This window comes from Neobacillus sp. 19 (assembly GCF_049463095.1).
Classification (GTDB): Bacteria; Bacillota; Bacilli; order Bacillales; family Cytobacillaceae; genus Neobacillus.
The window spans coordinates 230,686-288,356 of sequence record NZ_JBMPZU010000030.1 but is presented as its reverse complement, the minus strand read 5'-3'; the positions used below and the strand labels follow the sequence as shown (position 1 = coordinate 288,356).

At 40.7% G+C, this 57,671-nt stretch carries 51 protein-coding genes, 1 tRNA gene and 3 pseudogenes (2 of these 55 only partly in view); 45 read left to right on the top strand and 10 right to left on the bottom strand.

What is annotated here, in order from left to right:
- The 24 genes from ACO1D1_RS08855 to ACO1D1_RS08740 form a co-directional block, all read left to right on the top strand.
- Window positions 1-444, top strand: the final stretch of a protein-coding gene (locus ACO1D1_RS08855; protein ID WP_423335635.1) for a DNA translocase FtsK. It extends 1,611 nt beyond the left edge of the window; only the last 444 of its 2,055 coding nucleotides appear in the window; the start codon falls outside the window, past its left edge; it ends in the stop codon at window positions 442-444.
- 390 nt (window positions 445-834) lie between these two features.
- Window positions 835-1,560 (top strand): GntR family transcriptional regulator, encoded by a 726-nt coding sequence (locus tag ACO1D1_RS08850; RefSeq protein ID WP_149869624.1) that lies wholly within the window; start codon window positions 835-837, stop codon window positions 1,558-1,560.
- An 87-nt stretch (window positions 1,561-1,647) separates the two neighbouring features.
- Window positions 1,648-2,736 (top strand): BMP family lipoprotein, encoded by a 1,089-nt coding sequence (locus tag ACO1D1_RS08845; protein WP_423335634.1) that lies wholly within the window; start codon window positions 1,648-1,650, stop codon window positions 2,734-2,736.
- A 207-nt stretch (window positions 2,737-2,943) separates the two neighbouring features.
- A complete protein-coding gene (locus ACO1D1_RS08840) occupies window positions 2,944-4,479 on the top strand; it encodes an ABC transporter ATP-binding protein (RefSeq protein ID WP_149869626.1) in 1,536 nt (511 codons plus the stop codon).
- Window positions 4,472-5,524 (top strand): ABC transporter permease, encoded by a 1,053-nt coding sequence (locus ACO1D1_RS08835; protein WP_149869627.1) that lies wholly within the window; start codon window positions 4,472-4,474, stop codon window positions 5,522-5,524. The genes ACO1D1_RS08840 and ACO1D1_RS08835 overlap by 8 nt, the downstream gene beginning before the upstream one ends.
- Before the next feature lies 1 nt (window position 5,525).
- Complete coding sequence (locus ACO1D1_RS08830) at window positions 5,526-6,485, top strand: ABC transporter permease (RefSeq protein WP_149869628.1); 960 nt, start codon at window positions 5,526-5,528, stop codon at window positions 6,483-6,485.
- A 158-nt stretch (window positions 6,486-6,643) separates the two neighbouring features.
- Entirely contained in the window at window positions 6,644-7,924 is a 1,281-nt protein-coding gene (gene yfmF / locus ACO1D1_RS08825; RefSeq protein WP_423335633.1) for an EF-P 5-aminopentanol modification-associated protein YfmF, read from the top strand.
- Window positions 7,924-9,216: an EF-P 5-aminopentanol modification-associated protein YfmH gene (gene yfmH / locus ACO1D1_RS08820; RefSeq protein WP_149869630.1), complete on the top strand. Its 1,293-nt coding sequence runs from the start codon at window positions 7,924-7,926 to the stop codon at window positions 9,214-9,216. Before yfmF ends, yfmH begins: the two co-directional genes overlap by 1 nt.
- Before the next feature lie 265 nt (window positions 9,217-9,481).
- The gene (ymfI, locus tag ACO1D1_RS08815; protein WP_149869631.1) at window positions 9,482-10,204 is read left to right on the top strand and encodes an elongation factor P 5-aminopentanone reductase; all 723 of its coding nucleotides are present in this window, start codon (window positions 9,482-9,484) and stop codon (window positions 10,202-10,204) included.
- 79 nt (window positions 10,205-10,283) lie between these two features.
- Window positions 10,284-10,541, top strand: a complete 258-nt coding sequence (locus tag ACO1D1_RS08810) for a DUF3243 domain-containing protein (RefSeq protein ID WP_149869632.1) — start codon at window positions 10,284-10,286, stop codon at window positions 10,539-10,541.
- A gap of 178 nt (window positions 10,542-10,719) precedes the next feature.
- Window positions 10,720-11,508, top strand: a complete 789-nt coding sequence (locus tag ACO1D1_RS08805; protein WP_190284854.1) for a DUF3388 domain-containing protein — start codon at window positions 10,720-10,722, stop codon at window positions 11,506-11,508.
- 20 nt (window positions 11,509-11,528) lie between these two features.
- Entirely contained in the window at window positions 11,529-12,431 is a 903-nt protein-coding gene (locus ACO1D1_RS08800) for a helix-turn-helix domain-containing protein (RefSeq protein ID WP_149869634.1), read from the top strand.
- A gap of 51 nt (window positions 12,432-12,482) precedes the next feature.
- Window positions 12,483-13,067, top strand: coding sequence for a CDP-diacylglycerol--glycerol-3-phosphate 3-phosphatidyltransferase (gene pgsA / locus ACO1D1_RS08795; protein WP_149869635.1), 585 nt, complete (start codon window positions 12,483-12,485; stop codon window positions 13,065-13,067).
- A gap of 24 nt (window positions 13,068-13,091) precedes the next feature.
- The gene (locus tag ACO1D1_RS08790) at window positions 13,092-14,345 is read left to right on the top strand and encodes a competence/damage-inducible protein A (protein ID WP_423335632.1); all 1,254 of its coding nucleotides are present in this window, start codon (window positions 13,092-13,094) and stop codon (window positions 14,343-14,345) included.
- 620 nt (window positions 14,346-14,965) lie between these two features.
- A complete protein-coding gene (gene recA / locus ACO1D1_RS08785) occupies window positions 14,966-16,009 on the top strand; it encodes a recombinase RecA (protein WP_149869637.1) in 1,044 nt (347 codons plus the stop codon).
- 321 nt (window positions 16,010-16,330) lie between these two features.
- On the top strand, window positions 16,331-17,890 hold the full coding sequence (gene rny, locus ACO1D1_RS08780; RefSeq protein WP_149869638.1) for a ribonuclease Y: 1,560 nt from the start codon (window positions 16,331-16,333) through the stop codon (window positions 17,888-17,890).
- An 85-nt stretch (window positions 17,891-17,975) separates the two neighbouring features.
- Entirely contained in the window at window positions 17,976-18,773 is a 798-nt protein-coding gene (locus ACO1D1_RS08775; protein ID WP_149869639.1) for a TIGR00282 family metallophosphoesterase, read from the top strand.
- Window positions 18,774-18,942: 169 nt separating this feature from the next.
- Complete coding sequence (gene spoVS, locus ACO1D1_RS08770; RefSeq protein ID WP_003211281.1) at window positions 18,943-19,203, top strand: stage V sporulation protein SpoVS; 261 nt, start codon at window positions 18,943-18,945, stop codon at window positions 19,201-19,203.
- Window positions 19,204-19,682: 479 nt separating this feature from the next.
- Complete coding sequence (locus ACO1D1_RS08765) at window positions 19,683-21,419, top strand: 2-oxoacid:acceptor oxidoreductase subunit alpha (RefSeq protein WP_149869640.1); 1,737 nt, start codon at window positions 19,683-19,685, stop codon at window positions 21,417-21,419.
- Complete coding sequence (locus ACO1D1_RS08760; RefSeq protein WP_149869641.1) at window positions 21,420-22,286, top strand: 2-oxoacid:ferredoxin oxidoreductase subunit beta; 867 nt, start codon at window positions 21,420-21,422, stop codon at window positions 22,284-22,286.
- Between the two features lie 409 nt (window positions 22,287-22,695).
- Window positions 22,696-24,240, top strand: coding sequence for a tRNA (N6-isopentenyl adenosine(37)-C2)-methylthiotransferase MiaB (gene miaB / locus ACO1D1_RS08755; RefSeq protein ID WP_149869642.1), 1,545 nt, complete (start codon window positions 22,696-22,698; stop codon window positions 24,238-24,240).
- A gap of 1 nt (window position 24,241) precedes the next feature.
- Window positions 24,242-24,697, top strand: a complete 456-nt coding sequence (locus ACO1D1_RS08750) for a RicAFT regulatory complex protein RicA family protein (RefSeq protein ID WP_423335631.1) — start codon at window positions 24,242-24,244, stop codon at window positions 24,695-24,697.
- 256 nt (window positions 24,698-24,953) lie between these two features.
- On the top strand, window positions 24,954-25,499 hold the full coding sequence (locus tag ACO1D1_RS08745) for an outer spore coat protein CotE (RefSeq protein WP_149869644.1): 546 nt from the start codon (window positions 24,954-24,956) through the stop codon (window positions 25,497-25,499).
- A 95-nt stretch (window positions 25,500-25,594) separates the two neighbouring features.
- Entirely contained in the window at window positions 25,595-25,795 is a 201-nt protein-coding gene (locus tag ACO1D1_RS08740) for a hypothetical protein (RefSeq protein WP_149869645.1), read from the top strand.
- Between the two features lie 13 nt (window positions 25,796-25,808).
- Here the strand turns inward: ACO1D1_RS08740 and ACO1D1_RS08735 are convergent.
- A pseudogene (locus ACO1D1_RS08735) lies at window positions 25,809-26,359 on the bottom strand (GNAT family N-acetyltransferase).
- Between the two features lie 204 nt (window positions 26,360-26,563).
- Here ACO1D1_RS08735 and ACO1D1_RS08730 point away from each other — a divergent pair.
- From ACO1D1_RS08730 to ACO1D1_RS08720, 3 genes are all read left to right on the top strand, one after another.
- A complete protein-coding gene (locus ACO1D1_RS08730) occupies window positions 26,564-27,262 on the top strand; it encodes a serine/threonine protein kinase (protein ID WP_423335630.1) in 699 nt (232 codons plus the stop codon).
- 98 nt (window positions 27,263-27,360) lie between these two features.
- Window positions 27,361-27,825 carry a flavin reductase family protein gene (locus tag ACO1D1_RS08725; RefSeq protein WP_423335629.1) on the top strand — a complete coding sequence of 155 codons (465 nt, stop codon included), beginning with the start codon at window positions 27,361-27,363 and terminating at the stop codon, window positions 27,823-27,825.
- A 147-nt stretch (window positions 27,826-27,972) separates the two neighbouring features.
- The gene (locus ACO1D1_RS08720; protein ID WP_423335628.1) at window positions 27,973-28,764 is read left to right on the top strand and encodes an ABC transporter ATP-binding protein; all 792 of its coding nucleotides are present in this window, start codon (window positions 27,973-27,975) and stop codon (window positions 28,762-28,764) included.
- Window positions 28,765-28,865: 101 nt separating this feature from the next.
- Here the strand turns inward: ACO1D1_RS08720 and ACO1D1_RS08715 are convergent, their stop codons facing one another.
- Window positions 28,866-29,498, bottom strand: coding sequence for a LysE family translocator (locus ACO1D1_RS08715; RefSeq protein ID WP_423335660.1), 633 nt, complete (start codon window positions 29,496-29,498; stop codon window positions 28,866-28,868).
- A 164-nt stretch (window positions 29,499-29,662) separates the two neighbouring features.
- Between ACO1D1_RS08715 and ACO1D1_RS08710 the strand changes: the two genes are divergently transcribed.
- From ACO1D1_RS08710 to ACO1D1_RS08690, 5 genes and pseudogenes are all read left to right on the top strand, one after another.
- Window positions 29,663-30,748: a thermonuclease family protein gene (locus tag ACO1D1_RS08710; protein WP_423335627.1), complete on the top strand. Its 1,086-nt coding sequence runs from the start codon at window positions 29,663-29,665 to the stop codon at window positions 30,746-30,748.
- A 376-nt stretch (window positions 30,749-31,124) separates the two neighbouring features.
- Window positions 31,125-32,009 carry an SCO family protein gene (locus tag ACO1D1_RS08705; protein ID WP_423335626.1) on the top strand — a complete coding sequence of 295 codons (885 nt, stop codon included), beginning with the start codon at window positions 31,125-31,127 and terminating at the stop codon, window positions 32,007-32,009.
- Window positions 32,010-32,118: 109 nt separating this feature from the next.
- Window positions 32,119-33,222: an AI-2E family transporter gene (locus ACO1D1_RS08700; protein ID WP_423335625.1), complete on the top strand. Its 1,104-nt coding sequence runs from the start codon at window positions 32,119-32,121 to the stop codon at window positions 33,220-33,222.
- A 56-nt stretch (window positions 33,223-33,278) separates the two neighbouring features.
- Window positions 33,279-34,232, top strand: coding sequence for a carbon-nitrogen hydrolase family protein (locus ACO1D1_RS08695; RefSeq protein ID WP_423335624.1), 954 nt, complete (start codon window positions 33,279-33,281; stop codon window positions 34,230-34,232).
- 110 nt (window positions 34,233-34,342) lie between these two features.
- A pseudogene (locus ACO1D1_RS08690) lies at window positions 34,343-34,500 on the top strand (iron chaperone); the annotation flags it as partial.
- Between the two features lie 108 nt (window positions 34,501-34,608).
- Here ACO1D1_RS08690 and ACO1D1_RS08685 read toward each other — a convergent pair.
- Together ACO1D1_RS08685 and ACO1D1_RS08680 are read right to left on the bottom strand one after the other, a co-directional pair.
- Window positions 34,609-36,054 (bottom strand): hypothetical protein, encoded by a 1,446-nt coding sequence (locus ACO1D1_RS08685; protein ID WP_423335623.1) that lies wholly within the window; start codon window positions 36,052-36,054, stop codon window positions 34,609-34,611.
- 297 nt (window positions 36,055-36,351) lie between these two features.
- A complete protein-coding gene (locus tag ACO1D1_RS08680) occupies window positions 36,352-36,978 on the bottom strand; it encodes a hypothetical protein (RefSeq protein WP_423335622.1) in 627 nt (208 codons plus the stop codon).
- Window positions 36,979-37,183: 205 nt separating this feature from the next.
- Here ACO1D1_RS08680 and ACO1D1_RS08675 point away from each other — a divergent pair, with 205 nt between their 5' ends.
- The 3 genes from ACO1D1_RS08675 to ACO1D1_RS08665 all read left to right on the top strand — a co-directional run bounded on the left by ACO1D1_RS08675 (window position 37,184) and on the right by ACO1D1_RS08665 (window position 40,370).
- Window positions 37,184-38,716: a phosphoesterase gene (locus ACO1D1_RS08675; RefSeq protein WP_423335621.1), complete on the top strand. Its 1,533-nt coding sequence runs from the start codon at window positions 37,184-37,186 to the stop codon at window positions 38,714-38,716.
- Window positions 38,717-38,831: 115 nt separating this feature from the next.
- Window positions 38,832-39,887 carry a HupE/UreJ family protein gene (locus ACO1D1_RS08670; protein ID WP_423335620.1) on the top strand — a complete coding sequence of 352 codons (1,056 nt, stop codon included), beginning with the start codon at window positions 38,832-38,834 and terminating at the stop codon, window positions 39,885-39,887.
- A gap of 216 nt (window positions 39,888-40,103) precedes the next feature.
- The gene (locus tag ACO1D1_RS08665; RefSeq protein ID WP_423335659.1) at window positions 40,104-40,370 is read left to right on the top strand and encodes an IS3 family transposase; all 267 of its coding nucleotides are present in this window, start codon (window positions 40,104-40,106) and stop codon (window positions 40,368-40,370) included.
- On the opposite strand, the gene ACO1D1_RS08660 is transcribed toward ACO1D1_RS08665, so the two are convergent.
- Together ACO1D1_RS08660 and ACO1D1_RS08655 are read right to left on the bottom strand one after the other, a co-directional pair.
- Window positions 40,355-40,552 (bottom strand): ROK family protein, encoded by a 198-nt coding sequence (locus ACO1D1_RS08660; protein WP_423335619.1) that lies wholly within the window; start codon window positions 40,550-40,552, stop codon window positions 40,355-40,357. The two genes, ACO1D1_RS08665 and ACO1D1_RS08660, sit on opposite strands and share 16 nt — an antisense overlap.
- 160 nt (window positions 40,553-40,712) lie before the next feature.
- Complete coding sequence (locus tag ACO1D1_RS08655) at window positions 40,713-40,913, bottom strand: hypothetical protein (protein ID WP_423335618.1); 201 nt, start codon at window positions 40,911-40,913, stop codon at window positions 40,713-40,715.
- Window positions 40,914-40,930: 17 nt separating this feature from the next.
- On the opposite strand from ACO1D1_RS08655, the gene ACO1D1_RS08650 reads away from it, so the two are divergent.
- Genes ACO1D1_RS08650 through ACO1D1_RS08635 form a run of 4 tightly spaced genes read left to right on the top strand, consistent with a single transcriptional unit; the run spans window position 40,931 to window position 46,001 of the window.
- Complete coding sequence (locus tag ACO1D1_RS08650) at window positions 40,931-42,454, top strand: NADH dehydrogenase subunit 5 (RefSeq protein ID WP_423335617.1); 1,524 nt, start codon at window positions 40,931-40,933, stop codon at window positions 42,452-42,454.
- Complete coding sequence (locus ACO1D1_RS08645; RefSeq protein ID WP_423335616.1) at window positions 42,451-45,063, top strand: DUF2309 domain-containing protein; 2,613 nt, start codon at window positions 42,451-42,453, stop codon at window positions 45,061-45,063. The genes ACO1D1_RS08650 and ACO1D1_RS08645 overlap by 4 nt, the downstream gene beginning before the upstream one ends.
- A gap of 27 nt (window positions 45,064-45,090) precedes the next feature.
- Window positions 45,091-45,456 carry a DUF2294 domain-containing protein gene (locus ACO1D1_RS08640; RefSeq protein ID WP_423335658.1) on the top strand — a complete coding sequence of 122 codons (366 nt, stop codon included), beginning with the start codon at window positions 45,091-45,093 and terminating at the stop codon, window positions 45,454-45,456.
- 50 nt (window positions 45,457-45,506) lie between these two features.
- Window positions 45,507-46,001, top strand: coding sequence for a carbonic anhydrase (locus ACO1D1_RS08635; RefSeq protein WP_423335615.1), 495 nt, complete (start codon window positions 45,507-45,509; stop codon window positions 45,999-46,001).
- 145 nt (window positions 46,002-46,146) lie between these two features.
- On the opposite strand, the gene ACO1D1_RS08630 is transcribed toward ACO1D1_RS08635, so the two are convergent.
- Window positions 46,147-46,220 (bottom strand) — tRNA-Arg (locus tag ACO1D1_RS08630).
- 95 nt (window positions 46,221-46,315) lie between these two features.
- A complete protein-coding gene (locus ACO1D1_RS08625) occupies window positions 46,316-47,056 on the bottom strand; it encodes a TIGR02206 family membrane protein (RefSeq protein WP_423335614.1) in 741 nt (246 codons plus the stop codon).
- A 300-nt stretch (window positions 47,057-47,356) separates the two neighbouring features.
- Between ACO1D1_RS08625 and mutS the strand changes: the two are divergent.
- Both mutS and mutL read left to right on the top strand, forming a co-directional pair.
- A pseudogene (gene mutS / locus ACO1D1_RS08620) lies at window positions 47,357-49,946 on the top strand (DNA mismatch repair protein MutS).
- Between the two features lie 12 nt (window positions 49,947-49,958).
- Entirely contained in the window at window positions 49,959-51,836 is a 1,878-nt protein-coding gene (gene mutL, locus ACO1D1_RS08615) for a DNA mismatch repair endonuclease MutL (RefSeq protein WP_423335613.1), read from the top strand.
- Window positions 51,837-51,939: 103 nt separating this feature from the next.
- On the opposite strand, the gene mreBH is transcribed toward mutL, so the two are convergent.
- Window positions 51,940-52,947 carry a rod-share determining protein MreBH gene (mreBH, locus tag ACO1D1_RS08610; RefSeq protein ID WP_423335612.1) on the bottom strand — a complete coding sequence of 336 codons (1,008 nt, stop codon included), beginning with the start codon at window positions 52,945-52,947 and terminating at the stop codon, window positions 51,940-51,942.
- 303 nt (window positions 52,948-53,250) lie between these two features.
- On the opposite strand from mreBH, the gene miaA reads away from it, so the two are divergent.
- The 3 genes from miaA (at window position 53,251) to spoVK (ending at window position 55,597) form a co-directional block, all read left to right on the top strand.
- Complete coding sequence (miaA, locus tag ACO1D1_RS08605) at window positions 53,251-54,207, top strand: tRNA (adenosine(37)-N6)-dimethylallyltransferase MiaA (protein ID WP_423335611.1); 957 nt, start codon at window positions 53,251-53,253, stop codon at window positions 54,205-54,207.
- Window positions 54,208-54,233: 26 nt separating this feature from the next.
- Window positions 54,234-54,464, top strand: a complete 231-nt coding sequence (gene hfq, locus ACO1D1_RS08600; protein ID WP_149869664.1) for an RNA chaperone Hfq — start codon at window positions 54,234-54,236, stop codon at window positions 54,462-54,464.
- A 185-nt stretch (window positions 54,465-54,649) separates the two neighbouring features.
- Window positions 54,650-55,597 carry a stage V sporulation protein K gene (gene spoVK / locus ACO1D1_RS08595; RefSeq protein WP_423335610.1) on the top strand — a complete coding sequence of 316 codons (948 nt, stop codon included), beginning with the start codon at window positions 54,650-54,652 and terminating at the stop codon, window positions 55,595-55,597.
- Between the two features lie 35 nt (window positions 55,598-55,632).
- Here the strand turns inward: spoVK and ACO1D1_RS08590 are convergent, their stop codons facing one another.
- Window positions 55,633-56,238, bottom strand: a complete 606-nt coding sequence (locus ACO1D1_RS08590) for a trimeric intracellular cation channel family protein (protein WP_423335609.1) — start codon at window positions 56,236-56,238, stop codon at window positions 55,633-55,635.
- A gap of 203 nt (window positions 56,239-56,441) precedes the next feature.
- Here ACO1D1_RS08590 and hflX point away from each other — a divergent pair, with 203 nt between their 5' ends.
- Window positions 56,442-57,671 carry the 5' portion of a GTPase HflX gene (hflX, locus tag ACO1D1_RS08585; RefSeq protein ID WP_423335608.1) on the top strand. The gene runs 30 nt beyond the window's last position, so 1,230 of the gene's 1,260 nt are visible here — the first part of the coding sequence; the start codon lies at window positions 56,442-56,444; its stop codon lies beyond the right edge, outside the window.

The window sequence follows — 57,671 nt, the reverse complement described above, 5'->3', positions numbered from 1 at the left end:
TCAAGTGCAACTGATTCAAGAACCATCCTGGATATGGGCGGAGCAGAAAAATTGCTAGGGCGCGGAGACATGCTATTCTTGCCGGTAGGAGCATCCAAACCTGTTCGAGTGCAAGGAGCATTTCTTTCCGATCAAGAGGTAGAAGATACAGTTGAATTTGTCATTTCACAGCAAAAGGCACAATACCAAGAAGAGATGATTCCGGATGATATTCCGGAGATAACAGGTGCAGTTGAGGACGATTTATATGAAGATGCAGTGGATTTAATTATTGAGATGCAAACTGCTTCGGTTTCTATGCTGCAGCGCCGCTTTCGAATCGGCTATACTAGGGCGGCCCGTCTAATAGATGAAATGGAGGCCCGCGGTGTCGTTGGCCCGTACGAAGGAAGTAAACCGCGAGCAGTCTTACAGACGAAACCCAATGAAGAGCAAAGTTCGTAGAAAAGCGGAAGCCACAAGCGCTGGAGCTGGACATTTCTCAAAGTCAAAATTTATTAATCGTTATTCGATAAAAAAGAGCCATTTGGCTCTTTTTTTAATACTAATTTGCGCGAAATCTGATACTATAGTTATAGGAGGTGAATACTTGTATCAGGAAAAAATCCTACTAATTTCCCGTCACATCTATTCGCTATTAAAAAAGGTATTCAATTATAGCAGATTTTTTGAGCAAAAATCAGCAAGTTAATAACAAATTTCTAGTTCGGACCTTTTTTCGACAAAATTTTGAATTCCTATTTATTTATCACAAAAAAGATGGTAATATAATCTCGATTAGTAGGAATGATATCAGATGTCTGATGTCTCAGGAAAAGGGCTGGAGGAAACAGCATGTCAATTAAGTCAGATAACCGGCATTTATATTTACAGGTAATCGATCGGTTGAAGCAGGATATTGAAAAAGGAATTTATAAAGAAAAAGAAAAATTACCTTCTGAATTCGATCTTGCCAAACAACTGGGGGTCAGCAGGGCAACACTTCGGGAAGCATTGCGCATACTCGAGGAAGAAAACGTTATCATTAGGCGCCATGGTGTTGGGACCTTTGTTAACTCAAAGCCGATGTTTACTTCAGGGATTGAACAACTTAATAGTGTTACTGACATGATTAAACAAGCTGGAATGAAACCCGGTACGATTTTCCTAAGTTCATCAACACAAGGTCCTACCGAAGAGGATATTCGTCGTTTCTCATGTTCTGCTAGTGAGGAGATTTTCGTCATGGAAAGGGTAAGAACCGCAAACGGAGAACCAGTCGTTTATTGTGTTGACAAGGTCCTCGAACGCATTTTGCCAGAAACATTTTCCCATGAGGAAGAATCTATTTTTCAGATTTTAGATGAAGAGGCAAATCGCAGAATTACATACGCGGTTGCTCAAATCGAGCCAGTAGGCTATCATGAAAAAATTTCCCCAATACTAGAATGTGATCCTGAAACTGCTTTGTTGGTGTTAAAACAAATGCATTTCGATGAAATGGATGAACCTGTCCTATTTTCGGTAAACTATTTTAAGGCAGACAAATTTAGTTTTCACGTATTAAGAAAGAGAATATAATTTTTTTTATTACATTTTGGAAACGTAACCAAGTCTGGCTTTGAAATTTCTACTATATCAAACAAACATTCATAGGGGGAAAATACCTTGAAAATGCGTAAAATTGGAATGGCGCTATCACTAGTTCTTGCTGCTGGAACACTTTTAGGTGCTTGTGGAAAAAGTGATGACAACAAGGGTAATGAAACATCCAAGGGCGGAGATAAAGAAAAAGATACTTTCTCTGTAGCAATGGTAACTGACGTTGGTGGCGTTGATGACAAATCATTTAACCAATCAGCATGGGAAGGACTTCAAGCTTTTGGTAAAGAAAATGGATTGAAAAAAGGTAAAGGCGGATATGATTACCTTCAATCAAAATCTGATGCCGATTATTCTACAAACTTAAATAAACTTGCTCGTGAAGACTTTGATTTAGTATATGGTATTGGCTTCTTAATGCAAGCTGCAATCGAAGAAATTGCTCAACAACAAAAAGATTCACATTTTGCTATTATTGATGCAGAGGTTAAACAGCCAAACGTTGCAAGCGTTCTATTTAAAGAGCAAGAAGCTGCGTTCCTTGCGGGTGTTGCAGCTGCCCTTCAAACTAAATCCAACCATATTGGTTTCATCGGCGGGATGGAAATTCCAGTAATTGAGCGTTTTGAGTCTGGATTCTTAGCTGGTGTGAAAGCTGCAAAACCAGAAGTAAAAGTCGATGTTCAATATTCCGGCGCATTTGATAAAGCTGAACTTGGTCAATCTATTGCATCGAAAATGTATTCTTCTGGAGCAGATGTAATTTTCCACGCTGCAGGCGGTACTGGTAATGGTCTATTTAAAGAAGCTACAGACCGTAAATCAAAAGACCCAAGCAAAGAAATTTGGGCAATCGGTGTTGACCGTGACCAAAACGATATGGGTCCAGATGTAGTTCTTACTTCTGCTCTTAAGCGTGTTGATGTTGCAGTACAAGACCTTTCTAAGAAAGCGATGGATGGTAACTTCCCTGGCGGAGAAGTAGCGCTTTATGGATTACATGAAGATGGTGTCGGCGTAGCTCCAATTAATGCTAAAGCTGATCAGAAAGATGCCATTGACAAAGCTGTTAAGGAATGGATTGAAAAAATCAAATCTGGTGCGGTAAAAGTCCCAGGAACTCGTGATGAGTTAAGTAAGTTTAGTGCAAAATAATTTAAATGAGGAATAAGCAGTATTTGTAACCTGCCTGCTTATTCCTTTCTAATGAAATCTTAACTGAAGTGTAGAATGCAAATTCTGCTTTTCATTTAAGATTTTAGTGGGGAGTAATTCCCTGTTTTTTTAAAACTTAAAAAGGTCTGACCTCTTACTACTTCTGGTCAAAATTTCCTTTTATCTTATCACAGGGAGTGAGAAAAGATGGAATACGTAATTGAGATGCTCAACATTCGTAAGGAGTTTGGCGGCTTCGTAGCGAATGATAACATTACCCTTCAACTTAAGAAGGGAGAAATTCATGCTTTACTCGGTGAAAATGGAGCAGGTAAATCTACACTTATGAACGTCCTATTTGGATTATATCAGCCAGAACAAGGCGAGATCCGCGTGAAAGGGCAGTCTGTAAATATTACAAACCCAAATATTGCTAATGATCTGGGAATTGGTATGGTGCACCAGCACTTTATGTTAGTTGATACTTTTACGGTTACAGAAAATATTATTTTAGGCCGTGAAATGACATCCGGCGGGCGAATTGATATTAAAAAGGCAGAAAAAGAAGTTCGCGACATTTCTGAACGCTATGGTTTAGCCGTAGACCCGCAGGCGAAAATTTCTGATATCACTGTAGGAATGCAGCAAAGGGTAGAAATATTAAAAACGCTTTATCGCGGTGCAGAAATTCTGATTTTTGACGAACCAACAGCTGTTTTAACGCCGCAGGAAATTAAAGAACTTATTCAGATTATGAAAACACTTATTAAAGAAGGAAAATCCATAATCCTGATCACCCATAAGTTAAAAGAAATTATGGAAGTAGCTGATCGGTGTACCGTTATTCGAAAAGGAAAGGGGATTGGAACAGTCAATGTAAGTGAAACCAATCCAAATGAATTGGCAAGTTTAATGGTAGGACGTGAAGTTGTTTTCAAAACAGAAAAAACTGAGGCAAACCCTAAGCAGGAAGTCCTTGAAATCCATGATTTGGTTGTAAAGGATGCACGTGGAGTGACCGTTGTTAATGGGCTTAATCTTTCTGTAAAAGCCGGAGAAATTGTTGGAATTGCCGGTATAGATGGAAACGGACAATCTGAATTTATTGAAGCCATTACAGGCTTACGGAAATCCGAAAGTGGAAGCGTAAAATTGAATGGAAAAGAATTAATTCATCTTACGCCAAGAAAAATTACTGAATCTGGTGTCGGTCATATTCCTCAGGACCGCCATAAACATGGTTTAGTGTTGAATTTCCCAATTGGTGAAAATATGGTTTTACAAAACTATTATAAAAAACCATATTCAAGCGGTGGGGTCTTGAACTTTAAAGAAATATATAAACAGGCTAAGAAACTGATTGCAGAGTTTGATGTTCGAACTCCAAGTGAATTTACATTGGCAAGGGCTCTTTCAGGGGGGAATCAGCAAAAAGCGATTATTGGACGTGAGGTTGATCGTAATCCAGATCTACTCATTGCGGCACAGCCTACCCGTGGTCTGGATGTTGGTGCAATTGAATTTATTCATAAACGCCTAATTGAACAGCGTGATAATGGAAAAGCTGTCTTGCTCGTGTCATTTGAGTTAGATGAAATTATGAATGTCAGCGACCGGATTGCTGTTATTTATGAGGGGAAAATCGTAGCTATAGTTAATCCAAAAGAAACAACTGAGCAGGAGCTTGGATTGCTTATGGCTGGTTCGAATAGAAAGGAAGCGGGTGAAGAAACGCATGTCTAAACGCTTAAAGGGCTTATTAACTCCAGTTATTGCCGTTTTATTAGGTATTTTGGTTGGAACAATTATCATGTTAGTGAGCGGGTATGACCCGGTGTCTGCCTTTTCTGCATTGTGGAACGGGGTATTTGGGGATATCTATTCATTTGGTGAAGCAGTCAGGCAGATTACACCCTATATTTTAGCCGGTTTAGCGGTAGCTTTTGCATTCCGTGTCGGGTTATTTAATATTGGGGTTGAAGGACAATTTATCGTTGGCTGGCTTGCAGCAGTATGGGTAGGTGTAGCATTCGATCTGCCGCGTGCTATACATCTGCCGTTAGCTGTCATTGCAGCGATGATTGCCGGTGCAATTTGGGGGTTTATCCCAGGTCTATTAAAAGCACGTTTTCGTGTTCACGAAGTAATTGTGACAATCATGATGAACTATGTGGCACTACATGTTACGAACTATATAATTAGAAATATTTTAGCAGCTAAAAGTGGCGATAAAACGGAAATGATTCATGCATCAGCATCCTTGCGTTCAGAATGGCTGCAAAGTCTTACAGATTATTCACGTCTTCACTGGGGAATCGTAATTGCCATTATTTGTTGTTTTATAATGTGGTTCCTGCTTGAAAGAACAACAAGAGGATTTGAATTGCGTGCCGTTGGTTTTAACCAGCATGCAGCACATTACTCAGGGATGAGTGTAAATAAGAACATTATCCTATCAATGCTGATTTCCGGGGCTTTTGCAGGTCTTGCAGGATCGATGGAAGGTTTAGGTACATTTGGGTATGCCGCTGTTAAAGGTGGATTTACCGGAGTTGGTTTCGACGGGATTGCGGTTGCCTTGTTAGGTGGGAATACAGCTTTAGGTGTATTTTTATCCGCTATTCTATTCGGTGTATTAAAGGTAGGGGCCTTAAACATGCCGCTTGAGTCTGGGGTACCTAACGAATTAGTTGATATCATCATTGCGTTAATCGTTTTCTTTGTTGCATCAAGCTATATGATTAGAGTGTTACTTGATCGACTAAGTAAGAAGAAGGAGGTGAAGTAAGTTGAGCTTAATGGATATTTTAATGATTGTTGTTCCATCGACATTGTTATGGGCTGCTCCACTTGTCTTCACTGCATTAGGCGGTATATTCTCAGAACGTTCCGGTGTAGTAAATATTGGTCTAGAAGGTTTAATGGTAATTGGGGCATTTACAGCTATCGTCTTTAACATCACTTTTGTAGAAACATTCGGAAGTTTAACGCCATGGATTTCTATTTTGGTTGCAATGGTTGCAGGAGCAATTTTCTCCCTTTTACACGCAGTTGCTGCGATTACATTCCGTGCAGACCATACTGTTTCAGGTGTTGCAATCAACTTGCTGGCTACAGGATTAACTTTATTCCTAGTAAAGCTTATTTATGGTAAAGGTGAAACAGGCATTATCAGTAAAGGTTTTAGTAAAATTGATATACCTATTTTAAAGGACATTCCCGTTATTGGAAAAATATTTTTCCAAAATACGTATTGGACCTCATTTCTAGCTATTTTCGTCGCCATTATCGTGTGGTACATCGTATTTAAAACACCATTTGGTCTTCGCCTGCGATCAGTCGGTGAACATCCAATGGCAGCTGATACAATGGGGATTAACGTTACTAGAATGCGCTATCTTGGGGTCATTCTTTCAGGTGCACTTGGAGGGATTGGCGGTGGAGTATATGCTCAATCCATTACTTCCAACTTCAGCCACTCAACCATTAGCGGTCAAGGTTTCATGGCACTAGCTGCAATGATTTTCGGAAAATGGCATCCGCTTGGTGCGTTAGGAGCCGCCATATTCTTCGGTTTTGCTCAAAGTATTAGTATCATCGGTTCAAGCTTACCTTTCTTAAAGGGAATTCCAAATGTGTACTTGTTAATTGCACCGTATGTGCTGACAATTTTAGCACTAACAGGATTTATTGGCCGTGCCGATGCACCAAAAGCAAGTGGTACACACTATATCAAGGGAAATCGTTAATGTGGAAACTCTCAGCACTTGCTGAGAGTTTTTTATTGTATTGAACAGGCATGTCAAATTATAGTTATAAGTATAGGTTTTATCCCGATGGAAAAGATATAAAGAAAAATGTTTACATATGTTTAAGTAAGGCCCAAATCATATGAGGAGGAATGTAAATGGACGCTAATGCTGAAAAAATATCAGAAATGCAAGGCTTTAACCTTCATGTCATCGAAACAGAAAAATATAAGACGAATACATTAGTTTGGAGAATGAAAGCTCCATTAACAAAAGAAGATGTAACGAAACGGGCACTACTCCCCCATGTATTGCAAAGCAGCTCCGGCAGCTATCCAACCACTACGGCGTTACGATCATATTTAGATGAATTGTATGGTGCGACTCTTTTTGTCGATCTGGCGAAAAAAGGTGAATACCATATTATGAGCTTCTCTTTAGAAATCGCCAATGAAAAATTTTTAAGCGATTCCAATCCATTATTAAAAAAGGGTTTTGAATTACTTGCGGAAATATTGACGAACCCAAATATTTCAGATAACGCCTTTGACAGGGAGACAATTGATAAAGAAAAAAGGACACTTAAGTCCCGAATTCAATCAGTCTTTGATGATAAAATGCGCTATTCTAATGTCCGATTGTTAGAAGAAATGTGTAAAGGTGAGGCCTACGCCCTTCAGGTAAATGGGGAAGCCGCAGATGTGGATGCTATTACCCCGGAAAATTTATATGAATATTTCAAAAAGGCCTTTTTAGAGGATGAGATGGATCTATATGTCATTGGTGACGTTAAAGAAGAGGAAGTCAAAAAATATGCGGAAGAACTGCTTCAATTTGAAAGCCGCACACCGAAAGAAGTAAATCCGAAAACGATCAACAAAAGAGCAGAGGTTAATATTGTCAAAGAAGAGCAGGATGTAAAACAAGGCAAATTAAACATTGGCTATCGTACCAATATCGTATATGGCGATTCCGATTATTTTGCCCTACAGGTTTTTAATGGCATCTTGGGCGGTTTTTCGCATTCCAAGTTATTTATCAATGTGCGCGAGAAAGCGAGCCTTGCTTATTATGCGGCGAGCCGCTTAGAAAGTCATAAAGGCTTAATGATGGTGATGTCAGGCATCGATTTAAAGAATTATGATCAGGCTGTTGGAATCATAAATGAGCAAATGGAAGCAATGAAGAAAGGTGATTTCACCGACCAAGAGCTGGAGCAAACAAAGGCAGTCATTCAAAACCAAATCATGGAAACGGTTGATACAGCAAGAGGACTAACCGAACTCCTCTATCATAATGTAGTGGCTAAATCGGATATTCACCTTGATTCATGGATAGCAGAAATGCAAAAAACAACGAAAGAAGAAATAGTCGCGGTGGCGAAAAAGATTGATCTGGATACCATTTATTTCTTAACGGGATCGGAGGGAGGCAAATAATGGAGAAAATTACGTTTGATCAGATCCAGGAGGAGCTTTTTCATGAAAAAATGGACAATGGACTAAACGTTTATATTTTGCCAAAGAAAGGCTTTAATAAAACATTTGCAACCTTTACAACGAAGTACGGTTCAGTAGATAATACCTTTATCCCAATTGGGAAAGACGAGTATGTCAAAGTGCCCGATGGGATTGCTCACTTTTTAGAACATAAGCTGTTTGAAAAAGAAGATGGGGACGTGTTTCAGCAGTTTAGCCGTCAAGGGGCATCCGCAAATGCTTTTACATCTTTCACCCGTACCGCTTATTTATTTTCGAGTACATCAGACGTGGAAAAGAATCTTGAGACGCTGATTGATTTTGTTCAGGAGCCTTATTTCTCCGAGAAAACAGTTGAAAAGGAAAAAGGAATCATCGGCCAGGAAATTACAATGTACGATGATAATCCAGATTGGCGGCTATATTTCGGCTTAATCCAAAACTTATATCAGAATCATCCGGTGAAGATAGATATTGCCGGCACTATTGAGTCCATTTCTCATATTACAAAAGATTGGCTGTATGAGTGTTACAATACTTTCTATCACCCGAGCAACATGCTGTTGTTTATTGTTGGACCGGTAGATCCTGAAAAGATTATGACCCAGGTAAGAGATAACCAGTCCAAAAAAGACTATAAGGAAATGCCCGAGATCAAACGTAAATTTGAATCAGAACCCCCTCAAGCTGCTGAAAAGAAGCAGGTGCTTGAGATGAATGTGCAAACATCTAAATCCTTGGTAGGCATCAAAGCACTCCATGTCGATCAAACCGGGGATGAGCTGCTGAAAAATGAATTAACTATGAATGTCCTCCTCGATCTGCTGTTTGGCAAAAGCTCGGAAAATTACAATCAGCTGTATAGTGAAGGTCTAATCGATGAAACTTTCTCATATGACTACACCCAAGAGCAAGGTTTTGGATTTGCTATGGTTGGTGGAGACACAGGTGAACCGGACAAATTAGCTGACAGGCTCGAAAAAATGCTTCTCGAGGCTAAGAAGGGGAGCTCATTTAGTGAACAGCAGTTGGATCGAGCAATAAAGAAGAAAATTGGTGCTTTTTTACGTGCTGTGAATTCACCGGAGTATATTGCCAATCAATTTACTCGTTATGCTTTTAATGAAATGAATTTATTTGATGTTGTGCCAACATTAGAAAAAATAACATTACAAGATGTTCAATCATTGGCGGCAGAAGTCATCTCAGAAGAGCGCTTCTCCGTTTGCCAAGTAGTCCCTAAGAAAAAATAGCCAAAGAAGCGTCGGATACACGACGCTTCTTAGCTGTTTATTCGTTTGACTTTAAGGCTGTGTTAAAGGTGATTGTTGATTATATTACCCCTGTTGATTGTAGCGTAAGGTGCGAGACTCCTGCAGGAGCAGCGGGACAGGTGAGACCCCACAGGCGCTTTAGCGCCGAGGAGGCTCACCGCCCGCCCTGCGGAAAGCGAGCATCCTGAAGCGGAAATCAACAGCCAAGTTTAACACAGCCTAGTATAAAGAGAGAGTGATTTTAATGAAAAAATATGCACTCATAACGGGAGCAAGCGGTGGAATTGGACAAGCGGTTGCGTATCATTTAGCCTCCAAGGGTTATTCATTGTATTTACATTACAATAAAAATGAACAAGCCATACTTGAATTATTGAACAGGCTGCGGTCATTTAGCGGAGAATATATTCCCATCCAGGCAGATTTGGCGGCAGCTGACGGATATAAAACCATAGCTGCGCAAATCTTTTCTTTAGATGCCATCATCCATTGCAGCGGAAATAGTCAATACGGGTTGTTGGTCGATTTGCAACAAGAAGAAGCCGAGGCATTAATGAATATTCATGTCTTAAATCCATTACTGGTTACGAAAGAACTGCTCCCTAAATTTCTAGGCAAGAGCTCCGGAAATATTATTGTCATCACGTCTATTTGGGGCCAGACAGGTGCTGCATGTGAAGTGGCTTACTCAGCAGCAAAAGGAGCCCAAATTGCGTTTGTAAAGGCTCTTAGTAAGGAAGTGGCTTTAAATGGCATCCGCGTTAATGCGATAGCCCCAGGTGCAGTTGCGACGCCAATGATGGATGACTTCACTCCTGAAGAGGTACAGCAGATTTCCTATGAGATTCCAATGGGAAGGCTTGGACTGCCTGAAGAAATTGCGAACAGCGTTGCTTTCTTGTTATCGGATGAATCCTCCTATATTACAGGACAGGTTCTTGCAATAAATGGAGGGTGGTACACGTAAAAATTCATAAATTCTTCATGTATAGTTTAAGGCTCCTCCTCACAAAATAACCTTGTACTATTCTAAAGGAGGTAATATTATGTCTGTTTTAGATAACTGGAAACAGTGGGAGGACTTTTTAGCAGATCGTCTTCATCATGCTCAAAATGAGGGAATGAGTGAAGGGGCAATCAGCAATCTTGCGTTTCAAATTGGTGATTATTTAGCTAATCAAGTGGAGCCGAAGAATGAGCAAGAAAGAATTCTTTCAGATCTTTGGTCCGTTGCTGACAAACAAGAGCAGCAGGCCATTGCGAATATCATGGTAAAATTAATTTCGAATAATGGAACTCGATAAAAGGAGATGGGACCTTAATGGTCTCCTCTCTTTTTTTATACTGTCAAGCAAATATCTTAGATAAATGTGTCAATCTCTTTGTTTTTTCTTTCATCTTCAATCAAAATCATTTATTATAAGGGTTAGACGATGAAAGGCGAAAAAAATGTCGAAACTTCTGTTTGGGGGTTTTTTATTAATGAAAAAAGAATGGTACTTAGAATATGAGATTCAAAAAAACCGACCTGGATTATTGGGCGACATCTCATCCCTGTTAGGAATGCTTGCCATAAATATTGTTACCATTAATGGTGTTGATGAAGGCAGACGCGGATTGCTTATTTTAGCAAAAGATGATGATCAAATAAAACGACTTGAGTCAATTTTACATACGATGGACACAATAAAATTAATTAAACTGAGAGAGCCGAAATTGCGGGATCGGCTGGCTGTTCGACATGGACGCTATATTCAGAGGGATGCAGATGACAAAAAAACATTCCGCTTTGTGAGGAATGAGCTTGGATTATTAGTTGATTTTATGGCAGAATTATTTAAGCAGGAGGGACACAAGCTCATTGGGATTCGAGGGATGCCGCGTGTTGGGAAAACAGAATCACTGGTGGCAGCAAGTGTGTGTGCTAATAAACGATGGTTATTCGTGTCGTCCACTCTATTAAAACAAACCATTCGCAATCAACTGATTGAAGATGAATATAATCAAGACAATCTGTTTATTCTAGATGGCATTGTTTCAACAAGACGTGCAAATGAACGTCACTGGCAGCTGGTCCGTGAAATTATGCGTCTACCTGCGGTGAAAGTGATCGAGCACCCTGATATTTTCGTTCAAAATTCTGAGTACACGCTTGATGATTTTGATTACATTATTGAACTTAGAAATGATGCTGAAGAAGAGATTACATACGAGGTAGTTGATCAGCACAATATGTTCTCCGGATCAGATTTTGGAGATTTTGATTTTTAATAAATTGGAAGGTGTTACAGGTGACTGAATTAGGGAATCGACTAAAAGAAGCCCGATTAGCCAAAGAATTAAGCTTAGATGATTTACAAACCATGACAAAAATTCAAAAGCGGTATTTAGTAGGAATTGAGGAAGGCAATTATTCCAGCATGCCCGGGAATTTTTATGTACGCGCCTTTATTAAGCAATATGCAGAGGCGTTGGATCTCAATCCGGATGAAATTTTTGACACGTATAAGAGTGAAATCCCTGCTTCCTATAATGATGATTTGCCAGAGCAATTATCAAGGGTCAAGACACATAAATCCATCTCAGAAGGAAATTCAAAAATCTTTGATATCCTTCCCAAAGTATTAATCGTTGTGTTTGTCATTGGGGTGGCTAGTCTTTTATATTATTTTTTACAAAACCATGCCGGCGGCGGAACAAATGAATCGATTAAGAATGATAGTGATCAGGTTACAATTGAAAAATCTGAAAGCTTGGAAAAAGTAAAAGTGGATGAAGCAGAAAAAGATAAAAAACAGGATAGCCAAAAAAAGGAAACGGCCAAACAGGAAGAGAAAAAACAACCTGTTGTAGAAACACCTAAGCAGGAGCTGACAGCCGTTCAAAGCAATGGGAATAATTCCACATATGACTTAAAAAATGCTGATAAATTTGTCGTGAAATTAGTTTCTAAAGGACAAACCTGGGTAAGTATTAAAAACGGAAAAGGGAAGACCTTTTTTCAAGGGACACTTAGAACCGGGGAAACCGAGAGCCAGACAGAAGATTTATCAGCAGAAAGTACAGCTGTCATTAGAGTTGGGAACGCAGCAGATACTGATATTTATGTGAATGACCAAAAGCTTGAATACGCAGTACCAGCGACAGCGAATGTTCAGAACATCACGATTCAATATGTTCTGAAGACCGAATAGTCATCTGTTGATGACTATTTTTCACTTTCAATAATTACACGGAGGGAAATTATGAATATTCCAAATCGAATAACCGTATCAAGAATATTATTAATTCCAATATTCATGATTATTATGTTAGTTCCATTTGATTGGGGCAGCATGCATCTTCTTGGGGCGGACATGCCTGTTACCCATTTTGTCGGGGCGCTCATTTTCATTTTAGCCTCCACAACAGACTGGGTTGACGGCTATTATGCCCGCAAATATAACCTTGTAACCAATATGGGGAAATTCCTTGACCCGCTGGCAGACAAATTACTTGTCTCTGCGGCGCTAATTGTCCTAGTTGAACTGAATGATATCTATGCACCTTCTTGGATTGTGATAATCATCATCAGCCGGGAATTTGCGGTCACAGGTCTGCGCCTCTTACTTGCTGGCGAAGGTGAGGTTGTCGCCGCTAATATGCTTGGTAAAATAAAGACCTGGGCACAAATCGTCGCAATCTCGTCCTTATTGTTACATAATATTATTTTTGCTATGGTTTCATTCCGCTTTGATATTGTAGCATTGTGGGTGGCCATGATTTTTACCATTTGGTCGGGCTGGGATTATTTTGCGAAAAACAGCCATGTATTAAAGAACTCAAAATAGGATGAAATAGGGGGCGGCTTCGAAATGAATGCTGAGATTATTGCGGTTGGTTCAGAATTATTACTTGGGCAAATTGTTAATACGAATGCTCGTTTTATATCCCGGCAATTAGCTGCTCTGGGGATCGATGTATATTTTCATACAGTTGTTGGTGATAACCCTGACCGATTAAAATCAGCGATTGAAGCGGCGGAAAAACGTGCGGCCATGATTATCTTTACGGGCGGACTTGGGCCCACAAAGGATGATTTGACGAAGGAAACCATTGCTCGCCATATTGGAAAAGAACTTGTGATGGATGCGGCGGCATTAGAATCCATAGAGCTTTATTTCAAGCGGACAAACCGTGTGATGACAGAAAATAACCGTAAGCAGGCACTTGTATTAGAAGGGTCTCATATTCTCCCGAATGATCACGGAATGGCTCCGGGAATGGTCGTGGAAACCGGCAGTCATACCTATATGCTTTTACCGGGGCCGCCTAAGGAAATGGAGCCGATGTTTCTCCAATATGGGTGTCAGGCACTTTCTTCAAAAAATGGGTCGAACGATAAAATTGTTTCGAGGGTATTACGATTTTTTGGAATTGGCGAAGCCGCTTTGGAAACGGAGATTATTGATTTAATTGATGCGCAGAGCAATCCCACCATTGCTCCACTGGCAGGTGACGGTGAGGTTACACTAAGGCTGACAGCGAAGCATGTGGATGAAACAACTGCTGAGTCCATGCTTGATGAACTGGAAAGTGTGATTCGGCAGCGTGTGGGTCAATTTTTATATGGGTATGACAATACCTCCTTATTGCATGAGCTGATGGAAGCATTACTTAATAAGAAACTAACGATTACGGCTGCTGAGAGTTTAACAGGCGGGTTGTTCCAACAGGCGTTAACATCGGCTGCCGGAGCGAGTTCTGTGTTTAAGGGCGGAGTGGTTTGCTACTCTAATGAAGTAAAACAACAAGTATTAGGGGTAAAACCAGATACGCTTGAAATATACGGCGCCGTTAGTGAAGAGTGTGCGAAAGAGCTCGCCGAAAATGCCGCAAGGCTGGTCAACAGTGATATTGGAATCAGCTTTACAGGTGTGGCCGGCCCAGATGAGCTGGAAGGCAAGCCGGTCGGTACGGTTTATATCGGAATCGCACTGAAGGGAAGGCCGACAGTGGTTGAGAAGCTTCTCCTTGGTGGTACAAGAGAAGTAAACCGCAACCGGGCGGTCAAATACGGCTGTTATTTTATATTGCGGAATTTAGAAGAATCACAGAATGCTAAATAGCGTTCTGTGATTTTTTTATTTGTGGAATGGTGGTTTGGTGGGCAGGAGGTGTTCATTGACCGAAAAGGAGGAAAGAGGGGGTTTGCGGTAAATGAAAGCCCATTACATTGACCGGAAAGAAGAAAAGGGCGGTTCAGCGGTAAATGAAAGCCCGTTACATTGACCGAAAAGGAGAAAAGAGGGGCTTAGCGGTAAATGAAAGCCCGTTACATTGACCGGAAAGAAGAAAAGAGGGGCTTAGCGGTAAATGAAAGCCCGTTACATTGACCAAAAAGAAGAAAGAGAGGGCAGACGGTAAATGAGAGTCTAGTTTATTGACCAGCAGGAAAATTAAGAATCGTCAATTAAAATCAAGCAATGCGTAATTGGCAATAAAAAATTAAAATTAAATTTATAGAGAAAATCAGATAAATTGGTTATCTAAGGTATTTTGAATGTGAGAATACCAAAAAAGGGGGTCATATGTCAGTTATTGAGGTATAAATTGTATAAACATAAACAGAATGAATGTTCGACTTTTTCCTCGACAAATAACTAAAAAGAGGTTATATTAATAATAGGATTTATTTAATAGATTAGGGCAATACGTGAGTGTTTATATATAAGGGAGGAAATAGAACGTGAGTGATCGTAAAGCGGCATTAGAAATGGCGTTAAAGCAAATAGAAAAACAATTTGGTAAAGGCTCCATCATGAAAATGGGTGAACAAACGGAGACTAGAATTTCTACCGTTCCGAGTGGATCTCTTGCGCTTGATGCAGCACTTGGAGTAGGCGGATATCCTAGAGGCCGTATTATCGAGATTTATGGCCCAGAAAGTTCAGGTAAAACAACTGTAGCACTTCACGCAATTGCCGAAGTGCAAGCAAAAGGGGGACAAGCAGCGTTTATTGATGCTGAACATGCCCTGGACCCGACATATGCACAAAAATTAGGTGTTAACATCGATGAGTTATTGTTATCACAGCCTGACACAGGTGAACAAGCACTTGAAATCGCTGAAGCATTAGTGCGAAGCGGTGCCGTTGATATTCTTGTTATTGACTCAGTTGCTGCATTAGTTCCAAAAGCAGAAATTGAAGGCGAAATGGGTGACGCCCACGTAGGTCTTCAAGCGCGGTTGATGTCCCAAGCACTGCGTAAACTATCAGGCGCCATCAACAAGTCGAAGACAATTGCTGTCTTCATTAACCAAATTCGTGAAAAAGTTGGAATCATGTTTGGAAACCCCGAAACAACCCCTGGGGGCCGTGCGCTGAAGTTCTATTCGACAATCCGTCTAGAAGTACGCCGTGCTGAAGCGTTAAAACAAGGAACTGACATAGTCGGAAATAAAACGAAAATTAAAGTAGTAAAGAACAAAGTTGCACCACCATTCCGTACCGCTGAAGTAGATATTATGTACGGTGAAGGTATTTCCAAAGAGGGTGAAATCATCGATATAGGTTCAGAATTAGATATCGTTCAAAAGAGCGGTTCATGGTATTCCTATAACGATGAAAGAGTAGGTCAGGGCCGCGAAAATGCGAAGCTATTCTTAAAGGAAAACCCTGAGCTCCGCCAGGAAATTCAACAAAAAATCCGTGAACACTATGGTTTAGACGGTGATAAAGTAGTAACAGAAGCAGAAGAAGATGATGAGCAGTTTAAATTGCTAGATTAATCCAGCAAAGCAAAGCCCGGTATTGGGTTTTGCTTTTTCTTTTCAAAGTGAATAAATATGCAATTATATTAATAAATATTCATACAAAAACTCAATAAATTTACGGAATTTTCAAGTTGGCTCCTAAATAATTCAAAATGCCAATCAGACTAAGCCTTGACAATGAATATTCCCACCTTTACAATTAACATGTATATTTTACATTTTTGGAAATATTACGACGCGAAAAGCCATGGTGCTTGCTGTATGTTGAGTCTAAACAATGTACATGCCGACACTTGAAAAATGTAACAAAAGTTCATAGCAAGAGGAGGTGTAACGATGGACCCTATTACAATCATCTCCATTTTGCTTGGCCTTATCGTCGGTGCCGTTGTTGGCTATTTTGTTCATAAATCCATTGCTGAAGCAAAAGTAGCAGGCGCAAAGAATGCTGCTGATCAGATTCTTGAAGATGCGAAACGTGATGCTGATTCATTGAAAAAGGAAGCTTTGCTTGAAGCAAAGGATGAAATTCACAAGCTTCGAACAGAAGCAGAACGTGAGGTTCGTGAACGAAGAAATGAAATGCAAAAACAAGAAAACCGTTTACTGCAAAGAGAAGAGAATTTAGATCGAAAAGAGGAAACGTTAAACAAGCGTGAAAATCTTTTAGAAAAGAAGGATGATTCTCTAACCCAAAGACAACAGCATATTGAAGAGATGGAAAGCAAAGTGGACGAGTTGGTAAGAAAACAACAGACTGAACTCGAACGAATTTCAAGCTTAACCCGTGAGGAAGCGAAAGCCATCATTATTGACAGAATGGAGCAGGAATTGACCCATGATACTGCGATAATGATTAAGGAAAGCGAGAATCGTGCAAAAGAGGAATCCGACAAGAAAGCGAAGGAAATCCTTTCGCTCGCAATCCAGCGTTGCGCTGCTGACCATGTTGCGGAAACGACTGTCTCTGTCGTCAACCTGCCAAATGACGAAATGAAGGGCCGGATTATTGGCCGTGAAGGACGAAATATCCGTACATTAGAAACGTTAACGGGCATTGATTTGATTATTGATGATACTCCTGAAGCTGTTATTCTATCGGGATTTGATCCGATTCGTCGGGAAACAGCCCGCTTAGCGCTTGAGAAGTTAGTCCAAGACGGAAGAATTCATCCAGCACGTATTGAGGAAATGGTTGAAAAGTCTCGACGTGAAGTAGATGAATATATCCGTGAGGTCGGCGAGCAAACCACTTTTGAAGTGGGCGTTCATGGATTACATCCAGATCTTATCAAAATTCTTGGCCGATTAAAGTTCCGTACAAGTTACGGGCAAAATGTCTTAAAGCATTCAATGGAAGTGGCACAGCTTTCAGGGCTGCTTGCAGCTGAACTTGGTCAAGATGAAACGTTGGCACGTCGTGCAGGGTTGCTCCATGATATTGGGAAAGCAATTGACCATGAAGTGGAAGGAAGCCATGTCGAAATCGGGGTAGAACTTGCGACCAAATACAAGGAACACCCGGTAGTAATCAACAGTATTGCCTCACACCATGGGGATACAGAGCCAACGTCTATTATTGCTGTCCTTGTTGCTGCTGCTGACGCCTTATCAGCTGCCAGACCAGGTGCACGTAGTGAAACACTTGAAAACTACATCCGCCGTCTTGAAAAGCTAGAGGAGATTTCTGAGTCCTATGAAGGTGTTGAGAAATCCTTTGCGATTCAAGCAGGTCGTGAAGTGAGGATTATTGTAAGACCTGATGCCGTTGATGATCTTGCTGCACATCGATTAGCGCGCGATATTCGCAAACGGATCGAAGAAGAGCTAGATTATCCTGGACACATTAAAGTGACAGTTATCCGTGAAACACGGGCTGTTGAATATGCAAAATAAAGCGGTGCGAATGCACCGCTTTTATTTATGGACATTACCAATAAGTTAATACAGGAAAAAAATAAACAAGGACGAGAGGGAAAAAATGAATCTACTTTTTATCGGCGATGTCGTAGGATCACCTGGCAGAGACATGGTAAAGGAATACCTGCCAAAATTAAAAGAAAAATATCGTCCCCACTTCACAATCATTAATGGTGAAAATGCAGCCGGGGGCAGGGGGATAACAGAAAAAATCTACCGAGAATTTTTAAATTATGGTGCACAGGCTATTACCCTTGGAAATCATGCGTGGGATAATCGTGAGATATTTGAGTTTATCGATTCGGCAAAAAATATGGTAAGGCCGGCGAATTTTCCAGAGGGAACACCCGGAAAAGGACTAGCGTTCTTTAAAGTGAATGAATTAGAGGTAGCTGTAATCAATCTCCAAGGACGCACATTTATGGCCCCATTAGATTGTCCTTTCAAAAAAGCTGAGGAATTAGTTGAAATTGCACGGGAAAGAACACCATTTATTTTTGTTGATTTTCATGCGGAGGTAACCAGTGAAAAACAGGCTATGGGCTGGTTCCTGGATGGCAAAGTATCAGCGGTCGTTGGCACCCATACACATGTGCAAACAGCAGACAGCCGTGTACTGCCTGCCGGAACAGGTTATTTAACCGATGTAGGGATGACAGGGCCATATGATGGGATTTTAGGAATGGAACGAGAGGCTGTACTTAAGAAATTCCTGACCAGTCTGCCTGTACGATTTGAAGTTCCCAAATCTGGCCGCAATCAGCTGAGTGCAGTTTATATCGAGTTGGATAGAAAAAGCGGGCTGTGCAAAAATATGGACCGAATAATAATCAATGACGACCATCCTTTTTATAGTTAAGGTAAAAACCCCCGTTTTGGGGGTTTTTTGGGTTAATTCCTTGACAAATTTTGTCCAAGCCGGAATATGTCTTTTGACAGCTGAATATAGTAGCAGTGGAATGTTATATACCTGATTTGTTCATGAAACTGCTCATGCGGGATCGGGATTTTCTAAGGAGGAGCTAGGAATGGAAATATTAAAAGTTTCAGCAAAATCTAATCCTAATTCTGTAGCTGGTGCACTCGCCGGAGTTCTGCGTGAAAGAGGTGCAGCGGAAATACAGGCTATTGGTGCGGGTGCATTGAATCAAGCCGTTAAGGCAGTAGCGATTGCAAGAGGATTTGTAGCACCTAGCGGAGTTGATTTGATCTGTATCCCAGCGTTTACCGATATTTTAATTGACGGAGAAGAACGCACAGCTATTAAGCTAATTGTAGAACCGCGTTGAAAGAGATAGACTCTTTCCAGGGGGCGGCAAAAATTTATCTTCTTACCTGCTTGTTTTCACAACAAGCGGTTTTTTTTTGCCAATTATAAAGGCAGGAGCTGAATATATAATTATAAAAATATTATTCTGATATACATGAAAGTGATTAAAAATAGAAAACTGGGTTATCAATAAAAAGGCTGTGAAAGCGTAGAAAGCTGTACTTAGGATCACGATTTGGATATATTTCCCTATAGGGTAAAAGGGGAATTTTAAATAATAAAAAAATATTCATATTTTAGACAATATTTCAGGCCAAAGGGTTGCATTTTTTGGTGCATAGGTCTAGAATTGTAAGCGTTTAGTACGTATCCATGATTCTATCTTTTTAGTCTTTAAAGCATTAAAAGGCTAATCTCTAGTGAATTACTCGGAAAAGTGCTACACTAATACATGATTTAATCTACTGATTTTTTACATATCCAAAGGGGTGTAAGGAAATGATCAATCAACTTTCGTGGAAAGTTGGCGGACAACAAGGGGAAGGTATTGAAAGTACTGGGGAAATCTTTGCTATCGCACTGAATCGCCTGGGATATTACTTGTATGGTTATCGTCACTTTTCATCTCGAATTAAAGGCGGGCATACCAATAATAAAATCAGAGTAAGTACAACTGAAGTTCGTTCTATTTCTGATGACCTTGATATCCTTGTCGCATTTGACCAAGAAACAATCGATGTGAACTACAAAGAGCTTCATAGTAAAGGGGTAATTCTTGCGGATGCAAAGTTCACTCCAAAGAAACCGGAAGATACTGAAGCAGCAATGTATGCGGTTCCTTTTACAGAAATCGCCACTGAATTAGGGACGTCCTTAATGAAAAACATGGTGGCAATCGGTGCGACCTCAGCTGTCTTAGATTTGGATATTCAAGTTTTTGAAGAAGTAGTCCGTGAGATTTTCGGTAAAAAAGGCGACAAGGTTGTTGCTAAAAATATGGATGCAATCAAAGCTGGCTTTGATTACATGAAAGAAAAAATGGATGCTACTGTTCCGACGATGGTGCTTGAAAAAGCAGATGGCAAACACCGGATGTATATGATTGGAAATGATGCGATTGCACTAGGTGCCCTTGCAGCAGGATGCCGGTTTATGGCTGCCTATCCAATCACACCAGCTTCGGATATCATGGAGTATTTAATTAAGAAACTGCCTGCCGTTGGTGGTACAGTAATTCAAACTGAGGATGAAATCGCTGCTTGTACAATGACAATTGGAGCAAGCTATGGCGGTGTTCGTGCAATCACTGCTTCTTCAGGTCCTGGATTATCATTAAAAATGGAAGCAATTGGACTAGCCGGTATTACTGAAACTCCGCTTGTTATTGTAGATACTCAACGTGGAGGCCCGTCAACAGGACTTCCAACCAAACAAGAGCAATCAGACTTGATGGCGATGATTTACGGTACACATGGTGAAATTCCAAAAATCGTCATGGCACCAAGTACTGTACAAGAGGCTTTCTATGATACAGCTGAAGCGTTTAACCTTGCTGAAGAGTATCAATGCCCAGTAATCGTTTTATCTGACCTTCAATTATCTTTAGGAAAACAAACAGTTGAACCGCTTGATGTTTCTAAAGTTGAAATTAGACGTGGTAAGCTTGTTACGGAAGAACTTCCTGAGATTGAAAATAAGGGTTATTTTAAGCGTTATGAAGTGACTGAAGACGGCATTTCACCTCGTACAATTCCGGGGATGAAAAATGGTATTCACCATGTTACCGGTGTTGAGCACGCCGAAACTGGTAAACCATCAGAATCAGCAGCAAATCGGATTGCCCAAATGGATAAGCGTTTCCGCAAGGTTGAAAATATTCGATTTGATACACCTGTTTATAAAAATGCACCACATGAAGAAGCAGATTTGCTAATTGTTGGTTTTAACTCAACTCGTGGCGCTATTGAAGAGGCAATGGCTCGTTTGGAAAAAGACGGATTAAAAGTAAATCATGCACAAATTCGCTTGATCCATCCATTCCCATCAGACGAGGTTCTTCCACTTGTTCGTTCTGCTAAGAAAGTAATTGTTGTGGAAAACAATGCGACTGGTCAATTGGCAAATATCATGAAAATGAATATTGGGCATGCTGAAAAAATTACAAAGTTTGTTAAATATGATGGGAATCCATTCCTGCCACACGAAGTACATTCAAAATGTAAGGAGTTGTTCTAAATGGCCACTTTTAAAGACTTTCGAAATGATGTTAAACCGAACTGGTGCCCTGGCTGTGGTGACTTCTCTGTGCAAGCAGCAATGCAGCGTGCGGCAGCAAATGTAGGTTTAGTACCAGAAAATTTAGCAGTTATTTCAGGGATCGGCTGTTCAGGACGGATTTCCGGTTATATCAATTCTTACGGTTTCCATGGAATCCATGGCCGTTCACTTCCAATTGCACAAGGTGTCAAAATGGCAAATCGCGATTTAACGGTTATTGCTTCAGGCGGTGACGGTGACGGATATGCGATAGGAATGGGACATACTGTTCATGCCATCCGTCGTAATCTTGATATTACTTATATCGTTATGGATAACCAAATCTATGGTTTAACAAAAGGACAAACATCACCTCGTTCAGCAGTAGGTTTTAAAACAAAATCTACACCAATGGGGTCAATCGAACAATCCATTTCTCCAATGGAATTAGCGTTAACAGTTGGAGCAACATTCGTTGCGCAAAGCTTTTCAACAGATTTAAAAGACTTGACTGCATTAATTGAAGCGGGTATTAAACACAAAGGTTTCTCTTTAATCAATGTCTTCAGTCCATGTGTAACCTATAATAAAGTCAACACATACGATTGGTTTAAAGAAAATCTGACAAAGCTTCATGATGTGGAAGGGTATGATCCATCTAATCGTGAATTGGCTATGCAGACACTAATGAAGCATAATGGCTTAGTAACCGGCCTTATTTACCAAAACACAGAGCGTCCTTCCTACCAGGAATTATTGACTGGTTACTCTGAAGAACCGTTAGTAGATGCAGATTTAAACCTTGATCAAGCACACTTTGATAAATTAGTTGCAGAGTTTATGTAATCATATAAATCTAAAATCCCGCGGAATTTATTCCACGGGATTTTTTAGCTAATAGGAAAGTATAAATTTAGGAATTTTATACTTTCCTAACGCATAAGTGCAACTACTCCTCTGTCTTCGCCTAAAGGCGAGTTTTTTTACGTATTAGTGAATTATGTCACATCTAGAGTGAGAGAAATCGATTAAACTTATTAATTGGACTGCTTAAATGATTTTGCTAATCGCTAAAATGCCCGCAAACATGCGTGTTTACAGGGATTTCTATTGTTTTCATTTACGTAAACCTTTATACTATAATAATGTGCAGATCATGCTCATCGATCTATATTTATATGCACAGGTAAAAATTATCATTTAGAAATCTAATAGACGAGTAAGCGAACTTTTTACGAAAGGGGATTTTGGATAAATGAACGAAAAACAACGATTAGAAGGTCAGCAAGTCGAAACTGCTAATTCTTCGGACAAAAAATCCGCCAAGGATTACAGCAAATACTTTGAACAAGTTATTACTGCACCTTCTTTAAAAGAAGCCAAAAAACGTGGAAAAGAAGAAGTTAAGTATCATAATGACTTTGCCATTCCGGAAGAATTCCGTGGAATGGGTGAGGGCCGTAAGTTTTATATCCGGACCTATGGCTGTCAAATGAACGAACATGATACAGAAGTAATGGCTGGAATCTTTTTAGCATTGGGATACGAACCAACTGACAACACCGAGGACGCTAACGTGATCCTTTTAAATACATGTGCGATTCGCGAAAATGCTGAAAATAAAGTATTTGGTGAACTTGGGCACCTAAAAGCACTTAAACTGGAAAAGCCTGACTTACTTTTAGGTGTCTGCGGCTGTATGTCTCAGGAAGAGTCAGTCGTCAATAAAATTTTAAAGACATACCAGCAGGTCGATGTGATTTTTGGAACCCATAATATTCACCGCTTGCCAAATATTTTGCATGAAGCATACATGTCAAAAGAAATGGTTGTCGAAGTATGGTCAAAGGAAGGTGATGTCATTGAAAACCTTCCAAAAGTTCGCCGTGGAAAAATTAAGGCGTGGGTAAACATTATGTACGGCTGTGATAAATTCTGCACGTATTGTATCGTTCCGTTCACTCGCGGTAAGGAGCGAAGCCGACGCCCTGAAGAGATTATTCAGGAAGTGCGTCATTTAGCGGCACAGGGCTATCAAGAAGTGACACTGCTTGGACAAAATGTAAATGCCTATGGGAAAGATTTAGAAGGCATGAACTATGGTCTTGGAGAATTGATGGATGAACTGCGTAAAATTGATATCCCAAGGATACGGTTTACAACAAGCCATCCGCGTGATTTTGATGATCGTTTGATCGAAGTTCTCGCTAAAGGCGGGAATTTAATGGATCATATCCATTTACCTGTTCAATCTGGGTCAACAGATGTGTTAAAAATCATGGCGCGTAAATATACACGTGAACAATATTTAGAGCTAGTCAGAAAAATAAAAGCTGCGATTCCGAATGTGGCGTTAACAACGGATATTATCGTCGGTTATCCAAACGAGACGGACGAACAATTTGAAGAAACCATGTCTCTCTATCGGGAAGTCGGTTATGAATTAGCCTATACCTTTATTTATTCCCCTCGTGAGGGAACTCCTGCAGCTAAAATGGAGGATAATGTTCCGATGGAAGTAAAGAAAGAACGTTTACAGCGCTTAAACGCCCTTGTTAATGAGCTTTCTTTAGAAGCAATGAAGAAGCACGAAGGTCAAATCGTTGATGTTCTTGTCGAAGGGGAAAGCAAGAACAATCCAGATGTCCTTGCAGGGTATACAACTAGAAATAAGCTTGTGAATTTTGCAGCGCCGAAGTCAGCGATTGGAAAAATTGTTAAAGTAAAGATAACTGAAGCAAGAACGTGGTCATTAAACGGAGAAATGGTAGAAGAATTAGAACCAGCAGAGGTGAAATAAAGTGACGAAGTATACAAAAGATGATATCGTCGCTCGTGCAGCAGAATTAGCACGTATGATTGCAGACACAGAAGAAGTTGACTTCTTCAAGCGGGCAGAAGCCCATATCCATGAAAATCAAAAGGTTAAGGCATTAATTTCAGACATTAAGGGTTTGCAAAAGCAGGCAGTTAACCTGCAGCATTACGGAAAGCCGGAAGCGTTAAAAAAGGTGGAAGATAAAATTGCTTCCATTGAACAAGAATTAGATGAAATTCCGGTTGTCCAAGATTTCAAACAATCACAAGTGGAAGTGAATGAGTTGCTGCAACTAATTGCTTCGACCATTTCTAATACAGTTACCGATGAAATCATTATTTCAACAGGCGGCAATGTGTTAATGGGCGAAACAGGTGCGAGCGTGAAAAATGGCGGTGGTGATTGCGCAGGCCACGATGATTGTGATCACGATCATTAATGATAAAGGACCGGGCTTCTTAATGAGGCCTGGTTTTCTTTTTCTATAAATTTCCCCAACAAATCCCTATCCCTGAAAAAATCTTTGCAGCCAAACCTTCACTTTAAAGTACAGGCATGAAAGGCACACACCTATAAATCCCGCATAAAATGAATCATGACTAAACTTTTAACCAGTATTCACAAAATTATATATCACACTAGTCTATAAATCAGCATACGATGAAATGAAAATGAATGAGGAGGGTTCGCGCGAAATGGGAGAATATAGAGAGATAATTACCAAGGCGGTAGTAGCGAAAGGACGTAAATTTACCCAGTCCAATCATACGATTAGCCCGGCACATAGTCCGACAAGTATTCTTGGCTGTTGGATCATCAACCATAAATATAACGCGAAAAAAGTCGGTAAGACTGTAGAGATACATGGCTCATATGACATCAACGTTTGGTACTCATTTAATGATAATACCAAAACAGAAGTAGTAACTGAACGTGTTCAATATACCGATGTCATCAAGTTAAAGTATCGTGACCATGACTGCCTCGATGACAATGAAATTTGTGCTCGAGTGCTGCAGCAGCCTAATTGCTGTGAAGCTGTTATTTCCCCTAACGGTAACCGAATCATCGTCCATGTCGAAAGGGAATTCCTTGTAGAAGTAATTGGCGAGACAAAGGTTTGTGTCCGTGTCAGCTCTGAAGGATGCAAGGATAACGATGAGGATTGGGGCCTAGACGTAGACGACGAAGAATTCGAAGAACTAAATCCGGATTTCTTAGTCGGCTCTGAAGAGGAATAAAGACACTAGGAAGGTAAAACTTCCCTAGTTTTTTTCTTGTTTATGAGAATGTTTAACTTGTAAAATCAGCATGCTAAATCCGAGGAGGTGTATGCATGGAGCCTAGACAGCCTGGGAATAAAAAGCTGCCTGATTTTAATGAATTAAACGACCGTATTATTGCTGAGAGTTCGCCATCCCCCATGTTAGTCATCAAAACCAATCTTGACCCGAAGGAACCTATGGAGAATAATCCGTATTATCAAGAAGGGGAGCTAAAAAGCCCAAAAGCGTTTCGGGATTATTTTGAAGATTGAAAAAGCCAGGAGCTTATTCCTGGTCTTTTTCCCATTCATGCTTTAACAGTGATAATATGTATGAATCATGAAATTGTTCATTTTGATGAATGTAGCCGCGAAGTAATCCTTCCTTAGAAAAGCCCAGCTTCAGAAGCAAATTTACTGAGGCCTCATTTTCAGGGTATACCACGGCGCCGATTCGATTTAATTCCAATTGATTAAAACTAAACCGCAGCACCTCTTTAATTGCCTCTGAGGCATAGCCCATTCTCCAAAAGAAGGATGGAGTTCATACCCAATCTCCGCACGTTTATTTTTCAGATGTAATACATTAAGACCGACTGTACCGATAATTCTTTGATTCTCCTTTAACTTGATTCCCCAGCGAATCCCCCGTTTTTCATGGAAGTTTTTGTGAAACATGTCTATTAATCTAGATGCCTCTACCTGCAAAGTAAAGCGATTCGTACCGTAAAACTGTGTCACATCTTCACATGATAAAATCTCATAAAGTGGATCTACATGTTGATGTGTGATTTCAATTAATTTCAATCTTTTCGTTGCTAAAATAGGAAAAGCCATGGCAGCTCCTTTCAAAAAATGACCTAGAACGGATGTACATTAAGGTGGCATTATATTTTGGATAACTGAATATTTCCTTTATCATAAGTGTATATTGGCAGAAAAGAAATTTCCATTATAATATGTAATAAAAACCAGAAAAATCCTTTCGTCAGTTTGAAACTTGGAAGATAATTTGGAAATCTTTTGATGAGAAGGTGTAGGATGAAATATGATGCGTATATTGATTTAATAGAAAAAGAATTATTGCCACAAATACGACTAACGATTGACAACCCATTTGATCCGATTATCGTAAACAATCGCTCAAAATCTTGGAGAACGATCGGAAGTGGCAATTATGCCGGTGTCTTTTCACATGATTCCCGTCCGGAAAGAGTAGTTAAAGTGTACGGGAGAAGTCCAGAGGATCTTAAAAAGGAAATCGAAGTATATAAAAGGTTAGGGAACCATGAAGCTTTTTCCACTCTTTATGGATACGGGGAAACGTATTTAGTATTAAAAAAACTTGAAGGGATCACGTTGTTTGACGCGGTTGTTAGGGGTGTTCCCATTCCTGAATCTGTTATTGACGATATTGATCGAGGTTTAGAATTTGCCAGGTCTGTCGGATTAAACCCATTTGATGTTCACGGGAAAAATGTAGTCATGCATGATGGCAGGGGATACATTGTTGATGTCTCTGATTTTTATAAAGAAGGGCAGTGCCGTAAGTGGGATGATTTAAAAAAAGCTTATTACAAGATTTATAGACCCTATCTTTACAAGTATCATCCGAAGATTTCGTTTTTTATTGTGGATGGAGTACGAAAAGGCTATCGGATCTACCGCAAGTTGAAAAAAATGGGAAAAAAGAGGATTGAATTTACGAAGACGAATAATATGAATAATTCCAGAAGATAAGGTATATATAAAAACGAAAGCCGATTAAAAAATTGTTGTTTACCAACTGTTGAGGATCTTCATTTCCGGTCGAGGTGATAATGGGGAGGGAATATAGAATGGATGATCGTCATTTTAGGAATGCAATGGGCAAATTCGCGACAGGGATCACGGTGGTGGCGGCAGAAGTGGACGGAAACGTACATGGGATGACAGCGAACGCATTTATGTCGGTTTCACTTAATCCCAAGCTTGTCGTCGTATCAATTGCTGAAAAAGCACATATACTTGAAAAAATTAGAAAGAGCAGAACATTCTCCGTTAATATTTTATCAGCGGACCAACAAGAGATGTCCATGATTTTCGCCGGTCAGGTGAAAGATCACCAAGAAGTGGTATTCGAACGTTTAAACGGGGTACCGGTTTTACCGAATGCTTTGGCACAAATTGCGTGTGAAGTCACGAATGCATATGTTGAGGGAGATCATACACTTTTTATTAGCAAGGTAACAGACATTCAAATGAAAGATTCTGACCCGTTAATTTATTATAGTGGAAACTATCGGAGGCTGGCAGAGGAGTAATCATTAGTGTATTAAACTAGATAAAGAGTAAAGGAACCCGGATACTATTATCGGGGTTTCTTTATCTATATGAAAAATTCTTCGCGTATTCTTCTGAAAATTTTGATATTATTAAATTAATAATATATCGAAAGGGGTTATCTTATTTTGGTAGTGCAGCTTGAAAATGTCTCATTGAGGCGTGACGGAAAGGTGATTTTACAGGATATCCAGTGGGATATAAAAAAAGGAGAAAACTGGGTTTTGTTTGGCTTAAATGGCTCGGGGAAGACTGCGATATTAAATTTATTAAATGCGTACAACTTTCCGACAGAAGGGAAAATAACCGTTTTAGGAATGGAATTTGGGAAAACCTACCTAGGGGAGAAACTTCGGAAGCAGATTGGGTTTATCTCATCCTCGCTGCAAGAGAAATTTCATCCCGGCGATAATGCCTTTGAGGTCGTCTTAAGCGGTGCATTTGCCTCCATTGGCCTTTACGAAATGCCGACAGATGAAATGAGACGGAAAGCCAGCAAGCTGCTAGAGGATCTTGGCTGTATTGAGTATGCTAACCGCAATTATGAAACGTTGTCACAAGGGGAAAAACAACGGGTCCTTATAGCCCGGGCATTGATGGCTGATCCGGCACTGCTCATTTTTGACGAGCCAACAAACGGACTGGATTTTATTGCCCGCGAGCATCTGCTCGACTCGATCGAAAGAATCTCCGGCAGTCCTGACGCTCCAACGATGATTTATGTCACCCACCATGCAGAAGAAATCCTGCCCGTTTTCAATAAGTCCTTGTTGTTGAAAGAGGGACAAGTCTTTGCCAAGGGAAACACAAAAGATATGATCTCAAGCGAGCAGCTAAGCCAATTCTTCCAAATGCCAGTTACAGTAACCTGGGAAGATCACCGGCCACAGTTAACAAAACAATATTCCAAAGTACAATAAGAAAGCGGCACCAAACAAAAAGGACCTGAGAAGGTCCTTTTTGTTTGGTGCCTGACATCTTTTCTACTTATGCCACGATTCAAATGGTGATATCCGATCTGTTATGATTGGGCCTTTTCAAATGCTAGTTTAAGTCCGAAGCCAAGCAGGGTAATCCCGGTTAATCCTTGAACAACTTTTTGAGTGGATGGTTTTTTCATAAATGTGCTGATTTGATTGATTAAATAAATAAACAGAATGAACCAAATTACAGTAAGCGCCGTATAGGTGATGCCCATAACGAGAAACGGAACAAAGGTGTCACTTCCGCGATCTACGAATTGCGGCAAAAAGGTTAAAAAGAAAACCGCTACCTTAGGGTTAAGGAGATTGGTTAGAAAACCTTGACGGAAGCATGATTTTTGTCCATATTTACTTTCCGTGCCAGCCTCTGCACCTGTGTCCGCTCCAGTGCTCTTTAAGGACCATAATGTTTTAAAGCCAATATACGTTAAATAAATCGCGCCAGCATATTTGAACACTGAAAATAATAAGGCTGATTTCACGATAATGGCAGAAAGTCCAATGACAGCGGCAAAAGTATGGATCATGAGGGCACAGCATGTTCCAAAAAGGGTTTTCATTCCGCCAGATCTGCCTACTGATAGCGTATTCTTTGTCGTCATCGCGGTATCTGGGCCAGGTAAAATAATTAAGAGTATACACATCAGGATAAATAGATAATAGTGCTGCAAATCAACATCCCCTTTCAGATTATTCATAAAACTTAGTTGATATAAATTTACCATAATCGGAAGCGGTCGTGTAAAGAAAAATCATAAAAAAGGAGTTAATTAACAAAAGTAATATGATAATAGGTATAATAAGGAGATATATACAAAGGAGTGAAAAATGGATTGTGAAAGCAGTAAAAGGAATATTGATCGGACTTGCTATAATTTTCATGTTATTTTTAGGAATTGTTGCCCCTGTATCACTAATTGGGATGATTATTTTTATCGTTGGTTTAGTTTTAAAAAATCGGAGCCGAAATAGAAGAAATAGATTAGGGTGGGTAATTGCTGCGGGATTACTTTCTTCTTTTGTGCTAGCTATGATGTTCTCAACGCCTGCTGAAGAAACAAACGAAGCAGGCCAACAGAAGACCGCTTCCGTTAAACAGGAAAAAGAGGAAGCGGCTGCAAAGAAGGCAAAGGAAAAAGCCGAGGCCGAAGCAACAGCAGAGGAAGCTCGTAAAGCTGAAGAAAAAGCAAAAGCAGAAGAGCAAGCAAGAGCGGAACAGGAAGAGAAGGAAAAACAAGAAGCAGCTAAGACCTCTCAAGAAGAATTGGCAAAGAGTATGGGATTAGAACTCGTTACTGTCGGGCGAGTTGTGGACGGTGATACCTTTGTCACCTCTGATGGAAGAAAAGTCCGTTTAGTTGGGGTAAATACACCGGAATCCACAACAAGACATGAAGAATATGGCAAAGAGGCGAGCAATTATACGACCTCAAAGCTAAATGGAAAACAGGTGTGGATCCAAAAAGATGTATCGGAAACGGACCGGTATAGCCGTTTGCTTCGAATAGTTTGGTTAAGTGTGCCGGCAAATGATATGGACGAAAATGAAATCCGTTCGAAAATGTTCAATGCTGATTTAGTGTTAAATGGTTACGCGGAACCATCTACTTATCCGCCCGATGTAAAATACAGCGAGTACTTTGTCAAGTTTGCCAGAGAGGCACGTGAGGCAAATAAGGGTCTTTGGGCCTTCGGTGAACAAGGAACAACAAAGGGTGACTTGGATTCTAGTTCCGGATCAACTTCAGGAGGAAATACATCTGGCGGTTCGACACCAGACAGCGGATCGTCAAATGCTGATAAAGAATCGTTTAAGAATTGTACAGAAATGAGGAAAGTGTATCCGGACGGTGTACCATCGACACATCCGGCGTATGAATCACGGCATGACCGGGATAAAGATAACTGGGCGTGCGAATAAGCGATAAAAAATAATCCATGACGTGTGCATGGATTATTTTTTTTGCTCTTTTCTAAGGGAATGTTGCTTTTGGGATTCGCTCATTAAATGGCGAAATTCGCCTATTGAACATCTAAATTCGCTCATTAAATGGCGAAATTCGCTCATAGAGGGGTTAGGTCGTTAAATAAATTATGAAATGTAAATATGAAAGTGGAAAATTACATAAAAAATGAAACGTTGAAGAAATTGACCTAGATTTTTTACAACAAAATATTTGAAACAGCCTTAAAAAATAGTAAAAGTGCACTACTTCACAGATAAATCGATAATCAGGGGGTATAGTGAAAGTAGATTTTGATAAATTATGCAAAATGACTGAAAGGTTGGTCTTTAGATGAAAAAAATACCTGTTATCATGATGAGCCTGATCCTCGTTTTAATTGCTGGATGTGGGACAGCAAAAAACATAAATGTAAAACTTTCGACACCCAAAACGTTTACACCAGGAAAAGCATTCGTGATGCAATTTACCATTAAAGATGCGGAAGGAAATCCAGTCGAAGATGCTAACATAACAGCTAATTTGAATATGAAAAATATGGATCATGGAACTATTCCGGTTTCTGCTGAAAAGATTGGCGAAGGGAAATATGTTGGCACGGCTGATGTGCCAATGAATGGCGACTGGATTGCAGCAATTAGTGTCGAACATGATGGTAAAAAATTTGAGGAGGAGAAACAGTTTTCAGTAGAAGTAAAAACAGCCGAAAATGCTCATAAAGTGACAAAGGACGTTAGCCTTCCAGATTTCAACCTTGTAGATGAAAATGGCGGTCCAATGACAAAACAAGATCTGTTTGGAAAAACAGTGGTCATGACCTTCACTTACGTAAACTGCATCGACCCGAATGCCTGCCCGATTTTATTAGGGAATTTTAGTAATCTGCAGCAGGATATCAAAGCGAGAGGGAACAATCCAAGGAATCTATTACTTGTTTCTGTTTCGCTTGACCCGGAAAAGGATACCCCTGAAGCAATGAAAGAACATGCAGAGAAAATGAATTTTGATCAGTCTTATTTAAAAATGCTGACGGGAGAGATGGGGGAAATTCAAAAGTTGACCGCTACGCTCGGTGTACATTTTGAAAAAAAGGGCACAGAAGTATTACATGACAACAAAACCTTTATATTTAATCAGGACGGAAAGCTAACCCATGAATTCACAGGCAGCTATATGGATAGGGATGAATTGCTGCAGGTTGTTACAAGTGAAGAATAAGAAAAAGACCGCATAAATCAAAAATGCGGTCTTTTTACAATAAAATTGTACCAGAAACCCTGTGTTTGATATACTTTTATCATAAATTAAAGAATAAGAGGTACATACTTTGAGAAAGTCAAAATTACAATTCTGGCTCATACAAATTTTACTGATCTTTACCATCATTTTTGTTTCAACAAAAATATCCTTTTTGTTCGCACCAATTGGCGTCTTTTTCTCAACTATTTTCTTCCCGATTTTAATTACCGGCTTTTTATTTTTTATGTTGAATCCAATTGTGAATTTTCTCGAACGGCAAAAAGTCCCTAGAATCGTGGCCATCCTGATTATATACGTTGTTTTTGCCGGAATCCTCGTACTTGCCATTGGAAATTTGGTACCGGTCATTACTAAGCAGGTAACGGCCCTTGCAAATGAAATCCCGGTCTATGCTGACAAGACGATGAAGTTTGTTGATAATCTGGCGCATTCCTCGGAATTCAAACGATTCATGACCCAGCAAAGCGACTTATTTGAATCAATCCAAAAAAGGCTGATGGAGTTTGGCAACACACTACCCAACAGGATTACAGGGGCGATTGGCAATATAGTTGGCATTATCGCCAATATTGCGATTATCCTGGTCACGGTCCCGTTTTTATTATTTTACATGTTCAAGGACGGGCACAAATTCCCGTTAGCAGTAGGGAAGTTTATTCCACATGAGTACCGGGAGGAAGGGCACTCAATCTTAAAAGAAACGGGCGAGACCCTTTCCGCCTATATTCAAGGACAGGTAACCGTGGCTTTGGCTGTGGGAACACTGGCATTCATTGGCTACTTGATTATTGATATGCCATTTGCGCTCGTGTTAGCTCTGACTGTGGCCTTCACTAACATCATTCCCTATGTCGGTCCAATCATAGGCGGTGCACCAGCGGTCCTAATCGCACTCTTCGATTCTCCGACGAAAGCATTGCTGGTTGTACTGGTCATTGCCATCGCCCAGCAAATCGAAGGGAATGTGTTATCACCGATGATACTAGGCAAAACCTTGGATACCCATCCGGCCACCATTATCATCATTTTGCTGGCAGCAGGAAATCTCGCCGGCGTTCTCGGAATGATCCTAGCCGTCCCGACCTATGCCGTAACGAAAACAGTTGTTTTAAATGTGGTGAAGTTTTTACGGGCTAGGAAAAGGGCGGGTAGTACAGTGGAGGAAACATAGTAGAAAAAGTAATACGTATCACTGGAAGAGGATAATGATAGGTGGAGGAGATACAGGTGGATACGAATCAAAATGTCAGGGTTGCCGTAATTCAAGCTGCATCCGTTATTATGGAACGCGATGAGTCGATTGAAAAAGCTGTTAGCTTAATAAAACAAGCAGGTGAAAAGGGCGCCAAAATCGTTGTTTTTCCGGAAGCTTTTATCCCCGCCTATCCAAGAGGATTATCCTTTGGAACCATAATCGGTAGCCGTACGGAAAATGGGAGGAAGGATTGGTACCGATATTGGGAGAACTCGATTCCTGTACCTGGTGAAGCGACGGAACAACTTGGAGAAGCCGCACGTGAATCGGGCGTTTACCTTATCATGGGTGTTATCGAGCGTGATAGTGAATTTAGTGGTGGTACACTTTATTGTTCTGTGATTTTTTTCGGACCTGATGGAACTCTTTTAGGAAAACATCGAAAGTTAAAACCAACAGCAGCAGAACGGATTGTTTGGGGTGAGGGAGATGGCAGTACGCTGCCTGTGTTTGATACCCCCTATGGAAAAATAGGAGCATTGATTTGCTGGGAAAACTATATGCCTTTAGCCAGGGCAGCCATGTATGCGCAAGGGGTTCAGCTTTATATTGCACCTACTGCAGATGCGAGAGAGTCATGGCAGTCGACCATTCGTCACATTGCCATGGAAGGAAGATGCTTTGTGTTGTCCTCCAATCAATTTGTAACGAAGGATATGTACCCAACGGATTTAGCTTGTTATAATGACCTTGACTCCGCTCCCGATGTGATGTGTAACGGTGGCAGTGCGATCGTTGGACCACTTGGTGAGTATGTTGCGGAGCCTGTTTGGGGAAAAGAAGAAATTATCATTGCTGACCTTGATATGAAACAGATAGCTTATAGCCAATTTGACTTTGATCCAGTCGGTCACTATTCAAGGCCGGATGTTTTTAAATTGTTGGTAAACAAGGAAAAGCAGGAGAGCGCCATCTGGAAGAAATAAAACGACTTTTAGTCCATAATATAAAGCCGTGTTCTTTTTATAGGATTTCGGCTTTTGATTGACCTTAATAAAGGGAAGGGCATAGATGTTTTGCGAAATATTTAGCAGGTATTGATAATTTCGACCACCGCGGCCGAACAGAAGAAATTTTGGCGTAGTTGCTACTAAATTCCCAAATTTGGAATCGAAAATCTGGTGAAATACACCGATGATTTCCGATCATGGCACATTTATCATTGGCTTTTCCACAACGAAGCAGCATTTGAACAACCCTGCTCCCAACCAAATCAGTCTAAAAAAGCCACCACGGTCCCAGCACGCTGCCAATTTAAGAAACAAAAGGATGAAATCGCAAAAGCGACTCCACCCCAGAAACCTATTTTGAATAAGAAGGTTTAAGCTGTAACGCCTTCACCTTCAATTTTGACAACTTATCATCGAGGTCCGGCAACTCATCACCGAGCCCTTGCAATTCACCGCCAACAAAATTCCCCAGTTCATCGCCGATCTCTTGCAGAAGCTCGCCCCAAATGATCATGAAACCCCCGGATTCCGTATCATAGTAGATGTACCAGTTTTCCGTGGATACGTCCTGTTTTTCGCTAAGGGCTTTGTCCAAATCAGCTCTTAACTCGTCCGCCGTTCCCTGGAGGCCAAGCGCAATGACTACGTCAATAGCCAAATCCTTTTGAGGCTTCTGGAAAGTGGCTAAACCTTTTGGTGTTGCAACGGATGTGATGTTATCCTCGTCGTTGCCGAAAAAGTACATGTAGAAATTGTTCAGATAATCGTATATAGGGATACAGTAGACCCCGTACTGGCTGGCAATCTCATTCAATTTTTCAATATAGGGGTCATTGAAAATTAAAGCGCCGTCCGGGCCAAGCTCTTTGCCATCAATTGTTGTGTTAACCGCCATCGCACCACTCGGGTAGAAGTAATACACTTGATAGCCAATGAATTGCCAGCCCGTCAACATCCCTCCGGAATCATCATTCAAGTAATAGGTGCTGTTCCCCAGATGCAGCCAGCCTTTATGCATTGCGCCTGACGTGCTTAAGTAATACCAGGTGCTGCCCGAAGCAAGCCAGCCCGTCTTCATGACGCCTTTTGAATCAAGGTAATACCAATTACCCCTGTTCAATAACCAGCCTTTCTTAGGACCGTTTGTGTCATAGTAGTACCATTTGCCTTCATGTTTGATCCAGCCAGTTTTCATTGCCCCAGATGATTCAAAGAAATAAGTGACACCGTTAACGGTTAAAGCCGCCGAACGCATCGCGCCGCTTGCTTCAAGGTAGTACCATTTGCCCTTATCCTGCAGCCAGCCGGTTTTCATCGAACCGCTGCTGTCAAGGAAATACCAGGTGCCCTTGTCCAAAGCCCAGCCTGTCTTCATCTCACCGCTCGGCGATAGGAGGTACCAGCGGCCGTTCCATTTCAGCCAGCCGGTTTGCATAATACCCTTCCCGTCAAGGTAATACCAGTCTTTCAAATAATGCAGCCAGCCCCTGTGAGGCGTTTTGGAGCCTGGTTGATAGTAATACCATTTGCCACCGCTTGCCTTCCAACCCTTGACCGTTTTCAGGAACGAATCATAGTATTGCTTCGAAATACCGCACGGCACTCCATTCTTGTCGGGATCAAGGTTGTACGGGTCATTCGTCGCACTGAAGCCATTTGTGTACCAGAACACCAGCGGATCAGTTGGATGGGAAAATCTGTCACAGGGATGCGTGCCGCCGTTAGCGGCCGAAGCCTGCGAGTGAACTCCCCAAATAAAAAATAACGCAAAAAACGCAGAAATCAGGTACTTTTTCATAGTGGCCCCTTAAATTTTTGTCTATTATTATCTAAATATACAATATTTTCAAACAGGAAGATAGAGAAGGCAGCATCTTATTTGTGAAGGAATTAAAAAAGTTCACAAATTTTCTATATCGATTTGGAAATCAATTTAAAATGTTACGGCCATCTAGAAATTTCAAAACAGTCCTCGAATCTTGACAAAATGTCTTTAATAGACCATCTTATGGACAAAACATAGCAGATATTTTACCTTTTTTAAACAAATTCTATGGTTATTTGGTCTTTGGTTACTTTCACTTAAATGTCATTTCTAAAAGCCAACAGCGTTACAAAAATCGTCGTAAAGTGCATCAAAATACCGCCGAGTAAATGATTGATCCAGGATTCCATAAAAGTATGCGATGGGATTTTTAACGGGATTGGTCAATTTCATCTTCCGAATCAGCTGTTTAAAAGATGCAATGGCTACTTCAAGTATCCGATCTGTTTCGTTTTCGCTATTATTGCGATAGGGAGCAATTTGTGTCCGATGCCAATACTCTTCAATCATCTTTGCCTCTGGGAAGAAATATTTAACTAATTGGACAAACGCCTGTGGAACACGGCTGCTCACATAGGTATGATCCAATTCAAACGGTTCTTCTTTACGTTTTTTATTCATTTGATCTTTTTCAGTTTTAAAAAGATTACTAGTTTCTTTTGGCTGGTCCATTATTTCCTGTTTAGGTAGTTCATTGTTAGGAAAACGATTAAATACATACAAATTACTAGACTGCGAGCCATTCTTTCTTTCGGTTTCATAGACCGTAATGATTCCCAGGTCTTTGGCTTTTAAGACCATTCGTTTAAACGTTGAGTGAGAAATGCCATTGTCATGGAATTCATCGTGAATGGCCTTAAGAAGCGTTCCACTCATTGGGTGAACTTCTATGTTCAATGAGCGGATATCACCTATTAATGAGCAATGAAACCAGTAAAAACACGAAAAATCTCCTATTATATATACTATAAATTACTAAAAATAGGCCCTTTGACCGATTTTTCTGAATTTACATGAAATTTACTGAATATCCATAAAGCCCTAATAATACTAGATTAATATTTTAACTGTTAGAAAAAGTTTTTTAGGGGGAGAAGGAATAATGAAAACTCGTTTTAAGAAGGCAATACCTTTAATCGCAACGACTGTTCTTGCAACAACTGCTCTTACCACCCAAACATTATGGAATGAGGGAGGGAACCAAAAAGCAGGAGCGCAATCATTGTCAAAAGAAGAAGTGAAAAAGAATGGTGCTTCTTGGCTTGCAGGTGACCATCACGTACATAGTGAATGGAGTGTTGGTTGGGACAATTCTACAAATCCTCCAACTGCTATTAGGGGGGGAGATGCTATTTATCCAATCACCAAAAATGCTGAAAATGGTAAAAAGTATGGACTTGATTGGATGATGACAACCGACCATGGGGGTCCTAACCATTCTAAAGTCAACTTAGAACAGGCCTATCCTGAATTATTAAAATCCCGTGAGGCTGTTCCTGACGTTCTTCAATTCTATGGAATGGAGTTTGATACACCAGGAGCTGACCATAGCACGCTCATGATCCCAAAAGGCGAAGATGAATCACAAATGCTCTATGACATTGAAAGCAAGTTCAATTCTCGTGATGCGTATCCAAATGACCCAAGCCGTAACACGGAATCAAAAATGATTGAAGCACTTAACTATATGAAACAAATGGATAAGCTCCCTATTCATATTGCTCACCATGCTTCCCGTTCAGCGAAAGGTATTGGGGAATTTGGTTCAACTACACCGCAAGAAATTCGTAATTGGAATGAAACCGCACCCAATATCTCGATTGGTATGGAAGGAGCTCCTGGTCACCAAGCTGCTGCAATCAAACGGGATGGCACACTAAATCCTAATGGGTCTCGTGGGTCATACGGAAACGTAAATGCTCCAACAATGGGTGGTTTTGACCAAATGACGGCTATCGTTGGAGGTTTCTGGGATTCGATGTTAGGGGAAGGAAGACACTTTTGGATTACCGCTACATCTGACTCACATGTTAACTGGCGTGACGGTGGAAGCGACTTCTGGCCTGGTGAATATTCTAAAACATATGTAAAAGCAGAGAAAAATTATGAAAATGTAATGGAAAACCTTCGCAAAGGAAATGTATTTGTGACAACAGGTGACCTGATCTCAGAACTTGATGTGAAAGTACAAGCTGGAGGCAAATCACCATTGCATGCTAAGGCAAAAGGAAATAGTGCAACCATCGGTGAAACCCTTACACTTCCAGGTAAGAAATCTGATGTAACGGTAACTGTTCGCATCAAAGATCCAAAAGCTGCGAACGCTAATGGGGATAAGCCAAATGTTAAACGTGTGGACTTAATCATGGGAGAAGTGAATGGAAAAGTCGAAGACGTCTCTACTGCTTCTAATCCTACAACAAAAGTTGTGAAACGTTTCACTGAAAATGATTGGAAACAAGATGGTGAATACATCACGATTACTTATACTTTAAAAGATGTGGATAAAGATAGCTACATTCGTTTACGTGGTACGAACACTGACCAATTAGAACCAGCAGCAGATCCTAAGGGGGAGAATCCATGGAATGATCTTTGGTTCTATTCAAACCCAATTTTCATGAATCTCAAATAAATAATTGAGGGAAAACGGAAGTCTTGACGAGGGGCATTAAAAACTCCTCGTCTTTCCGTTATCTTTTTTCGACACATCTCCTGAAAGTAAACACAAGAAATGGACGTGGATCTAAATGAAAAAATTATGGTACTGTATCTTGCTCATCATCCTTCCATTTGGTTCTTTCCTTTCATCCCCAGCCTCTGCTCATACCAATAACAGTGAAGGTTTTTCTACCATTGAGGTCAATGAGAAAACCTTAGATTATAAATTAAAGCTAGATTTAGAGGAACTGGGTCATGCTCTTAATAAGGAAACTGATCAAAAACAGGTAATTGATAACCAAGTTGTACAAGGATATATCAATTCCCATATAAAACTTTATGCGGACAGCCAACTTATTGAAGGCCGAGTAGAAAAAAATGATATAGAAATGATTGAGGAAAGACCATTTGCGGTTATTAACTTAGCATATAGTATAGAACATAAACCAGAAAAATTAGTGGTCGAGTATAATATGTTTTTGGATGATTCTGACCCAAGCCATGCGAATTATGCAACGGTTAAATTGAATGGGAAACAACAAGAAAAGGTTTTAACCTTCGAATCAAGAGAATTAGAAATTGGAGAAATAAGTTTTCTACAAAACGTAAAACAGTTCGCAGTTCTAGGATTAGAGCATATTTTTACTGGTTATGATCATATCTTGTTTGTCATTAGTTTGCTTTTTGGAGCCAGGACGATTCGTCACATTCTTTCTTTAGTGACAGCCTTTACGATTGCACATAGTATCACTTTGGCTCTGGCAACCTTCAATATTGTTCAGCTGCCAAGTAGATTTGTAGAGTCAGCAATTGCATTAAGCATCATTTATGTTGCACTTATTAACATATTTAATAAGGACTCGAAACACCAACCGTGGCTTGCCTTTGGTTTTGGACTCATTCATGGATTCGGTTTTGCAGGAATCTTATCCGAAATGAGATTGGATCCTAGTCATATGGCAATGTCTCTTCTATCCTTTAATATCGGAATAGAAATTGGTCAGCTATTGATCGTATCCTTAGCTTTTCCATTCATTTTGTGGATAAGAAAATTAAGATATAGACCTATCAAATGGGTCATCCCCAGTACATCAGCTGCGATATTAGCTTTTGGGCTAGTATGGTTTATTCAAAGAGCTTTTTGAATAACCTAAAGATACACCTAGCTGTTTAGTAAATTCCGCAAACGGACGCCAGATTGAGGAGTAACACTAAAAGGAACTTAATTATTTATAGGTGGAGAAGAATTTGAAACAATGAACTTTGGCCAAAGTATACAACTTTGTTTAAAAAGAAAAATGAACCCCTCTACCGATGATATGATCCCCTTATAGTAGACAGAAAAAAGAAAGCATACTAATCTGTCTACTATAGGGGGGTACCGACGAGTCCAAATATGGTTAGAAAAAAATTATAGATTATATATAAATCACAAACGTGTTCAACGTCTTATGGGTGAAATGGGAAAACAGGCTGTTATAAGAAAGAAGAAACCATATTACGGGAAGAAGGAAGCATACGTAGTCTCGGAGAACCATCTGAACAGGGATTTCGAGGCTTCTAAGCCCAATGAAAAATGGGTAACGGACATTACATATTTAATTTATAATGGTCAACTTGTAATCTGATTTTCAAAAGTAGCAATCCTATTACCAATGATTACAACCTCTGGGTTAAATGTATTTATTATATTCGTAAGTCCAATTCCAATATATTCACCAAAAGAATTCAGTAATTGAAGCACTTTTGGGTTTCCGCATTGTGCCTCATTTAATGGAAGTAAGCCTCTTTTACCATGGGTTAAGTTCAACTTGACAGAATGTTACCTTAATAGTAAAATTCATTTCATAAATAAAATGAATAAATGATTTCTTCAATTGAATAGATTACTTTAGCATAAGATTAATAACTATATTGATTCAATGAAAAAGTAAATCTATAACAAAAAGGTAATCTGTAAATATACATTCTTACATAATTAGGTAGACAATTAAATGGCCTGAATGGCCCGTTAAAAGTAAACCGACGATTTTCAAAGTGTAATGGTTTTGACCATTATGCTTAAAAATTGTCGGTTTTTTTGTTGTTTTTAATAAAACAGAAAGGAGTACAGGGTAATGAAGGAAATCAATCAAAGTCATATTTTCATAATGTCGGATGATTCTATCCACCGAAAGAGGGAAGCAAAATGGTAAATTCCCTGCCAGAAATATTTTTTGTATTGCTTGCGGTATCGGTACTTAGTGCACTGTTCCTATTATATCCAAGGGTTCCACTGTCTTATGTTCGTCTTCACGTCGGTATTACATTGTTGCCGCCACTAGCTGCTCTAATGGCTCTTTTTACCACCAAAGAGACGATAATTTATGGCCCATGGTGGCTTGATTCGTTATCATGGCTGCTGGTATCGTTTGTTCTTATCATCGGTTTTATCGTGCAGCGCTATTCTGTTCGTTACTTCCTTGGTGATCGTTCTTATAGAAAATATTTTGCCTTGCTGACAATTACTACTGGTGCTGATTCAGTTGTCTGGCTATGTAATGATCTTCGCCTGTTACTGATTTGCTGGGGGACAACACTATTGGGGCTAATACTGCTGATAAGATTAAAAAAAGAGTGGAGTGTTGCTAGAAACGCAGCTAAGCAAACAGGACAATTGTTTGCAATAAGCTGGCTTATACTGTTTGGGGCTGTCATCTGGGTAACCCAGTCCACGGGGCATTGGCAGTTGACGCATGTCCTCGCAAAAAGCAGTCTTACACAGCTTGAATTATGGGAAAAGACTTGTATTAGCCTGATGCTAATCTTGGCTGTCGTCATTCCGGCAGCACAGTGGCCTTTCCACCGCTGGCTATTAAATACAGTAGTAGCTCCTACTCCTGTATCTGCGGTAATGCATGCGGGATTAGTGAACGCAGGTGGAATGATATTGACACGGTTCTCTCCGCTTTTAAGTGGAAATATGAGCCAAATCATTTTACTTATATTGTCTAGTGTTTCAGTCATGATAGGTACCGGAATTATGCTGGTCCAGGTAGATTATAAACGGCAGCTGGTAGGGTCTACGATTGCACAGATGGGGTTCATGTTCATCCAATGTGCGTTAGGTGCTTTTTTGGCAGCCATTATCCACGCAGTCTTACATGGTCTATTTAAGTCAACTCTTTTCTTACAGTCTGGTTCCGCGCTTGACCATCACAAGAAGCAAACTTCCCGGGCAAACCAGCCACGGTCATTATTATGGACAATCACAGGAGGGATTTTAGGACTTCTGGTGGTAATTGGTCTTTGGCTATCTTCTTCTGGGGAGAATTATCATTTCATAAGCGCCCTTACCTTAGGGTGGTCAGTTTCCTTAGCCTGGACCCAGCTCGTGGCTTTTGGAAATGGACATATTGCGCGAATTGCAGGCTTTTCTTTAGTTGCAGTAGCGGCAATTGTATATAATTTCGTACAGGATGCTTTTTATGGTGTATTACAACATTCAATCCCAAAGGGAATTCAACCACCGGAACCAGCGGCAATTTTACTTTTGATTATTTTATTGGCCGGAAGTGCTGCAGGTGTATGGCTTGCTCGTCATCGTTCATCAGCTGCCTATACTGTTATTTATCTTTGGCTTGTACGATTGGGTGAACCTCAAAATAATTTGATAGAAAGTCATCCTGAGTATTTGACAAAATCATTCTTTAAGGGAGGTCATTTACAATGAATTCAACATCAGCAAGAGCCTTACATTGGGAAAAGATTCCTGATAGCCTTGATTTTGATCTAATTGACTTGGTGAACTCCGCCAGCAGCGTTATTGTACCACTCGGGCCTATTAACACCTTTGCAGCACGTAGCCCTTGGGTAGGTTTTGAGGGGCAAACGTTTGAAAAAACGGCCTATTGGCTCAAAGATACTTGTGATATTGATATCTACCCTAATGACTCTTTACTTCAATCTGCACGGGAACGCGGTGAGATCCATCAAGATTTTTTAAAAAATGGACTTCAAAATTGGCTAAACACACAATCTTTGGAGTTGCCGCGTAAGGTCGCAGAGCAGTTCTGCCTAGCTGCGCTCATGCAAAAGCAACTACCTTCCAATACTTTGGATGAATCTGAGTTAAAAAGTCTGGTAAGAGAACTAAACCGTTTTACACCCGAAATGACCGAAAAACATTCGGTTAAAACCTATAGCCAACGCATGGAACAGCTAGGAAGGGTAAATGCAGCTCACGATCTTAACAGCCACATGATCAAGTGGTGTAAATTATTTCTTGATGAGTCCCAAGCAGTTTGGTCGATGCCAAATCGTGAAGAAGGTTTCTATCGTGCGTGGCGTAAACTAGTCCAGCATGACCCGGCACTAAGCCGTATTCAGCGTAAACAATTAAGTTATTTGCCGGAAGAAGCTGCTGCGGCATTAAGGGAAGTATTGTCCGCTCTGGAAATTCAATTTTCAGAAATTCAAGCCTATTTTGAAGCGCATTTCCTTGCTTTACCGGGCTGGAGCGGCATGATGCTATGGCGTTCGCAGCAATCAGCCGAAGAAAGTTCGCTGCTGTTTGAGTATTTAGCCGTCCGAATAGCGATGGAATGGGCATTAGTTAAACCCTTTCTTCCCTTGCCTGAAAAAAGAAATAATATTGTACATGTAGAACCATTAATTGCAGCCTGGGCCAAATGGGGTAACCTGCCAATCAATGCTTGGTCTCAGTTATCCTCTACAGAAATAAAGGCATGTTTGACCCTTGCCTACCGTTTTGATAAGATTCAACGCAATCGACTATGGCTTGAAGCATGGGAGAAAACATATGAAGACCAATTAAAGAAAATGCTTATATCGCAACATAAGGCAGAAACGGCGGAAAACATAAATCCGGCACTAGCTCAGTTTGTATTTTGTATCGATGTTCGTTCAGAGCCTTTTCGCCGCAAACTTGAAAAAAGAGGGGATTTTCAGACTTTTGGCACAGCAGGATTTTTCGGATTACCGATAGCAACCTGCGAGCTTGGCAGTAACCATGCGCATAACTCTTTGCCTGTCATGTTTAAACCGCAATATAAAATAAAAGAGTTTTCACCTGAGTCTGAATCCTATCAACAAAGGCATCATGCAGTCAATTCAATAGGTTATACATTTGCTGCTATGAAGCATAATCTGATTTCCAGTATGGTATTGCCGGAAATTAGCGGTCCTTGGCTCAGCCTGCAAACACTCGCTCGCAGCTTTGTTCCAAGAAGTGCAGGCCAGACATTAAGGAAATTGCACCAAAGCTGGCTGCATAAACCATCCACGGAACTCTCGCTAAATCATACGCAAATATCTGAAACAGCTTTGCCAACTGGTTTTTCGGTGAAAGAAAAAGTACACTACGTAAGGCAGGCTCTAATAATGATGGGGCTCACCGATCGATTTGCACCACTAGTGGTTATTTGCGGACATGGAAGTCACAGCACGAATAATCCATATAGTTCTGCACTCGACTGTGGTGCGTGTGGAGGAGCATCAGGCGGATTCAATGCAAGAGTGCTGGCAGAATTGTGCAATCTTCCAACCGTAAGGATGAGCCTCGAAAAAGAGGGAATAAACATTCCGAAAGATACCGTTTTTGCAGCTGCTGAGCATATTACCACACTTGATGAGTTGCGTTGGCTTTACGTTCCTGAACTATCAGATGAAGCTAAGAAAGCATTTAATCGTGTCCAATCTGAGTTGCCAAAGGTAAGTGAGGAAGCCAATTTCGAGCGGATTTCGCAATTGCCAAATCTCGGTACCCATCTTAAAAATCCGAAGGCTGAGGCCCAGCGGCTTTCAGAAGATTGGAGTGAGGTGCGTCCGGAATGGGGCTTGGCGCGCAATGCTGCGTTTATCATCGGCGAACGGCAACTTACCAAAGGCTTTAATCTGGGAGGGAGGGTTTTCCTTAATAATTATAACTGGAAGAAGGATAAAAACGGCGGTATTCTCGCAAACATAATTTCCGGGCCGGCAACGGTAGCTCAATGGATTAACCTGCAATATTATGCCTCTACTGTTGCCCCTCATTATTATGGAAGCGGGAATAAAACAACCCAAACCGTCACAGCTGGGCTCGGGGTCATGCAGGGAAACGCCAGTGACTTACTATCGGGGCTTCCCTGGCAATCTGTGATGAAATCAGATGGAGAGGCTTATCATGAACCACTACGTTTGCTGGTGGTCATCCAGGCGCCGAAGGAATATGTAAAACGGATGCTGAACCACGATCATGCCTTTCAGCAAAAAGTGAAAAATGGATGGATTCGGCTAGCGTCCATTGACCCGGAAGGACACTGGGAGAGCTGGTCTTAAACTTTGAATAAAGGAAAAGGAATCGATATGGAAAAATCAAAAGGACTGCTTGAAGCTGAAATAAGCAAAGCTTTAACACATTGGGAGAAAAATTATCTTGGGCGAGGCTCCGTATCAGTTAAATCAGATATATTACGAGATATGGTGATTGTGAATCTTGGCGCTATTTTAACTCCAGCAGAATATGAAGTATGTCGGGATAAAGAAGGCTTGTTATCGGTAAAAGAATATCGCCATAGTTTAGTGGAATCCGGACTGAATGATTTAAAGGAAATTATCTTAAAGTTAACAGGGGAAGAAGTAATTAGCTTTCACACCGATCTTAGTACACAAACTGGAGAACGAGCAATGATCTTTAAGCTTGCCAGCAATCTGCAAAGTAAATTATGTTAAAGCATCAGAATCTGTATAGAGACGATATAAATGAAGAATGAGGTGATTTGATGTCTAGAGATGAAAAGAAAAAAGTACTATATGTGATTGGTATGGATCATAAATTAGAACGTTTTATTAAAGAAGAAACCAATGTCAATCCGGAAAATTTGATGATCTTGCAAAGATATCAACCGCTCATTTCACACCCCCTCGACGAATTAATGAGGGACATCATCATTGCGGTCTTTCAGGAAAATGTTGAAGAAATCGTTGTTGCCTTCACAGATGATTATCAAAAAAACACTGATGATATACTGATCCATATTAATAAAAACAAAGAATTAAAGGATAAGATACAAACACTGGAGTACCTATTTAATAATACCAAGCCGGAATTTCCTGTGGGTACGGTAAGTGAATGGTTACAGGGAGACAAAACACTCAGGGATGATATCCAAAATACGATCCATATTATTCGCCATCATCCATTGATGCCATCGCATGTAAAGGTGAAGGAATTATTTATTAAAAAGGACAATGAAAAGCTATCTGGAATTGTCTAAGAAACTAATCGATTAAAAAATATAAAATAGCAGAGCTAATTCAAAAAAAAATATGGTATGGCTTTAATGCTTATTAAACAAGTTAAGATTTTCTCCAATTGAATATTTTCTATAAAAAAAGCCTTGAAATATCAAGGCTTTTTGACGTCCCGAAGAGGATTCGAACCTCCGACCTACAGTTTAGGAAACTGTTGCTCTATCCTGCTGAGCTATCGGGACAAGTGAAGAACTATGCAATTGGGACACTTATCCAATTGAATGGAACGTTATTTATTATAATCAGTTAATCGAAAAAGGTCAATAAAAAGTTCTCATTATTGAATTGGCAGATCCCTGGACACTTCTGTCTTTACTGAAGCCTTCTCGCGGAAAATGACCCAAACGATTAGACTTAATGATAGTAACAATCCTTCCAGCGATACAATATACCAGGGGTAGGGACCAAGGACATCTAATAAACTGGCACTGTCCGGTTTGTGGCTTAAGAACATATAATTACCGCCTACTAGCTTATTGATGACCATAATGATTGGCATGAGAACATTTAAAAAAACAAATAATTTTAGGACGGACCAGATGGTTGGACGGTATCCTTTTGCCCAGGTGAAATAGAGCGGCACCCAGATGATCATTACATGCGTATAAAAGAAGTGGAAAAATCGAAAATGCGGGAAATCGTAATTTAGCAATGGCGTAATCAATGCCTGAGATGCACCTAGTAAGGCAGTAAATAATAAAATCTCATATATGATCTTTTTCCTTGTTAGTAATAAAATCACCGTTAATATCAGGCTGATACTGCATAATTCCAGAGGGATCGCATGGCTGACATGCCAGCTGCCATTTAGGATCATCCACGAATGATAGGTGGTTTCCATGATGATTAACGAAATTGCTACACCAATTTCTGCAACCCGCCATTTTTCATCTTTCAATTTTTCTCGATAGAAAAATAGTAAGACTGCAACCGATATACAGATGGAAATAATAATAAAGTGACTGATTGAGAACATCTCAAAATCATAGTTTTTATAACTGCGCCCAAACCAGCCCATACATTCACCATCCTTTGTTAAATCTTAACATGCTTTGATAGTTCAATAAATCAGAATATTTCGCGGAGGATTGGCAAAAACATGAGGAAGTCCACAAAAGTCGACATTCTGATGTTTTACTTACCAATGAAGTCTTTTCCCTTAAATCAAGAGGAATCCCTTTTAATTGGCAGATATTCAACAAGTGCCTGATACCCGATTTATGATATAATAGTTTGTCGAAGATACTCGAATGAATAGTAGTATAGGTGAAGTCCATTAGCGGCTTTTTGAAAAAAAGATTTAACACTGGAGGTCATTATGGCTGGGTATACGCCGATGATACAGCAATATTTAACCGTGAAGGCAGATTATCAGGATGCCTTTTTATTTTTTCGCCTGGGCGATTTTTATGAAATGTTTTTTGACGATGCCGTTAAAGCATCACAAGAATTAGAGATTACGTTAACAAGCCGAGATGGCGGCTCCGAGGACCGGATTCCGATGTGCGGGGTGCCGTACCATGCGGCCGCAAACTATATTGAACAGCTTATTTCAAAAGGGTACAAAGTAGCGATTTGCGAGCAAATGGAAGATGCCAAGCTAACCAAAGGCATGGTAAAACGGGAAGTTGTCCAGCTGATTACGCCGGGAACGGTGATGGATGGAAAAGGCTTAACCGACAAAGAGAACAATTATATTGCCTCGGTTACTGCCTTTGATGACCAAACCTACGGATTTGCCTACAACGATATTTCAACAGGTGAAAGCAGGGTAACCTTGCTTTCAAGTAATTTTGATGATGTATTGAATGAACTGTCGGTTTTAAGTGCGAAAGAAGTAGTAGTCGCCAGTAACTTTGATGGAGACTTGCAAAAGAAAATGCGGGAACGTGATGTCCTGGCGATTTCGTTTGAGGATCATAGTTCAATAGAGATGAATTTCTCTCATCTGCTTCAAGAGCTTAATCAAGAAAAATTAAAACAGACAGCTGCGAGGCTGTTTCACTATTTATATCGCTCGCAGAAAAGGAGTCTTGACCACCTGCAGCCTGTTTCTACCTATCAAATCCAGCAATATATGAAAATTGATTATTATTCGAAGCGCAATCTAGAATTGACGGAGACGATTCGTTCCAAAGGGAAGAAAGGATCGTTATTATGGCTGCTGGATGAGACGATGACGGCGATGGGCGGAAGGATGCTAAAAACTTGGATTGACCGGCCGCTCATTCAGCAGGCTGAAATTGAGCATCGCCAAACGATTGTGGAGGTCTTACTGAATCATTATTTCGAGCGCCAGGAGCTTCGTGAAAAATTAAAGGAAGTCTACGATTTAGAGCGTTTAGCAGGCCGGGTCGCATTTGGAAATGTCAATGCCCGTGATTTAGTCCAATTAAAGCGCTCGTTAATGCAGGTACCATTTTTAAAAGAAATCCTGCAGAGATTGCCAAATGGAGAAGTGGAAAATATCGCGGCAAAGCTTGATCCATGTGAAGAGATTACCGACTTGCTGGAGCAGGCGATTGTTGAAAATCCTCCGTTGTCCTTAAAAGAGGGGAATATGATTCGCGACGGATACAACACCCAGCTTGACCAATACCGGGATGCCAGCCGGAACGGAAAAACGTGGATTGCCCAGCTGGAACGGGAAGAACGTGAAAAGACTGGGATTAAATCATTAAAGGTTGGCTACAATCGTGTCTTTGGCTATTATATTGAAATCACACGGGCAAACCTACACCTTTTGCGGGAAGGCCAGTATGAACGGAAGCAAACCTTAACAAATGCGGAACGTTTTATTACGCCTGCATTAAAGGAAAAAGAGGCGTTAATTTTACAAGCGGAAGAAAAATGCGGAGAGCTTGAATATGATTTGTTCAGCGAAATCCGCGAAATCGTCAAGGAACAGATTCCGCGTCTGCAGGCACTGGCGAAAGTAGTCAGCGAGCTGGATGTCCTTCAATGTTTTGCCCAAGTTAGTGAGGAACGCCGCTATGTGAAGCCGCAATTTTCACCGGAACGCCGTGTCGCCATTAAGGACGGCCGTCATCCGGTTGTTGAAAAAGTGTTAAACTCCCAAGAATATGTTCCGAATGACTGCCAGATGGACAGCGACCGTGAAGTCTTATTGATCACGGGACCGAATATGTCCGGGAAAAGCACCTACATGCGTCAAGTGGCCTTGACCGCCATTTTGGCGCAAATCGGCTGTTATGTCCCGGCTTCAGAGGCCGTATTGCCGATTTTCGATCAGGTGTTTACCCGCATCGGAGCTGCGGACGATTTGATTTCTGGCCAGAGTACGTTTATGGTCGAAATGTTAGAAGCGAAAAATGCGATTACCAACGCGACACAAAACAGTTTAATTTTGTTTGACGAAATTGGCCGCGGAACCTCCACCTATGATGGTATGGCTCTAGCCCAGGCCATTATTCGAGTATATTCATGAGCGGATCGGAGCGAAAACATTATTTTCGACCCACTATCATGAATTGACTGTATTAGAGGAAGAGCTTTCGAAGTTGAAAAATATTCACGTCAGTGCGATTGAACATAACGGCAAGGTTGTGTTTCTTCATAAAATTAAAGTAGGACCAGCCGATAAAAGCTACGGGATCCATGTCGCCCAGCTTGCTGAGCTCCCAGCGGAATTAATCAGCCGGGCGAATGAAATTTTAACAGCCTTGGAACAAACGGAAGAACAGACAGTTCCTGTAAAGACGGTACCAGTCATTGAGGAACAGCCTGCCCAGCTATCCTTCTTTGACGAACCGAAAGAACCGAAAAAACACGAACACAATTCGAAAGAAAAACGAGTGCTAGAGAAAATAAAGGATTTAGATTTATTGGATGTGACTCCGCTCCAGGCAATAAATGTGTTATTTGAACTTCAGAAAAAGTTAAAGTAGGGGGTGAAGACAATGGGTAAGATTATCCAATTAGATGATGCCCTATCAAACAAAATTGCGGCGGGAGAAGTTGTCGAACGCCCTGCCTCTGTTGTGAAAGAGCTAGTGGAAAATGCAATTGATGCCGGCAGTACGGTGATTGAAATTGAGGTGGAGGAAGCGGGGCTCGCCAAAATCCGGATTACCGATAACGGCAATGGAATTGAGGAAGAGGACGTGTTAATCGCCTTCCAACGCCATGCCACTAGTAAAATCAAAAATGAAAATGATTTGTTCCGGATCCGGACACTCGGATTCCGCGGTGAAGCCCTGCCGAGTATTGCTTCAGTTTCCAGGCTTGAAATGAAAACCTCGACTGGAGAAGGCGCCGGAAATCGAGTGTTGATCGAAGGCGGGAAAATAGAAGTATTTGAAAAAGCGTCGGCATGGCGCGGCACGGATATTACGATTACCGATTTATTTTTCAATACGCCTGCCCGGTTAAAATACATGAAGACGATTCATACAGAGCTTGGGAATATTACTGATGTGGTCAACCGGCTGGCCCTCTCGCACCCTGAGGTTGCCTTCCGGCTAATCCATAATGAGCGGAAGCTGCTGCAAACGACCGGAAACGGGGATGTCCGTCAAGTACTGGCAGCGATTTATGGGCTGGCGATTGCGAAGCAGCTTGTCCCGATCAGCGGTCAATCGCTGGACTATAAAATCAGCGGATTCGCCTCGATGCCAGAGGTGACAAGAGCGTCAAGAAATTATATATCAACAATGATTAACGGTCGATTTATCAAAAACTATCCATTAGCGAAAGCGATTCAAGAGGGCTACCATACCTTGCTGCCAATTGGCCGGTTTCCGATTGTTCTCCTGAATATTGAAATGGATCCATTGCTGGTGGATGTTAATGTGCATCCATCAAAAATGGAAGTCCGTATCAGTAAAGAAACAGAACTGGATGAGCTTGTGACGTCAATTATTAAAGATGCCTTTAAATCAAAAATTCTCATTCCGACGGCCTATACGCCTGTGAAAAAAGAAGAAGCGAAGTCGGAGCAAACATCCCTTATTCTTGATGAAGGAACACCGATACCTTCTAATGAGATTCAGAGGGAATGGCCAGTGTTTGCGAACACCGTTCAAGAAACGGTGTCGCCTCAGGCTTCACCATTTGTTAATATTCCAGTGCGAACGCGAATACAAGAGGAAACAACAGATGCTTGGGAATCCCCCCAGCCATTTTCTAGAGCTGATGAGCAGACGTTAGAGTCAAATGAAGCACCGATTGCAGATGATGTCAATCCAACTGACAGCAGGATCCCTCGTCTATATCCAATCGGGCAAATGCACGGGACGTATATTTTTGCCCAAAATGAAAATGGCTTATATATTATCGACCAGCACGCGGCACAGGAACGGCTGAAATATGAATACTTCCGCGAAAAGGTAGGACAGGTCCAATCTGAACTGCAGGATATGCTTGTTCCGATTACCTTTGAATATTCAACAGATGAATCTGTAAAAATAACGGAGAATTTGAGTGAACTGGAAAAGGTAGGAGTGTTCCTTGAGGGGTTCGGCTTAAATAGTTTTATTGTCCGTTCACATCCGCAGTGGTTTCCAAAAGGGGAAGAAAAGCAAATCATAGAGGATATGATTGAACAGCTGTTATCGATGAAGAAGGTCGATATTAAAAAGCTTCGTGAAGAAGCAGCCATTATGATGAGCTGCAAGGCATCGATTAAAGCGAATCGCCATTTGCGAAACGATGAAATCCAAGCGCTGCTGGATGATTTGCGAAAAGCATCGGACCCATTCACCTGTCCGCACGGCAGGCCGATCATCGTTCATTATAGTGTATATGAAATGGAAAAGATGTTTAAGCGGGTTATGTAAATTATTGTGACCGAGAGCTGTGAAAAATCGGTGGAATGTCACAAAAACATGCAACAACAAAGAGGCAGCCTGCCAAGGCTGCCTCTTTGTCATATAATAACTCTTATTTCACTGCAGCTTGCAGTTTACTCATGTATTGAAGTGCCATTCCTGTGCCTACTGCCACGGATTCAAGTGGATTTGAGGCAAGCTGAACGGGAACAACGATTTCATCACTCAGCCATGCTTCCATACCATTCAATAAAGAACCGCCGCCGGTTAAAATCACTCCACGGTCGACAATATCACCGCTGAGTTCAGCAGGGCAGTCTTCGAGTGTGGCTCTAATGGCTTCTAGTATTTGCAGAAGTGCTTCCTTCATGGCATTACGAATTTCGTAAGATGATATGTTAATAGTTTTTGGCAAACCAGTTACAAGGTCACGGCCGCGGACCTCCCTAGTAAGCTCCTCATGGTCAGTTAGCGCATACCCAATTTCCATTTTGATGTTTTCTGCTGTTCGCTCACCAATTAATACATTGTATTCTTTACGAACATATTGAATAATGTCATCATCAAGGCGGTCACCGCCAACCTTGATGGAATGGCAGGCAACGACACCGCCGAAGGAAATAATCGCAACCTCTGTATTGCCACCGCCGATATCGACTACCACATTCGCTACAGGCTCGTCCACGGGCATTCCTGCTCCAATAGCTGCTGCTACTGGTTCCTCGATTAAAGAGATTTTTTTAGCACCGGCGTTTCTTACAGCATCATGAATCGCCCTTCTGTCTACACTCGTTGAGCCGGAAGGAATGCAAACGACCACATTCGGTTTCCTCATCGCAAAGCCTACTTTTTTGGATGCCTTCCGCATCACGTGCCTAAGCATGTCAGTTGTAACATCAAAATCAGCAATGACCCCGTCTTTTAAAGGGCGGATCACCACAATTTTTTCTGGGGTTTTTCCAATCATTTCTTTTGCTTCATGCCCAACGGCTACTACATTTTTTGTTTCTGTATCGATGGCCACTACGGATGGCTCGTTAAGTGCGATTCCTTTACTTTTACTGTACACCAATATATTAGCTGTACCTAAATCAATGCCAATATCAAAAGTTGAAAGCATGTTTTCACCTTATTCCTCATTTTTTATTCAACATACACTACGGATAAGCCTACCATGAATCTGGGGGTGAAAACCTGTTTGTAAATGAACCGTTATGGATTTGTAAACTAACATGAAATATTTCTCATCTTTGTTACAGAAATGGATATACTAAATTCATTCGTCCAAACGCATAGAAAACTATTTTTTTGTATATACTTATTTGATGTTCAACTGCTTTTCAAATTTGTGTTACGATGGAGGGGTGAGGATGGCAACATCATGCCGGCTTCACTGAAAATGGTATAAGGCAGTGTGAAAATATTGGATTCAAAACAAAACCTATTGGTGATCATTGGCCCGACTGCAGTCGGGAAAACAAAATTAAGTATTGAATTGGCTAAACGGTATAATGGTGAAATTATCAGCGGGGATTCGATGCAAATTTATCGTGGGATGGATATCGGAACAGCGAAAATCACGGAGCAAGAGATGGAAGGGATTCCCCACCATTTAATCGATATCAAAGAGCCTTCTGAAAATTTTTCTGTTGCTGAATTTCAACTTCTCGTTAGGGATAGAATAGATGCGATTGCCCAAAAGGGGAAACTTCCCATTATTGCCGGCGGTACCGGGCTGTATATACAGTCTGTCATTTATGATTACCAATTTTCCGATGTTCCGGGAGATGAGCACTTCCGTCAACAGCTTGAGAAAAAGGTAAAGGAAATAGGAAACGATGCGCTTTATCAAGAATTGGTAAAGGTTGATCCTGAAAGTGCGGCACAGATTCATCCGAATAATGTAAGAAGGGTGATTCGCGCGCTTGAAATATTCCATTTGACAGGGAAGACAATGCGGGACTACCAACGTACTCAAAAGCCGGATCTTTTGTACAATACTGCACTGATCGGTTTAACAATGGATCGTGAGATTCTATATAAGCGGATCAATACTCGTGTAGATTTGATGATAAAGGATGGCCTTTTAGCGGAAGTAAGGAATTTATTTAATCAAGGCTTACGTGAGTGTCAATCCATTCAAGCCATTGGCTACAAAGAAATCTATGAATTTTTGGATGGGAAGGTGACATTGGAGGAGGCCATTGAAAATTTAAAACAGAATTCCAGGCGATATGCAAAAAGGCAATTAACTTGGTTTCGCAACAAAATGGAGGTAGAATGGTTTGATATGACAGATGTGAACAATTTCGCAAAAAAAATAGCAGAAATTTCACATTATGTTGAAGGAAAGCTACAAGTAAAATCGAATACATATTAGTAGAGATAATAGAGGAGGATATACAAATGAAAACAACGATTAATATTCAAGACCAATTTTTAAACCAGTGCCGGAAAGATAATACCCATGTAACGGTGTTCCTTCTTAACGGTTTTCAATTACGAGGCCAAATTAAGGGGTTTGATAACTTTACTGTCCTTTTTGAATCAGAGGGGAAACAGCAATTGGTCTATAAACACGCCATTTCAACTTTTGCACCACAAAGAAATGTGCAGCTTGAATTGGATCCCCAATAATATAAGCGATGTAAATGGAGCCCATAAACCATGGGTTCTTTTTTTTTGCTTATAAATCTTTTTTTAATGATTTTCAAGGGTTGTGAATACACATAGAATGAAGGATTATGTCTAACCTAATACACTTCTGAGTAGCCTATCTTGCTACCTTACGTATACTGTCTGCAGAATGAGAGGTGATAGCTTTGGATCAACCATTCAAAATGAAAAGTAATGGTCAAATAAGGGTTGTACTCAATTCGCAAAAAAAGAAAACTGTTACGAAAGAATTACCTGACTTTCAAGTTGCTCCAAAGGACATTCCCCCCGAACACGCTGCTCTTAAGGAAATTGAAGAGGATCTCGGGGCTTTGGTTGGCATGGAAGAAATGAAACGCATGATAAAGGAAATTTATGCTTGGATTTACGTAAACAAGAAGCGTGAGGACATGGGGCTAAAGGCAAGAAAACAAGCGCTTCATATGATGTTTAAAGGAAATCCGGGAACAGGGAAAACAACCGTAGCGAGACTGATTGGAAAGCTATTTCAAAAAATGAGCGTCTTATCAAAAGGCCATCTTATTGAGGCGGAGCGAGCAGACCTTGTCGGCGAGTATATTGGCCATACCGCGCAAAAAACAAGGGACTTGGTAAAAAAAGCGCAAGGCGGAATTTTGTTTATTGATGAAGCCTACTCATTAGGCCGCGGCGGTGAAAAGGATTTTGGCAAGGAAGCGATTGATACTCTTGTGAAGCATATGGAGGATAAGCAGCATGAATTTATCCTAATCCTGGCGGGGTATTCCCGTGAAATGGATCACTTTTTAACGTTAAATCCCGGTCTTCATTCCCGTTTTCCGTTAGTAGTCGATTTTCCCGACTATAATATTGATCAGCTGATGGATATTGCCGGCAGAATGTTAAATGAGCGTGAATACACATTAAGTCATGAGGCTGAAAAGAAACTAAGAGATCATTTAATTTGGGTGAAGGTTGTGCTAAATCCCAATAGTTTTTCAAATGGCAGATATGTCCGCAATGTCATTGAGAAATCAGTCCGGGCACAAGCGATGAGGCTGTTAATGCTAAATAGCTATGACAGGCATGAACTGATGACCCTGAGAAGTAATGATTTAATATTTGAAGAAGATTAAACAAAAATCGGCGGATGATGAGTCCCCCGATTTTTTCAATGTACTCTAAGCCTTCGTGTTGGCAGTTTCCAATCAAAGGTGTAAGAAAGCACCCGTAATCCGGTTACAAGACCGAATAATGTATATAATTCCCAAGGATGGTCGGCAATTTTTAGTCCGATCATAAGGCCGGCAAGGATGGCCCAAACAGCATAGATTTCAGCTCTTAAGACAATTGGTTTTCTTCCGGCTAATAGGTCGCGGATGATTCCGCCGCCGATGCCTGTTAACACGGCTGCAACGATCACAGCACTAAGTGGATGGTTCATTTTCACAGCGTACATGGCACCTTGAATCGCGAAGGCTGACAAGCCAATCGCATCGAATAAGTTCCCCCATTTTTGCCAGTGCCTTAGAAGGTTCTTTGGAAATAAGAAAACGGCTGTGATTGCTAACAAGGCAACTTGAAAAAATAAACCTTGTGCCCATAAGGTAGAGATCGGCACACCAATTAACAGGTTTCGTATGGCCCCGCCGCCAAATGCGGTTACAATCCCTAAGATATATACTCCTAAAATATCATATTCCTCTTCCATGGCCACAATCGCGCCGCTGACAGCAAAGGCGATGGTGCCAATCATACTTAAAACTTCCCATGTCATTTTATCCGATTTCTCCTTGATGTCTATTATAATAAAAACTATGTTCATAGTAAAAAATACTCAAATAACAATAAAATTTTATCACGATACCGGAAAATTACAACAACTATTTTCTTATCTTGCAGTGCAAGGGAAAATTAGAGTATGGATTCATTTTTTGGTATGATGAGTGGTAGAGCTTTTTAAGGAAGGAAGGGTGCTCAGTGGAACAAAAGGAAACGAGAGAGAAAGCAATCCTGGTTGGTTGTCAAACCAACGATAATGATGATCGGCGTTTTCACTATTCGATGGAAGAGTTAGGTTCATTAACGGAAACCGCTCAAGGTGACGTATTGATGTCTGTCGTCCAAAAACGGGACCGGGTACATTCGGCAACCTATATCGGGAAAGGGAAAGTGGAAGAGCTAAATGCGCTTGTCGAGGAGCTTGAGGCGGATTTGGTTATTTTTAATGATGAACTTTCTCCAAGCCAAAAGAGGAATCTTGCTTCCGAGGTGAATGCAAGGATTATTGATCGAACCCAACTTATACTTGATATTTTCGCGCAAAGGGCACGCTCGAAAGAAGGGAAACTTCAAGTGGAACTTGCGCAGCTGCAATACATACTGCCGCGGTTGGCTGGTCAAGGTATCTCTTTATCTCGTCTTGGCGGGGGAATTGGTACAAGGGGTCCAGGGGAAACGAAGTTAGAATCGGACCGCCGCCATATTCGCCGCAGGATCGATGATATTAAAACCCAGCTTTCAGTTGTCGTTCAACACCGCGAACGCTACAGGGAAAGAAGAAAGAAAAACAAAACGTTTCAGGTTGCCATTGTCGGCTACACAAATGCCGGGAAGTCCACCCTTTTTAATCGTTTATCGGAAGCGGAATCATATGAAGAAAATCAATTGTTTGCTACCCTTGATCCGATGACACGCAAATTAATATTACCTAGCGGTTTTTTATCTCTAATTACCGACACGGTTGGCTTTATTCAAGACCTTCCAACGACGCTCATCGCAGCATTTCGCTCAACACTTGAGGAAGTGAAGGAAGCAGACCTGCTTCTTCATGTAGTCGATATGTCGAATCCCGATTATTTTCAACACGAAAAAACAGTCAACAAACTGCTTGATGATTTAGATATAAAAGATATCCCGCAGTTAACGGTTTATAATAAAAAAGATATTAAGCACCAGGACTTCGTTCCAACTGCCAATACACCAACCGTCTTTATCAGTGCCTTCGACGAAAATGACCGCCAGGCATTAAAGGAGAAATTGGAGAAGGCTGTGATGGAAAAAATGGTTCCATATGATGTGAAGGTGCCATCTGCAGAAGGAAAGCTCCTTTCTCAATTAAAAAATGAAACCATCTTAAGAGAGCTTAAATTTGATGAAGAGCAGGAAGTTTATCGCTGTAAAGGGTATACCCTTGAAGATCATCAAATT

Coding starts and splice junctions, on each gene's coding strand:
- ACO1D1_RS08810 (WP_149869632.1), top strand. CDS start 10,284: ATGTCTGTTTTAGATAACTGGAAACAGTGGGAGGACTTTTTAGCAGAT.
- ACO1D1_RS08635 (WP_423335615.1), top strand. CDS start 45,507: ATGTCTAGAGATGAAAAGAAAAAAGTACTATATGTGATTGGTATGGAT.
- yfmH (WP_149869630.1), top strand. CDS start 7,924: ATGGAGAAAATTACGTTTGATCAGATCCAGGAGGAGCTTTTTCATGAA.
- ACO1D1_RS08640 (WP_423335658.1), top strand. CDS start 45,091: ATGGAAAAATCAAAAGGACTGCTTGAAGCTGAAATAAGCAAAGCTTTA.
- ACO1D1_RS08835 (WP_149869627.1), top strand. CDS start 4,472: ATGTCTAAACGCTTAAAGGGCTTATTAACTCCAGTTATTGCCGTTTTA.
- mutL (WP_423335613.1), top strand. CDS start 49,959: ATGGGTAAGATTATCCAATTAGATGATGCCCTATCAAACAAAATTGCG.
- ACO1D1_RS08625 (WP_423335614.1), bottom strand. CDS start 47,056: ATGGGCTGGTTTGGGCGCAGTTATAAAAACTATGATTTTGAGATGTTC.
- ACO1D1_RS08650 (WP_423335617.1), top strand. CDS start 40,931: ATGGTAAATTCCCTGCCAGAAATATTTTTTGTATTGCTTGCGGTATCG.
- ACO1D1_RS08685 (WP_423335623.1), bottom strand. CDS start 36,054: ATGAAAAAGTACCTGATTTCTGCGTTTTTTGCGTTATTTTTTATTTGG.
- pgsA (WP_149869635.1), top strand. CDS start 12,483: ATGAATATTCCAAATCGAATAACCGTATCAAGAATATTATTAATTCCA.
- hfq (WP_149869664.1), top strand. CDS start 54,234: ATGAAAACAACGATTAATATTCAAGACCAATTTTTAAACCAGTGCCGG.
- ACO1D1_RS08805 (WP_190284854.1), top strand. CDS start 10,720: ATGAAAAAAGAATGGTACTTAGAATATGAGATTCAAAAAAACCGACCT.
- ACO1D1_RS08675 (WP_423335621.1), top strand. CDS start 37,184: ATGAAAACTCGTTTTAAGAAGGCAATACCTTTAATCGCAACGACTGTT.
- ACO1D1_RS08705 (WP_423335626.1), top strand. CDS start 31,125: ATGAAAAAAATACCTGTTATCATGATGAGCCTGATCCTCGTTTTAATT.
- ACO1D1_RS08765 (WP_149869640.1), top strand. CDS start 19,683: ATGATCAATCAACTTTCGTGGAAAGTTGGCGGACAACAAGGGGAAGGT.
- ACO1D1_RS08645 (WP_423335616.1), top strand. CDS start 42,451: ATGAATTCAACATCAGCAAGAGCCTTACATTGGGAAAAGATTCCTGAT.
- ACO1D1_RS08730 (WP_423335630.1), top strand. CDS start 26,564: ATGAAATATGATGCGTATATTGATTTAATAGAAAAAGAATTATTGCCA.
- spoVS (WP_003211281.1), top strand. CDS start 18,943: ATGGAAATATTAAAAGTTTCAGCAAAATCTAATCCTAATTCTGTAGCT.
- ACO1D1_RS08590 (WP_423335609.1), bottom strand. CDS start 56,238: ATGACATGGGAAGTTTTAAGTATGATTGGCACCATCGCCTTTGCTGTC.
- miaB (WP_149869642.1), top strand. CDS start 22,696: ATGAACGAAAAACAACGATTAGAAGGTCAGCAAGTCGAAACTGCTAAT.
- ACO1D1_RS08725 (WP_423335629.1), top strand. CDS start 27,361: ATGGATGATCGTCATTTTAGGAATGCAATGGGCAAATTCGCGACAGGG.
- yfmF (WP_423335633.1), top strand. CDS start 6,644: ATGGACGCTAATGCTGAAAAAATATCAGAAATGCAAGGCTTTAACCTT.
- ACO1D1_RS08745 (WP_149869644.1), top strand. CDS start 24,954: ATGGGAGAATATAGAGAGATAATTACCAAGGCGGTAGTAGCGAAAGGA.
- ACO1D1_RS08840 (WP_149869626.1), top strand. CDS start 2,944: ATGGAATACGTAATTGAGATGCTCAACATTCGTAAGGAGTTTGGCGGC.
- ACO1D1_RS08670 (WP_423335620.1), top strand. CDS start 38,832: ATGAAAAAATTATGGTACTGTATCTTGCTCATCATCCTTCCATTTGGT.
- rny (WP_149869638.1), top strand. CDS start 16,331: ATGGACCCTATTACAATCATCTCCATTTTGCTTGGCCTTATCGTCGGT.
- ymfI (WP_149869631.1), top strand. CDS start 9,482: ATGAAAAAATATGCACTCATAACGGGAGCAAGCGGTGGAATTGGACAA.
- ACO1D1_RS08760 (WP_149869641.1), top strand. CDS start 21,420: ATGGCCACTTTTAAAGACTTTCGAAATGATGTTAAACCGAACTGGTGC.
- ACO1D1_RS08790 (WP_423335632.1), top strand. CDS start 13,092: ATGAATGCTGAGATTATTGCGGTTGGTTCAGAATTATTACTTGGGCAA.
- mreBH (WP_423335612.1), bottom strand. CDS start 52,947: ATGCTTTCAACTTTTGATATTGGCATTGATTTAGGTACAGCTAATATA.
- ACO1D1_RS08850 (WP_149869624.1), top strand. CDS start 835: ATGTCAATTAAGTCAGATAACCGGCATTTATATTTACAGGTAATCGAT.
- ACO1D1_RS08740 (WP_149869645.1), top strand. CDS start 25,595: ATGGAGCCTAGACAGCCTGGGAATAAAAAGCTGCCTGATTTTAATGAA.
- ACO1D1_RS08775 (WP_149869639.1), top strand. CDS start 17,976: ATGAATCTACTTTTTATCGGCGATGTCGTAGGATCACCTGGCAGAGAC.